We start from the raw sequence: 55,378 nt of genomic DNA on the forward strand, positions 1-55,378 counted from the left end.
CGAAGCGCTTTCGCAGCGCCTGGCAGCGCTTGAAGAGCAGACGGCCAGCCTTTCGGCGTCCGGCGATGCCGGTGCGGCGCTGGAAGGCGTGACCGCGCAGCTTTCCACCATGGAAACCGCCGTTCAGGGCGCGACCGAGGCGGCGCGCGCCGCAAACCAGTCGGCGTCCGGCAATGCGACGACCCTATCCACGCTCAAGAGCGAGCTTGATGCGCTGAAGGCGCAGGTGCAGGAGGCGGACGCCGCGCCGCGCATGGCGCTCGTCATCGCTGCGACCACGCTCAAATCGGCGGTCGAGCGCGGCACGCCCTATGCCAGCGAGCTTGAAACCTACACCGCCATTGCGCCGGCGGGCGAGGCCGAGGCGCTTGCGCCGCTTGAGGCGAACGCCGCATCCGGCGTGCCGAGCCGCGCCACGCTTGCCGCAGAAGCGCCTGCGGTGGCGAGCAGCATCGTCGCCGCCGTCACCCGCGAGGCCGGAGATGGCGGAGGCGGCATCATCGACAATCTGATGGCCAGCGCCCGCTCGCTCGTGGTGGTGCGCCCGGTGGGCAGCGTTGAAGGTGAAGGCCCGGACGCCATCGCCGCGCGCATGGAGGCGGCGGTCGTCGCCAATGATTATGCGAAGGCGCTTGCCGAGTACGAGACGCTGCCGGAGGCCGGCAAGCAGGCTGCGGCGGATTTCGCCAACAAGCTTCAGGCGCGTCAGGCCGCCGACCAGATCTTGAACAAGGCGCTCGCCGATGCGCTGAAGGGAGCATAAGCGCAGATGTTCCGTATTCTCTTCTACCTCGTCGTTGTCTTCGTTCTGGGGCTGGGCTTTGCCTGGCTGGCCGAGCGTCCGGGCGACCTGGCAATCACCTTCTCCGGCTACCGCTATGAGGTTTCGCTCATGGTGGCGGCGGTCGGCATCGTGGCCATCGTCGCTGCGGTGATGATCCTGTGGTGGCTGATCCGCAGCATCTGGACGAGCCCTTACACCGTCGCCCGCTATTTCCGGGTGCGTCGTCGCGACCGCGGCTATCAGGCGCTTTCCACCGGCATGATCGCCGCAGGCGCCGGCGATGGCGGTCTGGCCCGTCGCATGAGCCAGCAGGCCGCCAAGCTCATTTCCGCCGATCAGGAACCGCTCATCCACCTGCTCGATGCGCAGGCAGCCCTCCTTGATGGCGACCGTCAGGCGGCGCGCGACAAGTTCACCGCCATGCTGGACGATCCCGAAATGCGCCTTCTGGGCCTGCGCGGGCTTTATCTTGAGGCCGAGCGGCTGGGCGAGCGCGATGCCGCGCGCCACTATGCCGAGCGCGCCGTCGAGGCTGCGCCGCAGCTCGAATGGGCCGTCAATGCCGCGCTTGAGGGCAAGACCGGCGAAGGCGAATGGGATGGCGCGCTGAAGCTGCTCGACAGCCGCAAGGCGACCGGCAAGGACGAGCGCGAGAGCGTCGCCAGCCGCCGCGCCGTACTCCTCACCGCCAAGGCGATGGATGTGCTTGACGCCGACCCGCAGACCGCCCGCACAGCCGCTCTCGAAGCCCACAAGCTTCGGCCCGATTTCGTGCCGGCGGCTGTCACTGCGGCAAGGGCCCTGTTCCGCCAGAACGAGCTGCGCAAGGGCTCCAAGGTTCTGGAGACCGTCTGGAAGAAGGAGCCGCATCCCGAAATCGCGGATGTCTATATCCATGCGCGCCCCGGCGATTCCACGCATGACCGTCTTGCCCGCGCCAAAAAACTCCAGTCGCTGAAGCGCAACAATGTCGAATCGGCGCTGATCGTTGGCCGCGCTGCGCTTGATGCCGGTGAGTTCCAGCTTGCGCGCGAATCCTGCGAGGCCGCAGCCCGTCTCGGCCCGCGCGAGAGCGTCTATCTGCTGATGGCCGACATCGAAGAGGCCGAGACCGGCGATCAGGGGCGTGTGCGCCAGTGGCTCGCCAAGGCCCTGCGCGCGCCGCGCGATCCCGCCTGGGTGGCCGATGGCTATGTGGCCGAACGCTGGGCGCCCATCTCGCCCGTCACCGGCAAGCTCGACGCCTTCGAATGGCGCATGCCGATGGAGCGGCTGGCGCAGGTCGTGGAGAGCGAAGAGGATTTCTCGCCCGCTCCTTCCATTCCCGCGCCGAAGGAAGAGCCTGAAACGGCAGAAGCCGAAACCGTGGTGATCGAAGCCGAAACGGTAAAGCCGGAACCCGCCGCAAAGCCTCAGGAACCGGAAAAGCCCTCGGAACCTTCCCCGGAAACGGCAAAAACCCCGCCGCAGCCCCCCGAACCGCCTGCAAATCCAGCGCCGGTCAACGGGCAGAAAGCTGCGCCGGAGGAGGCCGAAGAGCCCGTCAAACCGCCCATCCCGGATGACCCCGGCGTGGAGCCGGATGACAAGGACGCCTCGACGTCGGGCCGCTTCCGCCTATTCTAATGATCATGCACTGCGATTCGCCCTTGCGGGGCGGATCGCGCTTCTCCCAGGCACCGGATCGCAATCACGCTCATGTTCGACAGCATTCTGTCCTTTCTCAAAGACCTTCCCGGCGGTAGCCGGCAGACCACCCTCAGGCCCGAGGACGACCCGCGCGTCGCCGCTGCCGCGCTGCTCTTCCACGTGCTCGATGCCGACGGCATCCGCGAGGCTTCCGAAGTCGAGAAGCTCAAGGAGACCCTCTCCCAGACCTACAATGTCACGGGCGCGGAGCTGGAAAACCTCCTTGAAGCCGGTGAAAAGGCCGAGCAGGAGGCCATCGACCTCTACGCCTTCACCAGCGTTTTGAAGCGGCATCTCGATGCCGATGCGCGCAAGTCCTTCATCGGTCTCATGTGGGGCATCGTCTTCGCCGATGGCGAGATGCACGAGCTGGAAGACAATCTCGTCTGGCGCGTTGCGGAGCTGATCGGCGTCGACAATCGCGACCGGGTGGTTCTGCGCCAGGAAATGCAAGAGAAGTACAGCAAGTCCTAGCCCCATGGAGACAGACCCGAGCCGCAAGATCCTCATTGTCCTGCATCAGGAAACGTCCAGCGCCGGGCGTGTTGGTCAGGTTTTGCAGGCGAGCGGCTTTTCGCTCGACATTCGCCGCCCGCCGCTCGGTCATCCCTTACCGGAAACGCTGGAAAATCACGCTGGCGTCGTCATGTTCGGCGGCCCGATGAGCGCCAACGACCATGATGAGTTCGTGCGGCGCGAGACGGACTGGCTGTCCGTTCCCCTGCGGGAGAACAAGCCCTTTCTCGGCATCTGCCTCGGCGCGCAATTGCTTGTCAGGCATCTGGGCGGGCAGGTGAGAAGCCATGATGACGGGCTGGTCGAGATCGGCTGGTATCCGCTGCGCGCCACCGAGGCCGGGCGCAAGCTCCTGCACTGGCCCGAGATGGTCTACCAGTTTCACCGCGAAGGTTTTTCGCTGCCGAAGGACGCAACCCTTCTGGCCACTGCCGAACACTATCCCAATCAGGCCTTCCGCTATGGCGAAAACGCCTGGGGCGTGCAGTTCCACGCCGAGCTGACCCGCGCCATGATGCAGCGCTGGGTGGTGCGCGGCGCGCAGCGTTTCGTCATGCCTGGCGCACAGCAGGGCCGCGATCATCTGGGTGGCCGTCTCATCTGGGACCGGCACCTGAAAACCTGGCTGGTCGATTTTCTGGAACTGATCTTCGATTGCGAATGCAAAGGCGCTCTGCACAGCGGCGGCGAGGCCACGGGCCAGCACCCCGCCGGCCGCCGCATGGTGGGCCGCCGGGGCCTCGCCTAACCGAAGCCGGCCACCTCAGTGCTTGCGTGAAAGTTCCCGCGTGGCGGCTTCAAGCCCGGCCAGCGTCATCGGGTACATGCGCCCGGAAAAGATCTCCTGAAGCATCTGGACCGAGTGCGTGTAACGCCAGTGCTTTTCCGGAACGGGGTTGAGCCACACCGCGTTCGGCCATTGCTGGAGCACGCGGTTCAGCCACACATGGCCGGCTTCCTCGTTCCAGTGCTCCACCGAACCGCCTGCATAGGCAATTTCGTAAGGGCTCATCGAGGCGTCGCCGACGAAGATCACCTTGTAGTCAGGCCCGTATTTGTGCAGCACGTCAAAGGTCGGCGTCACCTCGGAATAGCGCCGCCGATTGTCCTTCCACACGCCTTCATAGAGGCAATTGTGGAAGTAGAAATACTCCATGTGCTTGAACTCGGCGCGCGCCGCCGAAAAGAGCTCCTCCACAATGCGGATATGGTCGTCCATCGAGCCGCCCACGTCGAAGAACATCAGAAGCTTCACCGCATTGCGCCGTTCGGGCCGCGTTTTCACGTCCAGATAGCCGTGCTCCGCCGTCGCCTGCACCGTGCCGGGCAGGTCGAATTCCTCCACCGCGCCCTCGCGCACCCAGCGGCGCAGCCGCTTCAGCGCAACCTTGATGTTGCGCGTGCCAAGCTCCACCGCATCGTCGAAATTCTTGAAGTCGCGCTTGTCCCAGACCTTCACCGCCCGCCGGTGGCGCGATTCGTGCTGGCCGATGCGCACGCCTTCCGGGTTGTAGCCATAGGCCCCGAAGGGGGAGGTGCCGGCAGTGCCGATCCACTTGTTGCCGCCCTGGTGGCGGTCCTTCTGTTCGGCCAGCCGCTCCTTCAGCGTTTCCATCAGTTTCTCGAAACCGCCCATGGCTTCGACCAGCTTCTTCTCCTCGTCGCTGAGGTGCTTTTCCGCCAGCCTCCTCAGCCATTCCCCGGGGATCGCCTGCGGGTCGACGCCATCGCCGCCCGACACCGCCTCCACGCCCTTGAAGACCTGCGAGAAAACCTGATCGAAACGGTCGATGTGCCGCTCGTCCTTCACCAGCGCCGCCCGCGCGAGATAGTAAAATCCCTCCACGTCATAGGCGACGAGCCCCTTCTCCATCCCCTCCAGCAGCGAAAGATACTCGCGCAGCGACACCGGAACGCGCGCGGCTTTCAGCTCAAGGAAGAAGGGGATGAACATGTGCTCACTTTCGCTGGTACTTGATGAACGGCGTCAGTTTCGCGATCCGGTCATAGAGCTTGCGGGCGGTCTCGTTGAAGTCCTGCGTCATCCAGTAGACATTGGCGGCGCCCGCCGCATCCGCCTTCTCGTAAACCGCCTCGATCAGCGCCCGGCCAATGCCCTTGCCGCGTATCGCGGGGTCGGCATAGAGATCCTGCAGATAGCAATTGTTGCCCACGGTCCAGCAGGTGCGGTGGAACATGTAGTGCACCAGCCCGACCGGTTTCCCGTCCACCTCGGCGATCAGCCCGTTCGGCTCATAGTCGCCATCGTCGAAAAGCCGCTCCCATGTGGTCGCATAGACCTCTTCGGGAACGCTGGTCTTGTAGAACTCCAGATAGGCGGTCCAGAGCCTGCGCCATTCGGGCTCGTCGCTTCTGGCAAGCGGGCGGATGGTGATTTCGGTCATTCGGGTCTCGTCCTCCTCTTTCCCGCACAGTCCGGCCCCGCACTGTTCGGCGTAGCTGTTTCGCCGGCAAGGGCCAGAAAAATGAAGGCTTTGCGCCTGGTAAAGCCGCCCGTCTATTGCCGCCGCGCCATGAAGGCGAGCTTTTCGAAGAGGTGCACGTCCTGTTCGTTCTTCAGGAGCGCGCCGTGCAGGCGGGGCAGGGCGCTTTTCGCATCCCCGCGCAGATCCTCCGGCTGCACATCGTCGGAAACGAGAAGCCTGATCCAGTCCAGCGCCTCGGAGGTCGAGGGCTTTTTCTTCAGCCCCGGCACGTCGCGGATCTCGTAAAACTGGCTGAGCGCGGCAGACACCAGGTTCTTCTTGATACCCGGATAGTGAACCTCGACAATGTCGGCCAGCGTCTCGGCGTCGGGAAAGCGGATATAGTGGAAGAAACAGCGGCGCAGAAAGGCGTCCGGCAGTTCCTTCTCATTGTTCGAGGTGATGATCACGATGGGCCGATGGATCGCCCGCACCGTCTCGCCGGTCTCGTAGACATAGAACTCCATCTTGTCGATTTCCTGCAACAGATCGTTGGGGAACTCGATGTCGGCCTTGTCGATCTCATCGATCAGAAGAACGGTCCTGCGGTCCGCCGCAAAGGCCTCCCACAGCTTGCCGCGCTTGATGTAGTTCTTGATGTCGTTGAAGCGCTCGTCGCCGAGCTGGCTGTCACGCAGGCGCGAGACGGCGTCATACTCGTAAAGCCCCTGCTGGGCGCGTGTGGTGGATTTCACATGCCATTCGATCAGGTCCAGCCCCAGTGCGGCGGCCACCTGCTTGGCAAGCTCGGTCTTGCCGGTGCCGGGCTCGCCCTTCACCAGAAGCGGCCGCTCCAGCGCAATCGCCGCGTTCACCGCAACCATCAGATCCTTGTCGGCGACATAATCCGCCGTGCCTTCGAAGCGCATGCAATCTCTTCCCTGTTCCCGTGCGCAGTGAACCTATTGGCGCGGCATGGCAAGCGCAAGCATCGGCCGGCCAATCTGTGCGCTCTACCGGCTGCACGCGCCGGTTTCGACAAGGGTTCACAGAGCGTTAAGCCGGTCTTTACGCAAAAGAGGGTATTTTAGGCATTTCGGCTTTCCCGGTTCTCGGAGTTCTGCGTTGCGTCCACATTTAGCCGCCATTCTGTCCGCGCCTCTGGTTGCGGCGTCCCTCGCTCTCGCCCCCGCTTCCGCACAGGAAGGCGGGTCCGGCAAAAACTTCTGGTCGGGTGACTGGTCGGTGACCGTTGGTGCAAGTGGCGCTTTCCGGCCGGAGTTCGAGGGCTCCAGGAGTCATCTTTTCAGCCTGGTTCCGCTGGTCTCCGTTGGCCGTCAGGGCAATGACAGGCGTTTCTCCTCGCGCAACGACAATGGCTCCTTCGCCCTGTTCGGGGCTCATGGCTTCGAGGCGGGCCTCACCGGCAAGTTTCTCTTCAAGCGCGACGCGGACGACGCCAATGACCTGAAGGGCCTCGACCCGGTCAAATGGGGCGTGGAGGCCGGCGGTTTCGCCGAGGTCTACCCGACCGACTGGTTGCGGGTGCGTGGCGAGCTGCGCCACGGTTTCCGCGCCCATAGCGGTTTCGTTGCCGATGTGGCGGCAGACGCCTTCTACGATGTGACCCCGCATATCCGCATCTCGGGTGGCCCGCGCGCCTCGTTCGCCAGCAAGGACTATTTCGAGACCTATTACGGCGTTAATGCCAGAGAGGCTGCGGCCTCCGGACTGAGCGAGTACCAGCCTGATGGCGGCGGCCTCAAATCGCTCGGTGTGGGCGGTGCGGTGACGTGGAAGGTGACCGACGCCTTCACCTCCAGCGTCTTTGCCGAATACGCCTCCCTGAAGGGCGCGGCAGCCGATTCCAGCCTCGTTCGCGAGCGCGGCTCGCGCAACCAGTTCACGATTGGCCTGTCCTCCACCTACCGTTTCGATTTCACGCTCGACTGACGTCACACTTGGTTGTGAAACTTGTGCGCCCGGCGTCAGAATATCTCTGGCGCGGGCCGGGGCTCGTCCCTATATTGCGCGCAGCGATCTGCGCTTCCCGACAGGAATCTTTTTCCCCGGGGCCTTATCGATCCTTAAGGGAGCTGTCCCTGACCTCGCCCGTGGGCTTGGTTACACGGCGCCCACCTACGTTGTAGGTTCCCGGGATCGTGCATTCCATCGGTCGCCGTGGATCGCAGCTTTCTTTTTTCAAATGTCGTCAGCACGCTTCCTTCCGTGCTTCATTCATGGTGATTGAGCCGCATGAGCGACATGATGAACGATCAGGCCTCACAGAAGAAGCAGTTGCGCCGCGAGGCGCTGGCCCGCCGCAACGCGCTCGATCCCGACTGGCGTGCGGAAATGGCCGAAGCGCTGGCCTCGCAGGCGCAGCGGATCTCAGTCGGGTCCGGCACGGTCGTCTCGGGCTTCTGGCCAATGCGCTCTGAAATGGATGTGCGCCCGCTGATGGCGGTGCTGGCTGCGCGCGGGGCGCGGATCGCGCTTCCCGCCATTCTCGACAGGACCACCATCGTTTTCCGGGAATACCGCCCCGACGCGCCTCTGGTCGACATGGGGTTCGGCACATGGGGACCGGATGACGGGGCGGCGGTCCTTGACCCCGAAATCATGCTCGTGCCGCTTGCAGCCTTCGATGCGCGGGGCCACCGCATCGGCTATGGCGCGGGCTATTACGACCGGGCAATCGCGCGGCTGAAGGCGCGGGGGCTTTCGCCCCGGCTCATCGGCATCGCCTTCGATTGCCAGGAGGTCGCGGGCGTGCCCGACGAGCCGCATGACGAGCGTTTGCCCGAGATGCTCACCGAAAGCGGCCTGCGGCAGATTTCCGGTTTTCACGCGCAGGCAAATTGATCTAGGGCGCCGTGCGTCCATTCGGACGCACAAAGGATGCTCTACCTTGTTGAATCCACGCATCGTGCTTTCCGAAAATCGCTTCCGATTTTCGGGCCGATGCGGTGGAGCGCCGTGCGTCCATTCGGACGCACTACCTTGTTGAATCTGCGAAACGGCCCGAAAATCGATTCCGATTTTCAGACCGATGCGCTAGAAGCGGCCCATGAGATTTTTGTTTCTTGGCGATATGGTCGGTCGCGCCGGCCGCACGGCGGTCTGGGAAAAGCTTCCCGGCCTTATTTCTGATTTCCGGCTCGATTTCGTGGTCGTGAATGGCGAGAACGCGGCAGGCGGTTTCGGCATCACCGAAGAGATCTTCCGCAACACGCTGGATGCCGGCGCCGATGTGGTGACCACGGGCAACCACGTGTGGGACCAGCGCGAGGCGCTGGCCTTTGCGCCGCGCGAGGAGCGTTTCCTGCGCCCTGCGAATTTCCCGAAGGGCACGCCCGGTCGCGGCTCAGGCGTCTACATCGCGCGCAATGGCGCGCGGGTTCTGGTGTCCAACATCATGGGCCGGGTGTTCATGCATCCCGAGCTCGACGATCCCTTCGCCTGTGTTGAAGATGTGCTGGCCGCCTGTCCGCTGGGCGAGCAGGCCGATGCCGTCATTCTCGATTTCCATGCCGAGGCCACGTCCGAGAAGATGTGCTTTGGCCATTTCGTCGATGGCCGCGCGAGCCTTGTCGTCGGCACCCACACGCACCAGCCGACGGCCGATCATCAGATCCTGAACGGCGGCACGGGCTATCTGTCCGATGCCGGCATGTGCGGCGATTACGATTCTTCCCTTGGCATGGACAAGGAAGAGCCCCTCAACCGGTTCACCGCCAAGGTGCCCAAAGGGCGCTTCGAGGCGGCCAGCGGTCCTGCAACGATCTGCGGCGTCGGGCTCGAAATCTCCGACCGCACGGGCCTCTGCGAGAAGATCGCCCCGCTCAGGCTTGGTGCGCGCCTTGAGGAAACCGTTCCCGCCTTCTGGCGTTGACGCTGGGCGCGGCTGCGCATAACTCTGCAAAACGCTATATTTTGAACAATTGCCAGCGAGGGGTGCTGCCATGGAATGGCTTGCCGGTCACTTTGAGTTTGTCTCCCATCCGGAAGCCTGGGTCGCGCTCGTGACCCTGGTGGTGCTCGAGATCGTTCTCGGCATCGATAACCTGATCTTCATTTCCATCCTCACCAACAAGCTGCCCAAAGAGCAGCAGGCGCGTGCGCGGCGCATCGGCATCAGCGCCGCGCTGATCCTGCGGCTGGCGCTTCTGGGCACGATCTCGATCATCGTCCAGCTCACCGAGCCGGTGTTCGAGCTGTTCGGCCATGGCTTCTCCTGGCGCGACCTTATCCTCATCGCGGGCGGCCTCTTCCTGGTGTGGAAAGCGACGAAGGAAATCCACCATTCGGTCGATCCCGACGATGGTAAGGAAAACATGATGGGTCAGGTCACGATGTCCGCCGGTGCGGCGATCGTTCAGATCCTGCTGCTCGACCTGGTGTTCTCCATCGACTCCATCATCACCGCCGTTGGCATGACCAACGAGCTCGCCATCATGTTCATCGCCGTCATCTCGGCCGTGACCGTCATGCTCATCGCCGCCGAGCCGCTGTCGCGCTTCATCGCGGCCAACCCGACCGTGGTCATGCTGGCGCTCGCCTTCCTGCTGATGATCGGCATGACGCTGATCGCCGATGGCATGGGCTTCCACGTGCCCAAGGGCTACATTTACGCGGCCATGGGTTTCTCGGCGCTGGTCGAGTCGCTCAACATGCTGGCGCGCCGCAAGCGCGCGCGCGCAAAGGCGCTGCAGGGCGGGGCGGGCAAGTAGCCCTAAACCCCGTCGAGAATAACGATTGTCGGTCGCCGTGGCAGGTTATCCAGCGCCACGGTGATCGACCGTCCCTCACGAAAATCCAGTTCGAACCCACCGCCCATGCGGCCCGTGAAGGCGCTGAGCGGCGTCGAATGCCGGTGCATCGGCAGGATCACCGACGAGGAAAGCCGGCGCGCAATCTCGCTCATCCCGTCAAGCGACAGCGTCAGCCCGCCATCGACGGGCACCATCAGCACGTCGAGCCTGCCGATCGCCGCATAATGGCTGTCGTCCAGCCGGTGATGCAGATGGCCCAGATGTCCGATGCACAGCCCCGCCACCTCGAAGATGAAGATCGAATTGGCGTCCGGCTCCATCGCGCCATAGCGGCGGATGTCGGTGGTCACATTGCGGATATAGACGTCCTCAACCAGCAGAGAGTGTTTCACCGGCCCGCCCTCTTCGTTCCAGCCTGGCAGAACATGCTCGATGGCGGGGTCGGGATTACGCGTGAAATGCGTGCCATGCGCCCTGTTCATGGTCACGACGCGCGGTGGCGGGTTCGCGCCATAAATGCCCGCAAAGTCCGTGGCTATGGTCACGCCGGCGGGCGTCTCGATCAGATAGGTGGAATGGCCCGCATAGGTGATGGTCACCGGGTCGGCCCTCACGGCGGCCGGTATCATCAGCGAGGCGTAGATCAGGCCTGGCAGCGCCTGCGCCATGGCGAGGCAGGTGCTTGGTCGCTCGATCTGCCCGTTTGTCTGTGCAAGGGCTGCAGGCAGCGGAGCGAGCAATAAAGTCAGAATGGCTGCGGTCAGTCGGAAGGCGGTCATCGGCATCTCCCGTGTGTGCAAGAGCCCATGGTAGGGCAAAGCGCGGCTCTGCGCCATGTCCGCCCCATGTCGGCCCCATGTCTCTCGACATGTCCGCCCCCATCGCTGCAGTGCGCGGGTTCTGGACGTTGGCCGGCATTTTCACTATAAGGCCCCGGTATTCCATTGCTTTCAAAAGACCGTGAGAAGGAGCCCCATGGCCGGTCATTCCCAATTCAAGAACATCATGCACCGCAAGGGCCGGCAGGACGCCGTTCGCTCGAAGATGTTTTCCAAACTGGCGCGCGAAATCACAGTCGCTGCCAAGATGGGAATGCCCGACCCGGCGATGAACCCGCGCCTGCGCCTGGCCATCCAGAACGCCAAGGCCCAGTCCATGCCGAAGGACAACATCGAACGCGCCATCAAGAAGGCGTCGGGCGGTGATGCGGAGAACTATGACGAGGTGCGTTACGAGGGTTATGGTCCCGGTGGCGTCGCCGTCATCGTCGAGGCCCTGACCGACAATCGCAACCGTTCCGCTTCCAACATCCGCGCCGCCTTCACCAAGGCAGGCGGATCGCTTGGCGAGACCGGTTCCGTTTCCTTCATGTTCGACCGCGTTGGCGAAATCATCTACCCGGCTGACAAGGGCGATGCCGACACGGTGATGGAAGCCGCCATCGAGGCCGGCGCCGAAGATGTCCAGTCGGACGAAAACGGCCATGTCATCACCTGCGCCTTCGAAGATATCGGCGATGTCACCACGGCGCTGGAAGGCGCTCTGGGCGAAGCCGAGTCCGTCAAGGCGATCTGGCGTCCCCAGACCGGCACGCCGGTCGATGAGGAGCGCGCCCAGTCGATCCTCAAGCTCGTTGCAACCCTCGAAGACGACGATGACGTGCAGAACGTCTACGCCAATTTCGAGGTGGACGACGAAACGCTCGCGAAACTCAGCGAAGCCTGATTGCGCTTCTGCCGGGCTTCAGGCCCGGCAGTTTTTGGCTGTCTGGCAACAAAGGACAGGTTCTCGTGAAACAGCATCGTATCGCGATTACCTACTGCACCCAGTGCCAATGGCTCCTGCGCGCCGCATGGCTCGCGCAGGAGCTTCTCTCCACTTTTTCCACAGAACTGTCGGAAGTCGCGCTGCGTCCGGGCACGGGCGGGGTGTTCGAGATCACGTGCAACGGCATCCTCATCTGGGAGCGCAAGCACGATGGCGGCTTTCCTGACGCCAAGACGCTGAAGCAGCGTGTGCGCGACGTGATCGATCCCGAGCGCGATCTTGGCCACATAGACAAGTAGGCAAGCAGACAACAAAAAACCCGCCTCGATGAGACGGGTCTCTGTAAAAACGCTTTTGCGTTCCGGTCGGCTCTGCCTCTCGGTGTCCGCAAATGCCGGATGACGCCATCCGGCCGCAGGATACCTTAGATGCCGAGGCCCTGGTAACGCTGCTTGAAGCGGGAAACGCGGCCGCCGCGGTCCATCAGGGACTGCTGGTTGCCGGTCCATGCCGGGTGCGTGGACGGGTCGATGTCGAGCTGAAGGGTCTCGCCTTCCTTGCCCCAGGTGGAGCGCGTCTCGTACTCGGTGCCGTCCGTCATGACGACCTTGATCATGTGGTAGTCGGGATGAATTTCGGCTTTCATCGTCTTGTCCTGAGTTCTGGCGGGATGGCAATCTGATCCGCACTTGCGGCAATTGCACCCATCTTGAAAACTTGAAGCCGCGGCCAAGGAAGGCTACGGCTTCGGAATTGGTTGGCGAGCCTATACATCAGGTACGACGACAAGACAAGGCTTGAGCGGCGCACATTTTGCCGCTCCCGAACGAGAATTGAGAAGGGGCAGGCGATGGCGCGCAGGCAAAGGGCGTCCGAAGAGCGGGAACAGGCGGCGAAGCGGCGGTCGTTAAAGCCGCTCAAACGCCTCTTCCCCTATATCGGCCGCTATCGCGGTCTGGCGCTTGGCGCGGCCTTTTTCCTGGTGCTCGCAGCCATCGCGACCCTCACGCTGCCGCTGGCCGTGCGCCGCATGATCGATCACGGGTTTTCCCATTCCGATTCCATCTTCATCGCGAATTACTTCTCGATGCTGGTGGTCATAGCTGCAGTCCTCGCAGCCGCCTCGGCGGGGCGCTATTTCTTCGTCATCACGCTGGGGGAGCGTGTTGTCAGCGATCTGCGGCGCGATGTCTTCGATCACGTCACGCGCCTTTCCCCCGGCTTCTTCGATACGGTCCAGTCCGGTGAAATTGTTTCGCGCATTTCGGCCGACGCCACGCAGGTCAAATCGGCTGTCGGGGCCACCATTTCCCAGGCGCTGCGCAACGTCATCATGGGGCTTGGCGCTGTCGGTATGATGGTCGTCACCAGCCCGCGTCTTTCCCTGCTGGTGGTGGCGGCCATCCCCGTCATCGTTCTGCCGCTGGTTGCGTTTGGCCGCTCGGTGCGCCGTCGCTCGCGTTTTGCACAGGACACGCTGGCCGACGCCACCGCCTATGCGGGCGAGCAGATCGGCGCGGTGCGCACGCTTCAGGCCTTCACCGGCGAGAACGTGGTGCGCAAGAAATTCTCCGATGCCATCGAGACGGCGTTCTCTGCTGCACGCGCATCCATCTTCGCGCGGTCCTTCCTCACCTTCTTCGCCATCTTCATGACCTTCAGTTCGGTCGTGGCCGTTCTCTGGTTCGGCTCGCGGGCCGTTCTGTCCGGCGAGATGACGCCGGGCACGCTCGGTCAGTTCCTGCTCTACTCGGTTCTGGCAGCTGGCGCTCTCGGCGCCCTGTCAGAGGTCTGGGGCGAGCTTTCGCAGGCCGCCGGCGCTGCCGAGCGCATGAGCGAGCTCCTGTCGGAAGAGCCCGCCATCACCGCGCCCGCCAGCCCCGTGGCGCTGCCGCAGCCGGCGCGCGGCGAAGTGGCGTTCGACAATGTCTCCTTCGCCTATCCGACACGACCGGATCGCTCTGCGCTGCATGGATTGTCCTTCACCGTAAAACCGGGCGAGACCGTCGCCATTGTCGGTCCCTCGGGCGCGGGCAAAACCACCGTCTTCTCGCTGCTTCTGCGCTATTACGATCCCGATTCCGGGGCGGTGCGCGTCGATGGCGTCGATGCGCGCGAGGCCGATCCGCTGGCGCTGCGCGGACGCATGGCCATCGTTCCGCAGGACGTGACGATCTTTGCCGCCAGCGCGGCCGAGAACATCGCCTTTGGCCGTCCTGACGCCTCCCGCGCCGAGATCGAGGCTGCGGCCCGCGCCGCGCTTGCGCATGATTTCATCACCGATCTGGCGGAAGGCTACGACACGCCGGTCGGCGAGCGCGGCGTCACCCTGTCGGGCGGTCAGCGGCAGCGCATGGCCATTGCGCGCGCGATCCTGCGCGATGCACCGATCCTGTTGCTCGACGAAGCCACCTCCGCCCTCGATTCGCAAAGCGAGACGCTGGTGCAGCAGGCGCTTGAGCACCTGATGAAGGGCCGCACCACGCTCGTCATCGCACATCGTCTCTCAACGGTTCTGAAAGCCGACCGCATTCTCGTCATGGAAGAGGGGCGCATCGTCGAGGAGGGCACACACGCCGCTCTCGTGGCAAAGGGCGGCATCTATGCCGAACTCGCCAGCCTTCAGTTCCAGGCGGGCGCAGAGGCTCTCGGAGACGCTGCGGAATAGTCGCGGAGGGCGGGGTCGGCTCTACTTCTTGCCGACCTTGCCGCCGACCGCATCGATCCTGTCGATGTCGGCCAGCCCCCAGGGCATCTGCCTGTCGCGGAAAATGCGTTTGCCCAGCCTTGGGTAATCGCCCACATCATGTGCAAGCCGCTCGCCAACGACGATGCAGCGCAGCGTTTCATTTCCCGTGTTCTTGATTGAATGGGCCAGCCCGCCCTTTCTGTAGCCGATGAAGTCTCCGGGGCCGATTGCGTGCTCTTCATCGCCGATAAAGGCCGTGGCGGAACCCGCCAGCACGAACACGCATTCGTCTTCGTGGTAATGGCAGTGGTGTTCCGTCGTTTCATAGCCGGGCTCCACTTCAATGATGTGGAAGCCGAAGCCGCTCAGACCCGTGAGGTCGCCAAGAGACTTGTTCAGACGCTGCGCATTGGGGTTGAGAAAGTGGGTCTTCTTCAAACCCTCCATCTCGGCAATTTCGCTGCTTTTAACGAGATATGTCGTGCTCAAAACCATTCCCTCCAGAATTGCTTCGTAGAAACGGGCTGACCCTATTGCATCAGGCAAAAAAGTGGAAATCGGCTCCGGTGTCTGGCTGCTTCTGGAGAAGGGCATGGGTGCCCGGACATGCCGGGCATGGCGAAAGGCGGCATGTGCACTGTTCCATTGAGCGGCTGGCACGAGCCCCTTGCCAGCCATTCGATGCGAAGCCTGCACGTCGCTTTTCGTCATCCTCAAAGAGAGGACCCATGTTCGTTCAGAGCCTTTCGGGAAAGCCGAAACGCCCCGAATGGCTCTGTTGTCCGATGCCTGTACGCGTTGGAGGCGACGCTCAGATGAACGTGGCGATTTCCTCCAGCGGCTTCTTCTCCATTGCGTGTTCGGGAATGGTGGCGTCCTCCTTTGGATAGCCGACCACCATCAGGATATAGGGTTTGTCATGCGGGTCGCGACCGCACAGCTCGTTTAGAAAGCTCATCGGGTTCGGCGTGTGCGTAAGAGTTGCCAGACCTGCCTTGTGCAGGGCTGTAATCAGAAAGCCGGTTGCGATGCTCACGGACTCTGGAACGTAGTAGTTCTTGCGCTTCACGCCATCGGCCGAGCGGCTGCGGCGTTCGCCGAAAACGCAGATGAGCCAGGGCGCTTCTTCCAGAAACGGCTTGCTTGCATCGGTGCCGAGCGGGGCCAGCGCATGAAGCCATTCTTCACCCGCGCGTCCTTCGTAAAACGCTTTCTCCTCGGCCTCCGCCGCCTCGCGGATCTGTTTCTTTACCGCCGGATTGCCGATCACCGCGAAGTGCCAGGGCTGGTGGTTTGCGCCATTGGGCGCGGTGCCTGCTGCCTTGATGCAGGTTTCGATGATGTCGCGCGGCACGGGGCGGGTGGAGAAGTCGCGCACGGTGTGGCGTGTGCGGATCTCGTCATAGAAGGCCTGTGCGCGGGCCCGCATCTCCTCGACCGGAAGCTCCCTGTAATCGGGAAGTGGAACCGGACGGTATTCCTGTGTGGCCTTTTCGCTCATGCGGACGTCTCCTCCATTTTGTCCGATAAGATTGTCGGACAATCTAGATGGGCTGGTTCCGGCGTCAAGCCTTGGCGTTGCGCTGGTTGCCCTTTGCTTTGCTTTTTGCGGGCGCTGGCGGTGCGGCGAAATGATCGTCAGGCAGCGACTGGATCAGCTGCCGCGCATTCTCCACATGATCGAGCATCGCAGCTTCCGCACCTGCCGTGTCATCGGCCACCACGCAATCTGTCAGCTGCCTGTGCTGCCGGTTGGTGTCGAACACATCACGCCGGTCCACCAGAACGCGAAACTGCAACCAGTAGAGCGAGTTGGAAAGCCGCGTCAGCGTCTCGTTCAGAAGGGGATTGTCCGCTGTCTCGCGAAACAGCCGGTGGAAACGGGCGTTGAGTTCGGAGAACCGGTTCATGTCACCCTGTTCGGCTGCGGCATCCAGATCCGCCTGCAGCGCGACAAGCGTTTCGGGTGCTTGGTGAAGCACTGGCAGGGCGAGCTTCACCGCCAGCGTTTCCAGCGCCCCGCGCACCTGAAAAAGATTGTCCACCTCGCTGCGCGAGAGCTGGCGCACCATCACGCCGCGATGCGGTTCCGCCGTCAAAAGCCCGTCTGCTGTCAGGCGTCGAAAGGCTTCCCGCACCGAGGAGCGCGAAACGCCCAGCCGGCTGGTGAAGGCGTTTTCCGTCAGTCTCTGGCCTGGCGCCAGCCGCCCGTCGCGCACGGCTTCCGTCAGCGCGTCGGCCACGGTCTCTACAGTGGATCGGGAATCGGTTTCTTCCATGTCCGTTAGAGTGTGCGCAGGCAATGGTCCTGACAAGCCCGACCTCACCGGTTCGTTTTCAAGCCAGGACCGAGCGTTTGGCTCTATTGGCCGTAGCGCGCTTCCAGATATTTCTTGAAATGCGCGGCATTGAGCGGCTCGCCGGTGGCCCGTTCGATCAGCTCCGGCGTCGACCAGCGCGAGCCCTGCGACCAGATCCGTTCACGCCGCCAGTCGTTCACCGCATCGAACTGGCCCTTGGCGAACTGCGCGTTCACGTCCGGGATATCCTTCTCGATGGCCGACCATTGCTGCGCCGCGATCATCGCGCCGAGCGTGTAGGAGGGGAAATAGCCGAAGGCGGCGGATGGCCAGTGCACGTCCTGCATCGGGCCGTCCTGCGGCGTGTCGATGGTCGACAGGCCCAGATAGGCCTTCATCTTCGCGTCCCAGGCTTCCGGCAGGTCGGCGGCTTCCAGCTTGCCGGCGATCAGGTCCTGCTCCAGCTCGAAACGCAGGATCACGTGCAGCGGATAGGTCACCTCGTCGGCATCGACGCGGATCAGCCCGCGCTCCACATGGTGCACATGGGGCAGGATCTCGTCCATCGACCAGTCTTCGCCCAGATGCTTCGCCACCACCGGCAGCGCCCATTCCCAGAAGGCGGGGTTGCGGCCGATCTGCTTTTCAACGAACAGGCTCTGGCTTTCATGCATTGCCATGCCGCGCGCCTTGCCAAGCGGCCAGTGCGCCCAGGCCTGCGGCAGGTTCTGCTCATAGAGCGCGTGGCCGGTCTCGTGCAAAATGCCCATCAGCGAAGAGAGAAACTCGTCTGAACGGTAGCGCGTGGTGATCCGCACATCGGTCGGAACGCCGCCGCAGAACGGGTGATGCGAGACCGACAGGCTGCCGCGCGTCAGGTCGAAACCGACCGCCGCCATCATGGCGAGACCAAGCTCGCGCTGCTTCTCGACGGCGTAGTGTCCAGAGAGCGGGCGCAGGGGATTTTGCGCGCGTTTCGTTTTCTGGATTTCCAGCGCATTTGGCACGAAATCTACCAGAAACGATTTCAAATCCTCGAAAACGGGGGCGATTTCCGCCGTTCTGTTTCCGGGGTCGAATTGCTCCATCAGAGCATCATAGGGCGCAAGGCCAAGCGCCTCGGCGCGCATCTGCGCCTCTTCCCGCGCAAGCTCGATAACCCCTTCCAGCGCCGGCAGAAAACCCGCCCAGTCGCCCTTGCCACGGGCCTCGCGCCACAGCTGTTCGCAGCGCATGCGCGTGCGCGTCTGGCGCTCCACGAAATCGGCCGGGAGGCAGGTCAGGTTGACGTAATTTCGGCGAAATTCGGAAATTGCCGCTTTTTGCTCGCCATTCAGGTCTTCCTGTTCGGCGGCGTCGATCCAGTCGGCAATCTCGGGTGCTGCGGCCTGACGGTGGGCCATGCCGGCAAGGGCAGACATGGCTTCGGCGCGGGCCTCGCCGCCACCGGGCGCCATATGCGTCGCCTCATCCGCACCGAGGATCGCCAGCGCGTGATTGAGCGCTTCGATCCTGTGGCCGAGTTCATCGAGTTTCTGAAAGGACATGGAACACCTCGTCGGGGCATTGGGAGGGACGACGCCCGCAGATGCAGGCGTCGATTGTTTGAAGGAGGGGACACGAAGCCGGGTGGCTTCGCAAGCCGTGTCGTCAGCGCTCGGTGAGCTTCAGCTCGATGCGGCGATTGCGGGCACGCGCTTCCCGCGTGTCTTCCGTGTCGAGCGGCTGATACTCGCCGAAACCGGCTGCAACGAGCCGGTTGGCGGGGACGCCGTTCTCGATCAGAAACTTGACGACCGCCGTGGCGCGGGCCGTGGAAAGCTCCCAGTTGTCGCGGAAGCGACCGGTGCCCGAAAGCGGCACGTCATCCGTATGGCCGTCGACGCGCAGAACCCAGTTGATCTCCGGCGGGATCTCTTTTTGCAGTTCGAGAATGGCGTCGGCCAGCTTGCGCATCTCGTCCTGCCCGTTCGGATTGATCTCCGTCGCACCCGACGGGAACAGAACCTCGGACTGGAAGACGAAACGGTCGCCGACAATGCGGATGTTTTCGCGGTCGGAGAGGATTTCGCGCAACCGGCCGAAGAAGTCCGAGCGATAGCGGTTCAGTTCCTGCACGCGCTGCGCCAGCGCCACGTTCAGGCGGCGGCCAAGATCGGCGATCTTGGTGCGGGACTCGCGGTCGCGCGCTTCGGAAACCTCAAGCGCAGCTTCCAGCGCGCCGATCTGCTTGCGCAGCGCCGAAATCTGCTGGTTGAGCAGCTCCACCTGCGAAAGCGCACGCTGGCTGACCAGACGCTCCTCGTCGAGCGCGCCCGAAAGCTCGCCAATGCGGGCTTCCGCCTGCTCGCTCTGGCCGCTGCCACTGGCCAGCAGCGTTTCCAGCCGGGAACGGTCAGCGCGGATGTCTTCCAGCGAGGCGCGCAGGCTGGCGATGGTGTCCTCGGCGTCCTGGCTGTTGGCCTGTTCGAGCGCCAGAAGCTGCGTCAGCTCGTTGATCTGCGCATTGAGCCGGTCGAGCACGGCGTCCTTGCCGGTGATCTCCTGGCTCAGAAAATACTGCGCCAGCACGAAGACCGAGAGCAGGAACATGATGGCGAGCAGAAGCGTCGCCATGGCGTCCACGAAACCCGGCCAGTAGTCGACGTGGCGGTCGTTGCGGCGTCCACGGGCAAGCGCCATGTCAGCTGTCCCGCTTCTTCAGCGTCGTCGCCAGCTTTTCAAGTGTGGCGCGCATGGCGCGCTGCTCTTCCGCCTGGGATTCCACCCAGTCGCGCATCATCTGCTGTTCACTGCGCATGTTCTTTACAAGACCGGAAATGCCCTCGGCCAGATTGGCCATGGAGGCTGCAAGGCGCGGATTGGAGGTTCCATCCTCCTGAACCGCGCGCAGCTTGTCGGCCAGCTGCTGCATTTCGCTGGACGCGCCGCTGCGGCTGTCTGCGATGTCGGAGCCAAGGTCGGTGACGGACGAAAGCCAGTTTTCCAGCTCGGTATAGAAACGGTTCTGCGCGCGGCCCGCCTGAAGGTCGAGGAAGCCCAGGATCAGCGAGCCTGAAAGACCGAACAGCGAGGAGGAGAACGCCGTGCCCATGCCTTCCAGCGGGGCTGACAGGCCGGATTTCAACGCGTCGAGAATGTCGTTGGCGTTGCCTGATGCGGGGTCGAGCGACTGGATGGTGTCACCGATGGACCCGATGGTCTGCAACAGGCCCCAGAACGTGCCGAGCAGGCCGAGAAAGACCAGTAGGCCGATCAGGTAGCGCGAGATGTCGCGGCTCTCGTCGAGGCGGGTGGCGATGGAATCGAGGATCGAGCGCATGGAGCTGGTCGACAGCGCCATCGAAGAGGCCCGGCTCAAAAGCGCCTTCATCGGTGCGAGAAGGACCGGATCGGCCGCATCCGTGCCGGCGCGGAAGGAATTGACCCACCGAACCTCACGGAACAGGCGGATGACCTGCATGAAAGCGAGCAGGATGCCGATCAGCAGAACGCCGAGAATGAGCCCGTTCAGCCCCGGATTGGTCTGAAAGGCGGAAGCGATCTGCCGGTAAAGGATTGCCGCAACGAAGCCGGCAATCGCCAGAAACACCAGCATGGAAAAGAGGAAGACTTGGGGGCTCGACAAGGTGTGCGGGTCGTAATCGAGCCCGTAGGATGGTTCGTCGTCCCCACGCGATTTCAGCAAGGCCATCTGCTCCTCGTGTCCACTGCGCCGCAGAACCAGTATTGATTCCTGTATGGCGCAGGATTCTAATCGTAAATATGACGAAATTGAAAGCCGCAGACAGTATCCGGTTATGAGCGCATCAGCTTTTTGATGTCGCAACGACAAAGCCCGGGACCTTTCGATCCCGGGCTTTGCTGGTTCTGAAACACCGTGCGGGACGGGGTTGAATCAGGCTTTTTTTGCGGCCGGCTTGCCGAGCGTCTTGACCAGTGCGCGGTGAATGGCCTCGTTGCCGGCGACGATCTGGCCGCTGTCGAACATCTTGTCGCGGCCCGTCTTGTCGCTGACGAAACCACCGGCTTCGCGCACGAGGATGATGCCGGCGGCAATGTCCCAGGGCGAAAGCGAATCTTCCCAGAAACCGTCCATCCGGCCCGCTGCAACATAGGCGAGGTCGAGCGCCGCAGAGCCAAGCCGGCGGATGCCCGCCGTCTCGCCCATGACATTGCGCAGGTCGAGCAGGGCCGTGCCGTGGTGGCCGCGACCCAGATGCGGAATGCCGGTGCCGACAACGGCGTCGGACAGCTTGGTGCGCGCCGCGACACGCAGACGACGGTCGTTGAGGAACGCGCCGCCACCGCGCTCGGCGGTGTAGAGCTCGTCCATGGCCGGGTTGTAGATGACGCCGGCGACGATCTGGCCCTGACGTTCCAGGGCAATCGAGATCGAGAAGATCGGAATGCCGTGCAGGAAGTTCGTGGTGCCGTCGAGCGGATCGACGATCCAGCGGTGCTGCGGGTCGTCACCCTCCACCGTGCCGCTCTCTTCCATCAGGAAGGAGTAGCCCGGACGGGCGCGCGACAGCTCGGCGTGAATGATGTCTTCCGCCTTGCGGTCGGCCTGGCTCACATAGTCGCCAGGGCCCTTGAGCGAAACCTGCAGGTTCTGGACCTCGCCGAAATCGCGAGCGAGGGAGCGGCCTGCCTTCATGGCAGCCTGAACCATGACGTTGATAATCGCCGAACGGGCCATGGGATGTAAGCTTTCGTAAGTGTGTGTTTCGCGGAAGCGCCGGGTTTATTCGCCGCGGCGCAGATAGGTGAGTTCGTTGGTGTCGACGACGATCCGCTCGCCAGCCTCGATGAAGGGCGGCACCATCACGCGCACGCCGTTCTCCAGAACCGCCGGCTTGTAGGAAGAAGCAGCCGTCTGGCCCTTCACCACCGGGTCGGCCTCGGCAATCGTCAGCGTGACCTGATCCGGCAGGGAGATGCCGATCGGCTTTTCTTCGTAGAGCTCGACCGTGACGGTCATGCCGTCCTGAAGGAATGCGGCGCGGTCGCCGACGAAGTCCTTCTGCAGCTCGAGCTGCTCATAGGTCTCGGAGTCCATGAACACCAGAGCGTCTTCCTGCTCGTAGAGGAAGCTGAAGTCCTTCTGCTCGAGGCGAACGCGCTCGACGGTCTCGGCGGCGCGGAAGCGCTCGTTCAGCTTCGTGCCGTCGATCAGGTTCTTCAGTTCGACCTGGTTGTATGCGCCGCCCTTGCCGGGCTTCACAGCGTTGGTCTTCACCGCAACCCAGAGGCCGCCATTGTGTTCGATGACGTTGCCGGGGCGAATTTCATTGCCGTTGATTTTCATATGGATCGTCCTGCGGGTCTTGAGCGCGCCAGCGGTTCACGTCCTGCATTTGCATCCCGGCTGCATCGGCCGCGAGAGCAAAGGTTGGAAACAGCAAAACCGCCAGCAAGTTTATGTTTCCAGTGGAGTGAATTCGACATCCGATCTCAAGACCGCATTGCGGATTTCGAATGGCGAGTTCATTCCACTGGCGCGCAATTCGGCGCTTCCAAGACCATAAAAAGCGGTCCAAGGCAAGTCATGCGGCCTTTGGGGGCGTCCGAAAAATGCTAGCGGAGCCGATTTGCGCGCTGGATGGCTTCCTTCATTTCTTCCGGCGTGAGGCCGGCCAGAAAGTCTTCCATCTCCGGATCGATCAACCCGGCGCGGCGCGCGGAGATATACCATGCAGCGCCTTCAATCGTGTCCGGGTCGGTGCCGACGCCGGCGCGATAGAGCTTGGCGAGGCGGTTCTGCGCGGCGATGTTGCCGCCTTCGGCTGCGCGCTTGAGCCAGGCGAACCCGGTTTCCGCATTGCGCTCCCCGCCACGGCCTTCGACCATCCACGTGCCCAGATCGAGCTGTGCGGTGTCGTAATTCTGCCTGGCTGCACGATCAAGCCATGAACGGGCGACCTTGTCATCGGCCTCGCGCCCGCCAAACCCGTTGGCATAGACCTGGGACATCGCATACTGCGCGTCGGCCAGCCCGGCATTGGCGGCCTTCTCGTAATAGGAGACAGCGCGTTCGCGACTTTCGAAGCTCGACTGCCGGTCGAGGATCATCTGCGCGAGGTTGAACTGGGCGAGCCGGTTGCCATTGTCGGCCGCCACCTGCATGAGTTCGAAGGCGCGGTCGGTGTTCTTCTCGACGAAGCCGCCATCAAGCAGCATCAGCGCATACTGGAACTGCGCCTCGGGCACGCCCTGCTGCGCGGCCTTTGAATACCATTCGGCGGCCTTCTTCGCGTCGCGCGCCATGCCAAGGCCACGGGCATAGATCTCTGCGATGAGGGTCTGCGCAGCCGGGTCGCCCGCCTCTGCGCGGGGCAGGGCCAGATTGTGCGCGGTCAGATAGTAGCCGCGCTGAAAGGCGCCATAGGCGGCGTCCGGCAGCTTGCCGAAGCGGTCCGGGTCCACCTGATCCACCGTGGGGGCGGAAAGCGGCCTGTCGCCGACCGGTTGCAGCCGGTCGGCCCGGGGCGCCTGCTTTTCAGTTCCGGTTGTGGCGGGTGCCGTTTCTGCGGCCTTTTCCGGGCCGGCGTCGCCGGCCGCCTGCGCTGTCGCGGCAAGCCCGCAGAACAGGGCGGCAAGCAATGCTACCGGCTGGAGGCGCGCGCGCATGATCAGGCTCCTTGAGCGTTCTGGGAGGTCTTCTCGAGAATGACGTTGGCTTCCTTCACGGCGGCGGCGGCGTCGATCTCGTCAGAGAAGACGGCCGCACCGAGCGCAATGAAGTCGCAGCCGCTCTGTGCCACGGGTTCTGCCGAGGCGACCGCATTGCCGCCCATCACGATGCAGGGGATCTGGACCATTTCCGACCACCATTCGCCCAGCGTGAGGTTGCGCGGGTGCGGTTCCGGCTTGTTGTCGTATCCGAAACGGCCGAAGAACAGATAATCGGGCTGCATTTCGCCGCGCTGAAGCGCGTCGTCGCGGGTTTTCACGCCGCCTGCGCCGATCATCATGCGATCCTGGTATTTCTCGATGATTTCGGCCAGCTCTTCGAGCGAGCCGTCGACATGGATGCCGTCTGCCTTCACCCGCGCGGCGATGCGCGGCGCGCCGGCGATCATCACGGCGACGCCGTGCGCCTGCGCGATGGGGGTGAGGCGCTCGGCACGGGCCTGGAAGCTGACCTCGTCCTGCCCGTAATCGGGAATGATGAGGGAAGCGACATCGCCGGCGGCGAGGGCTGCTTCCAGATGTGCTTCGTCATTGGCAGCCAGTTCCGGCGGCGGTGCAATCAATACGAGGCGGCAGCGATTGGTCATGTAGGAACTCCTGGCGTCTCGACGGAACCGACCCGGTTCGTTTCTGACCCGTCATTTTGGTTTGAATGCGGCATAGACGAAGCACGGGGGGATGGACAAGGAAAATTGGTCCTTTCTGCCGGACGCTCGCCAAGTGCGCTCATAAGGATTATGACTGGCGACGCCCGGCCGTCGGGCGATCCAGACGAATTTCATGACACCTTTGCTTTCCGATCCAGCTTTTTATCTTGCAGCGATTCCGGCCGTTCTGCTGGTCGGTCTGTCGAAGGGTGGCTTCGGCGGCGCGATGGCGCTGCTCGGCGTGCCGATGCTTTCTCTGGTCGTGTCGCCGGTGCAGGCGGCGGCGATCCTGCTGCCGATCCTGATCGTCATGGACATCGTCTCGCTCTGGGCCTGGCGTGGTTACATGGACCGCAGGACGCTTTCCATCATGCTGCCCGGCGCGCTTGTGGGCATCGCCATCGGCTGGGCGACGGCGGCCGTCGTGACGGAAGGGCATGTGCGCCTGATCGTCGGTCTGGTGACGCTGGCCTTCTTCCTGCGCTGGGCGTTCGAGAAGATCGCAGGGAATGTGCGGATCGCCAGCCAAAGCCGCCCGCGCGGCACTTTCTGGGGCGCGGTTGCGGGCTTCACGAGCTTTGTCGCGCATGCGGGCGGGCCGCCCTATCAGGTCTATGCGCTGCCGCTTGGGCAGGATCCGCGCCTTTACACGGGAACGAGCGTGGTCTTTTTCGCCATCGTCAACGCGGTGAAGCTCGTTCCCTATTTCGCGCTCGGGCAGTTCGACCGTTCCAACCTGACGGCGTCGCTGATCCTGATACCGCTTGCGCCGCTCGCCACGCTGGCCGGCGTTTGGGTGATCAAGCGCATGAAGCCGACGGTCTTTTATCCGTTCATGTATGTCATGGTCCTGATCGTTTCACTCAAGCTGATCCATGACGGGGTCTTTGACCTTATGGGGTGGTGACGGGTTCGGGAGCCTGTGCTTAAAAGATGAAAACAGCGGGAGGATGTTTGTGACCGGCAATGCTTTCGAACGGGATCTGGACAAGAACCCCGCCAACCACCAGCCGCTGACGCCGCTTGTGCTTCTGGAGCGCGCGGCCAAAGTGTTTTCCGATGACGTGGCGATCATCCATGGCAGCCAGCGCATCACCTATGCGACCTTCTGGGAGCGCTCGCTGAAACTCGCATCGGCGCTTGCCAGCCACGGGATCGGCAAGGGCGATACGGTGACGGTGATGCTGTCCAACACGCCGCCCATGCTGGAGGCGCACCACGCCGTGCCGATGACGAAGGCGGTGCTGCATTCGCTCAACACCCGCCTTGATGCCGCGATCATCGCCTTTCAGCTCGACCATGCGGAGAGCCGGGTGGTCATCGTCGACCGGGAGTTCTCCGGCGTGATGAAGGAGGCGCTGGCGCTGGCGAGCGTCAAGCCGCTGGTCATCGATTATGACGATCCCGACTATGCGGACGATGCGCCCTATCCGAAGGGCGAGCGCATCGGCAGTGCCGATTACGAGGAATTCCTGGCTTCGGGGGATGCCGGGTTTGCCTGGTCCATGCCCGATGACGAATGGGACGCCATCGCGCTGAACTACACGTCCGGCACCACGGGCAATCCCAAGGGCGTGGTCTATCATCATCGCGGTGCGGCGCTGATGACCTATGCCAACACCGTGCATGCGGGGTTGACGCGCGGATCGGTCTATCTGTGGACGCTGCCGATGTTCCACTGCAATGGCTGGTGCTTTCCGTGGACGCTGGCGCTGACGGCGGGAACCCATGTCTGCCTGCGCTGGGTGCGCGCAAAGCCCATGTATGACGCGATTGCCGATCACGGGGTGACGCATCTGTGCGGCGCGCCGATCGTGATGTCGGCGCTGCTCAATGCGCCGGATGAGGAAAAACGCGATTTCTCGCACACGGTGACGTTCAACACGGCAGCGGCTCCGCCGCCCGAAACCGTGCTTTCGGCCATGGCCGAGGCGGGTTTTGCGGTGACCCATCTCTATGGCCTGACGGAAACCTACGGACCGGCCGTGGTCAATGAATGGAAGGGCGAGTGGGATGCGCTCGACGGCGCCGGGCAGGCCGCGCGCAAGGCGCGTCAGGGCGTGCGCTATGCGGCGCTCGAGGGGCTGACCGTGATGGACCCGGAGACGATGGAGGAAACCCCGCGCGATGGCGAGACCATTGGCGAGGTCATGTTCCGCGGCAACATCGTCATGAAGGGCTATCTGAAGAACAGGGCGGCGACGGAAGAGGCTTTCGCCGGCGGCTGGTTCCATTCGGGCGATCTGGGTGTGATGCACCCCGACGGCTACATCCAGCTGAAGGACCGTTCCAAGGACATCATCATTTCGGGCGGCGAGAACATCTCCTCCATCGAGGTGGAGGATGCGCTCTACAAACACCCGGCCATTGCGGCCTGCGGCGTGGTCGCGAAGGCGGATGCGAAGTGGGGCGAAACGCCGGTGGCCTTCGTCGAGCTGAAGCCGGGCAGAAGTGCGGAAGCCGAAGAGATCATCGCGCATTGCCGCTCTCTGCTCGCGCATTTCAAGTGCCCGAGAACCATCATTTTCTCTGAAATACCAAAGACTTCGACAGGGAAAATTCAAAAGTTCCGGCTGCGGGATCAGGCCAGATCACTCTAGGGGAAAGAGGGTGAACGCCGGCATTCGATGCAATTATCGGTGGCGGCGTTAACCAAGCATTAAGCTTTACATGCGTTTACTGTGTACATCCAGTGATCTGGATTCTTACCGAGTGGCTGGAGCCATTCTGTTTGACGCCTCCCTGTTTAAACTCCTGAGAGCCGCGTTTGCGGCTCTTTTTTTCGACAAAATGAGCATTAACCTTTCATTAAGTAAGAACTTGCCAACAGCTGTGCACAGGCTCATCCTTGCATTGAGTTCTTGGCATTGAGAGTCAGGCTCACTTGTGATTGAACGCATCAGCCGGCGGTGGCCGCAGTTTCGTATAATGGTGGGGCGTAAGCACAATGATTGAAGGCGGGAACGGTCGCGCGACTACGATCAAGCTGGCCGAGCATCGCGTGTTCTCGGATTCTTTCAAGCCTCTCTACAATCAGGGCATGAGCCTGGTTGAAGAGGCCGCGGAGTATCTGGACGGCGAAGGACGCATCGAGGCCAAGGGCCTGACGCGGGCCGGCGCTGCGCTTTATGCGGCCGAATCCATGCGGCTGACCACACGTCTGATGCAGCTTGCCTCGTGGCTTCTTCTGCAGCGCGCCGCCAATTCCGGCGAGATGACGCGCGAGCAGGTGGCTGCCGAGAAGTCCAAAGTGCGTCTCGACACGCATTCACCGCAGGAGCAGGCCGACGGCTGGTCCGATCTGCCGGAGAATTTCCAGGATCTGGTCATGCGCTCGGTGCGCCTGCAGGACATCGTGCGGCGTATGGACGAAGAGATCTATGGCGGTGCGCCGGCTGCGGCGAACGATGCCGATCTCTACAGCCACAACCCGGTCTTCGAGCAGATCACCCTGCTGAAAACAGCGTTCGGGCACCGCTGATTCCCCACTGAAACAGCGTCTGCGTGAGTGGCAGCGCGATCAGCGCAGACGCGATGATGAGCGTGAAGGCGAGTCGCCGATAGGTCGTGTCGCTGGCGATCCCGTACAGCTTTCCGCCGATGAGCAGGCTCACCACATAGGGCGGGACCATAATCAGGCCGAGCATCACGCGCGGCTCATCGAACAGGCCGGCCGCCCACAGATTGCCGGCGGAAAAGATTTCCGAAATCAGAAACAGCGTCATGAGATTGGCGCGCACCACGGAGACCGGCAGCGCCGACGCCATCCAGTAGATGATGACCGGCGGGCCGGGAATGGCGGCGATGCCCGACAGCGTGCCTGAAATGCCGCCAATGCCGAAGGATACGGGAAAGCCGCGCGGCCCGTGGTAGCGCCAGCCGCTGCGCAGCACCAGCGCACAGCCCAGAATGACGATACAGATGATCCAGCGCAGCGCGGTTTCGTCGCCATTCTTGAGAATGTAGACGCCAAGCGGCACGAACAGCGCCAGCCCGGCGAGAACCGGCAGCACCTCGCGCCAGCGGGCGAGTTTCACCACCGGCAGGGCGACCGGAAGCGTGGGCAGCGAATCGATGATGACCAGCAGAACCACAGCAGTCACGGGATCGTAGAGCGCGCCTGCAATCGGCGCGACGATGAGCCCCGTGCCGAACCCGGACAGGCCGCGCACCACCCCCGCCACCAGAACGGTGAGGGTGAGAAGGGCAAGACTGAGATCGAGTTCGGGCAGGATTTCGCCTCCAGGCAGTCGGTGTGCCGGGACAGGAATGCAGCCGCATCCTAACGCGTGGCAATGGGCCTGCCCACCGCTATGGTAGAGCCATGAACACACCGATTCGCATTATGGGCATCGACCCGGGGCTTCGCCGCACCGGCTGGGCCGTCATCGAGACGCAGGGCAACTCCCTTCGCTTCGTTGACGCAGGCTCGGTCTCTTCCGATGCCAAGGCTGACCTCGCCTCGCGCCTGTGCCAGTTGCATGAGGGGCTGGAGGCGGTTCTGCACCAGCACCGGCCGGAGGAGGCCGCCGTGGAGGCCACTTTCGTCAACAAGGACGCATCGGCCACGCTGAAGCTCGGCCAGGCGCGTGGCATCGCCATGCTGGTGCCGGCAAGGGCCGGCCTGCGCGTTGCCGAATACGCGCCCAATGCGGTCAAGAAGGCCGTGATCGGCGTCGGTCACGGCGACAAGAAGCAGATTCATCTGATGGTGAAGGTGCTGATGCCGAAGGCGCATTTCGACACGCATGATGCGGCGGATGCGATTGCCATCGCCATCTGCCACGCGCATCACCGGCAGTCCGTCACCTCCCGACTGGCAATGGAAGCACTGAAATGATTGGCAAACTTAAGGGCATCATCGACGAGATCGCCGAAGATCACTGCATCGTCGATGTGGGCGGGGTTGGCTATGTGGCCTACTGCCCAGCGCGCACGCTGGCCGCGCTTGAGGGCGAGGGGACGGCGGTGACGCTGTTCATCGAGACTTATGTGCGCGAGGACATGATCCGTCTTTACGGCTTCCGCTCCGCGCTGGAGCGCGAGTGGTTCCGCCTTTTGCAGAACAATGTGCAGGGCGTGGGCGCAAAGGTGGCGCTTTCGGTGCTTTCCACGCTTTCGGCTTCGGAACTCGCCAACGCCATTGCGCTGAAGGATGCCGCCACGGTGGCGCGCGCGCCGGGCGTGGGCAAAAAGGTGGCCGAGCGCATTGTCTCGGAACTCAAGAGCAAGGCCCCCGCCTATGCCGGCGAGGCCAGCGACACGATCGGTCTCAAGCAGGAACTGGGCGAGGGCGCAGCGCCTTCGGCGGTGGCCGATGCGGTTTCCGCGCTTGCCAATCTCGGTTATTCGCGCGATGTCGCAGCCAATGCGGTTGCGGCGGCGCTGAAGGAAGCCGGCGAGAGCGCCGAGGCCGGAACGCTGATCAGGCTTGGCCTGAAGGAACTGGCGCGCTAGGCAACAGGCATGGGCGCCAAGCTGGGTAGTGAAGTGGATTTCTGCGGATGACGGATGCCGAACGGCTCATTTCGGCCGACAAGCGCGGTGAGGATCTGGACGCGACCATGCGGCCGCAATCGCTGGACGATTTCGTCGGCCAGAAGGCGGCGCGCGCCAATCTGAAGGTCTTCATCGAGGCGGCGCGCGGACGCGGCGAGGCGCTGGACCACGTGCTGTTCGTTGGCCCGCCCGGCCTCGGCAAGACCACGCTGGCGCAGATCATGGCGCGGGAACTGGGCGTGAATTTCCGCTCCACCTCCGGCCCGGTGATCGCCAAGGCCGGCGATCTGGCGGCCCTTCTCACCAATCTTGAAGAGCGCGACGTGCTTTTCATCGACGAAATTCACCGGCTGAGCCCGGCGGTGGAGGAAATCCTCTATCCGGCGATGGAAGATTTTCAGCTCGACCTGATCATCGGCGAGGGGCCGGCGGCGCGTTCGGTGAAGATCGATCTGGCGAAGTTCACGCTGGTGGCCGCGACGACGCGGCTTGGCCTTCTGACCACGCCGCTGCGCGACCGTTTCGGCATTCCGGTGCGGCTCGATTTCTATACGACCGAAGAACTGCAATCCATCGTCACGCGCGGCTCGCGCATTCTGGGCATGCCGCTGGCCACCGATGGCGCTGAGGAAATCGCCCGTCGCGCGCGCGGCACGCCGCGCATTGCCGGACGCCTGCTGCGCCGGGTGCGCGATTTCGCCACCGTGGCGGGGGCGAGCGAGGTGACGCGCAAGGTTGCCGACGAGGCGCTGTCGCGGCTTGAAGTGGATGCGCTTGGCCTCGACCTGCTCGACCGGCGTTACCTCAGCATGATCGTGGAAAATTTCGGCGGCGGCCCGGTGGGCATCGAGACCATTGCGGCGGCGCTCTCGGAGCCGCGCGACGCGATTGAAGACATTATCGAGCCCTATCTGATCCAGCAGGGCTTCATCCAGCGTACGCCGCGCGGGCGCGTTCTGGCCGCGAAGGCATGGCGTCACATGGGGCTCCAGCCGCCCAAGGCGCTGGCCGAGGCGCAGATCAGCCTGTTCCAGCAGGGAGACAAGGAATGAGCGGCGGCGGCGCGGGCGAAAACCTGACGGTCGGGCTTTCGGGCGAACTGACCGAATTCGGTCACCGTCTCGTGGCGCGGGTCTATTTTGCCGATACCGATTTTACCGGTGTGGTCTATCACGCCCGCTATCTGGAGTTTCTGGAGCGCGGCCGGTCGGATTTCCTGCGTCTTGCGGGTGTCCACCATACCGAGCTTGCCGACGGCAAGCATGGCGAGGTGCTGGCCTGGGTCGTGCGGCGCATGGAAATCGACTTTCGCCAGCCGGCCCGCGTGGACGACATCGTGACGGTGGAAACGCGCACCGAGGCGATTTCGGGCGCGCGCATCTATATGGCGCAGCGTCTCCTGCGCGGTGACGATGTGCTGGTGGAGGCAAAGGTGGAGGCGGCGATCATCGGCGCATCCGGCAAGCCGCGCCGGTTCCCGAAAGAATGGATCGAGGCCTTCAAGCCGAAAGGCGGCTAATTCGCGGGTTTCGCTGCGATGAGGGGCATGCCGAAGGCGCATTGTCTTGCCCCGTAAGCGATTCTCTTTGCCGCAGCCTGGTTGGCGCTCCGTTTCCTAACGCTTAATTAACCATAACGGTTCATGAAGAAAATCATGAAATCCGTAGCGAATCCGTGCGCCTTCCTTTCACCAAATTTTACCGGATAAAGGGGCCTTGAAGCATCTTGCGGGGACGCCTCGGATCGGACGAAGGCAACGGCACGCAAGCAGGGGCGAGACCGAAGCCGAGATGTACGCCGCCCTGATCTTAAGAGGATTTTGATCCATGGAAAGTGTTACGCTCGCCGCACCAGGTGGGGAGTTGTCGATCTGGGCTTTGTTCTGGCAGGCCGGTTGGGTCGTCAAGCTGGTCATGATCGGCCTTCTGGCGGCATCCGTGTGGACCTGGGCCATCATTATCGACAAATCGATTGCCTATGCCCGCATGCGCTCTGCTCTCAATCGTTTCGAGAAGACGTTCTGGTCCGGCCAGTCTCTTGAAGAGCTTTACCGCGCGCTCTCGGAGCGCAAGACGACCGGTATGGGGTCGATCTTCGTGGCTGCGATGCGTGAGTGGAAGAAGAGCTTCGAGAAGGGCGCGCGTTCGCCGATCGGCCTTCAGAACCGCATCGACAAGGCGATGGATCTGGCGCTGACGCGCGAGATGGAGCGTCTGGAGAGCCGGCTGGGCTTCCTCGCCTCCATCGGTTCGGCTGCGCCGTTCATCGGCCTTTTTGGCACGGTGGTCGGCATCATGACCTCGTTCCAGGCCATTGCCGGTTCCAAGTCGACCAATCTGGCCGTTGTCGCGCCGGGTATCGCCGAGGCGCTTCTGGCCACGGCCATCGGCCTTCTGGCCGCCATTCCCGCTGTTATTGCCTACAACAAGCTGTCATCGGATGCGGGCAAGCTCGCCGGACGCATGGAAGGCTTCGCGGACGAGTTTTCGACCATCCTCTCGCGGCAGATCGACGAGAAGGTCGCCGCCAAGGCGGCTTAGGAGAACGCAATGGGTATGTCAGTCGGCTCGGCGGGCGGAAGAAACGGACGGCGGCGCGGTCGCCGGGGTTCGCGCTCGGGCCTGATCTCCGAAATCAACGTGACGCCCTTCGTGGACGTGATGCTGGTGCTGCTCATCATCTTCATGGTGGCCGCCCCGCTGCTGACCGTCGGTGTGCCCATCGACCTGCCGGAAACGCAGGCCAAGGCGCTCAACTCCGAAACGCAGCCGATCACGGTTTCCGTCAACAGCGACGGCCAGATCTATCTGCAGGAGACCGAAGTGCCCATCGAAGAGGTGGTCGCGAAGCTGCAGGCGATTGCGCGTTCGGGCTATGACGAACGTATTTATGTGCGCGGTGACCGCGCGGCTGATTACGGCACGGTGATGCGCGTGATGGCGCGTATCTCGGCTGCCGGCTATCGCAATCTTGGCCTGGTCACGCTGCAGGAAGAAGGCAACTGACCGAATGAAGGCGGGTATCGTCATATCGGCGGGCATGCACGCGGCGCTCCTGGGCTTTGGCCTGGTTTCGCTGTCGGCGCCGCGCGCCTATGAGGTGGCGGATGTCGAATCCCTGCCCGTCGACATCATTCCCATCGAATCGATGACGCAGGTGCAGGAGGGCGACAAGAAAGCCGAGCTTTCCGAAAAGCCTGCGCCCACGCCAACCAAGCGTCCTGATCCGGTCGAGAACGCGCAGAACACGGGCGACAATGATGTCGACCTGAAAACGCCGCCGACGCCGGAGCCGAGCAAGCGCGAAGTGCAGAAGACGGCGGAGCCGCCGCCTGCGCCGAAGCCGACGCCCAAGCCTGAACCGAAGCCGGAGCCAGAGCCCAAACAGGCCGAGGCCGAGCCGACCCCGGTGCCGGCCACCGAGGTGCGCCCCGAGCCGCAGCCCAAGCAGGACGTGCAGCCGGACCCCGCGCCTGAAGAGACGGTGGTGGCCGAAGCGCCCGAGGCAGAGAGCGTTTCCCTGCCCAACAGCGCGCCGGTGCCACAGTCGCGGCCTCAGCCGCCAAAGGCGAGCACGGCCAAGGCGCCCGACCGCAAGGATGCCGAAAAGCCGGCGCAGAAGACCGCGGCCAAGCAGAAGTCGGAGAAATCCGACGAGCTGTTCGACGAAGTGGCGGCGCTTCTGAACAAGGACAAGGCCTCTGGCGGCGGCGCGAAGCGCTCGCAGGAACAGGCGTCGCTTGGTGGCAGCCGCAACACGCCCGGCGAGAAGCTTTCGCAGAGCGAGATGGATGCGCTGCGCGGTCAGATCCAGCGGTGCTGGAACGTGCCGGCCGGGGCCCTCGAGGCCGACAATCTGAAGGTCTCCATCCAGATGAACCTGGATGCGAGCGGCAATATCGAGGGAAGTCCGCGCATCATTTCCGGCGGCAGCGGGTCCATGGTCGAGCGGGCAGCGGCGGAATCCGCACGCCGCGCCGTTCTCCAGTGCGCGCCCTACAATCTGCCGGCGGCGAAGTACGACACCTGGTCTGAAGTCATCGTCCACTTCGATCCAAGCGACATGTTTTAACCCGGGCACCATCCATATGGCGATGGGGGCTTGAGCCTAACCAAATGGGGAGAGGCAGGAGCAAATGCAGATTATCTTGAGAGCGACCTTCCTGATCGCGACGCTTGTCGCCGGGCTTGGCGTTGCAGTGCTGCCGGCAAGGGCAGTGGTCGAGATCGACATCAACAAGGGCGTGGTCGAGCCGCTGCCGATCGCCATCACGGAGTTCATCTCCGCCGATGGCACCGGCGCGGAAATTGCCAGCGTCGTTGAGGCCGATCTGAGGCGGTCCGGCCTGTTCGCGCCAATCGAGAAGGGGGCCTTCATCGAGAAGATCTCCAACCCGGATGCGGCCCCGCGTTTTCAGGACTGGACCGTGATCAACGCGCAGGCGCTGGTGACGGGCAAGGTTTCCGAGACGGCGGACGGACGGCTGAAGGCCGAGTTCCGCCTGTGGGACACCTATGCAGGCCAGCAGCTCATTGGTGAGCAGTTCTTCACCAGCAAGGACAAGTGGCGGCGTGTGGCGCACATCATCGCCGACGCCATCTATCAGCGCCTGACGGGTGAGAGCGGCTATTTCGACACGCGCATCGTGTATGTGGACGAGTCCGGCCCGCGCAACAACCGCGTGAAGCGGCTTGCGATAATGGATCAGGACGGCGCCAACCAGCGTTTCCTGACCGATGGCCGCGCCATCGTTCTGACGCCGCGCTTCTCGCCGACGCGCCAGGAAATCACCTACATGTCCTATGAGGGTGGTCAGCCGCAGGTCTATCTCCTGCAGCTGGAGACCGGACAGCGCGAGCTGGTGGGCAATTTCCCCGGCATGACGTTCGCGCCGCGCTTCTCGCCCAATGGTCAGCAGATCGTGATGAGCCTTCTGCGCGATGACGGAAACTCGAACATTTTCGCGATGGACCTGCGCAGCCGCAACACAACGCGCCTGACGACGGCCAATGCGATCGACACCTCGCCGTCCTATTCGCCGGATGGTTCGCAGATCGTGTTCACCTCCGACCGTGGCGGTCGCGCGCAGATCTATGTGATGAGCGCGAGCGGCGGCGATCCCAAGCGCATCTCGTTCGGTGACGGCAGCTATTCGACGCCGGTCTGGTCGCCGCGCGGCGATCTGATCGCCTTCACCAAGCAGACGCGCGGCGAGTTCCAGATTGGCGTGATGCGCACCGATGGTTCGGGCGAGCGCATCCTGTCCTCCGGCTTCCTGCAGGAAGGTCCGACCTGGTCGCCCAATGGCCGCGTTGTGATGTTCTTCCGTCAGCCGGCGGGCTCTGCCGGACCGCAGCTCTATTCCATCGATCTGACGGGCCGCAACGAGCAGAAGATCCCGACCGCGAATTACGGTTCGGATCCGGCATGGTCGCCGCTACTCGAGTAGCGGCGGGCCGGTTCCTGCCGGATTCGCCGCGTTTCCGCCGTATTTTAAGCTAGTTTGCGCGAAATAACGGTTCTGGTTGGTACCGGTAAGTCTTCGTTAACCGCGTTTCTTGAGGGGTCCTTAACGGCAACGTGGTTACTGATCATTGAACAAAATTTCTCTAATTTGAAGGAGAGGTGGCAATGCTGTCGATTGCAGCGATCGCCAAACACCCGGTTAGCATCGCCCTGGTAGCGGCTCTTGCTCTGGCCGGTTGCGCCAACAAGCAGGTTCCCAACAGTGCAGCCGATATCGGGCTGGGCGGTGCGGGCGGTCCTCCCGGATCGCAGCAGGAATTCACCGTCAGCGTGGGCGACCGGATTTTCTTCGACCTCGACTCGTCGTCGATCCGCGCCGATGCGCAGCAGGTTCTTTCCCGCCAGGCGCAGTGGCTGAACAAGTACCAGAATTACACGATCACCGTGGAAGGCCATGCCGACGAACGCGGCACCCGCGAGTACAACCTCGCGCTTGGCGCACGCCGTGCGGCTTCGGCCCGTGACTTCCTGGTTGCCCGTGGCGTTGCGGCAAACCGCATCCGCACGATTTCCTACGGCAAGGAGCGTCCGGTCGCGACCTGTGACGACATCTCCTGCTGGTCGCAGAACCGCCGCGCGGTCACCGTTCTGAACGGCGGCAGCAGCTAAGCATTTTGCATACAAGAAAAGAAAAGCCGCGCTGGACAATGTCCGCGCGGCTTTTTTGTTGGCTGAATTTGAAAGACGTAGGCGTCAGCCCTGCGCGGCCTTGCGGATGGCCTCGATGTTCTTCGCATAGGCTTCTTCGCCGTCGCCCTTGAAGACGGCGGAGCCGGCGACCAGCACATTGGCGCCGGCGGCAACCAGCTCACCGGCCGTGTCGGGCGACACGCCGCCATCGATCTCGATGTCGATCGGACGGTCGCCGATCATTGCCTTCACGCGGCGCACCTTCTCGACCACGGACGGAATGAAAGCCTGGCCGCCAAAGCCCGGATTGACCGTCATCAGAAGCACGAGGTCGACCTGGTCGAGCACGTATTCGATGACGTTTTCGGGCGTCGACGGATTGAGCGAGACGCCGGCCTTCTTGCCGAGATTGCGAATGGTCTGCAGCGAGCGGTGCAGGTGCGGACCGGCTTCCGCGTGAACCGTGATGATGTCGCAGCCCGCATCCGCAAAGGCGGCGAGGAAGGGATCAGCCGGCGTGATCATCAGGTGGCAGTCGAACACCTTGTCGGTGCGGTCGCGGATTGCCTTGATGATGGGCGGGCCAAAAGTGATGTTGGGCACGAAATGGCCGTCCATCACGTCGAGGTGGATCCAGTCAGCGCCTGCTTTGGCGACGGTTTCGACCTCGTCGCCGAGGCGCGAGAAGTCGGAAGCGAGGATGGAGGGGGCGATGAGCGTGTTGCGCGCGGTCATGACGGTTTTCCGTAACGATGAGACTGGCTTGCCCTAACGTCTTCTCCGCGCCTTGTCGAGGCGCGGGCGGGACGCATCACAGATGTGTCACCATGCGGTGCGATGCGGGATGCACCAGATGAGCCAGCGTGATCGGCTCGCCCGCCATCCATGTGATGCGTTCGCCGATGAAGACCGGATCACCTTCCCGGATCTGCAGCAGGGATGCCTCGTCGGGGCTGGCGGCCGCCGCCATGAAGGTGAACTCCGCATTGGAGAAGGGGGCGTGGCCGACGAGCCATTCATTCGGCCCCATGGTCGCGAAATCAGCATCGCGGGCACCGGGAACCGTGTTCAGATTGATCCAGCGATCTTCGTACTGGTAGGGGACGCGGTCGGCCAGGTGCAGGCATCGCACATGCATCATGTTGGATCTGGACAGGAGGCTGAGCCGGGCGCAGATGACCTCCGGTGCATCGGTAATGTCAGCGCTCAGTAAGCGGTACTGATATTCCGAGCCGCGCGCTTCGATCTCCTGCCGGATGCGGGGGATGACGAAGCGCGCCTCGCGCACCGGATGAAGGGCGACGCGGGTGCCGGCGCGGCGCTTGCGTTCGAGAATGCCGGCGCGGGCAAGCTCCTGAAGCGCGCGGTTGACCGTCGCGCGCGCCGCCCCGAACTCCTCCGCCAGGGCTTCTTCGCCGGGGATCAGGGCTCCCGGCAGCCAGACCCGTTCTGCGATGCGTCGGGAGAGCTCGTCGCGGATGGTGCGGAATGAGGCGCGTTCGCTGGTCACAGCAACTCCATCAGTTTTCTGATCGTGCGCGTGTAGCGTGCGGCGATCGTTTCACGTTCGATGTGGCGGCCCTGACGGACACAGTGGCGTCCTGCCGACCACACTTCGGATACGGCGCCATTGTCGCCGGTAAAAAGCCAGCCGTCTAATACACCATCGTCGAATGCTGCACCTGCGAAATCGTCCTGATCGATTGCCACCAGATCGGCCCAGTGTCCCGGCTGGATCGCGCCGGAATCGCGGCCAAGGGCCTGAGCGCCGCCGGCAAGGGCTGCATCGTAAAGCGTGCGCCCGCAGGACTGGCCGTGCGCAGCCAGAACCACGCGGGCCGTGTCGCGCAGGCGCTGGGAGTATTCGAACTGGCGCAGCTCTTCGGCGACGGTGATGCGGATGTTGGAATCGGAGCCGATGCCAAGTGCACCGCCTGCCTGACGGTAGTGAAGCCCGTTGAAGATGCCGTCGCCCAGATTGGCCTCGGTGACGGGGCAAAGCCCGGCGACCGCTCCGGTGTCGGCCAGATTGCCGGTCTCTTCGTCGGTCATGTGGGTGCAGTGGATCAGGCACCAGCGCGCATCCACATCGCAATTGTCGAGCAGCCACTCCACCGGACGCTGGCCATAGGCCGCCAGAACCTCGTCGATCTCCGGCAATTGCTCGGCGATGTGCATGTGCAGCGGCGCATCGGGACGCATGGTCTGCGCTTCACGCAGATCATCCAGCCCCACCGCGCGCAGCGAGTGTGGTGCAACGCCAAGCCGGGCGTCGGCGGCGAGATTTCCAATGCATTCTTCAGCGCGTGAAAGCAGCTTCTGGAACCGGTCCAGATCGTTGCCGAAACGCTGCTGGCCGCCCTGCAGCGGTCGCTGGTCCACGCCGCCATGGCGGTAAAGAACGGGAAGGAGGGTGAGGCCGATGCCCGTCTGGTCCGCAGCGCCTGCGATACGCGCGGAAAGCTCGCCCACATCGTCATAGGCAACGCCGCCGGGCTGATGGTGGACGTAGTGGAACTCCGCGACGGCGGCAAAACCCGCCTCCTGCATTTCCATGAAGGCGAATGCGGCGACCGCCTCGATGTCTTCCGGCGAAAGCAGGTCGAGAAAGCGGTACATGATTTCGCGCCATGTCCAGAAACTGTCGCGCCCGGCCGGACCCCGCCGCTCGGCCAGCCCGGCCATGGCGCGCTGAAACGTGTGGCTGTGCAGGTTGGACATGGCGGGCAGGAGAACGGGAACGCGTATTGTCTTGTCATCTGCGGGCGCTGCCCCGGCCGTCACGCTTTTGATGCGCCCCGCACTGGTGAGCTCCACAAGCACGTCCTTTTGCCAACCGCCTGGCGTGAGTGCATTCTGAGCAAAAATCGCTTGCATGAGGCGTTGTTCCCGGCTTAATTATGTCTATACATATAAGAATAATCGTAGACAAAAATTCTGTCTTAGGCAATATGCCCTGTATGGGGAGGCCTGCAGTGGGTAGGGAGGAATCTTCCTGTTATGAAGCAGAGTGTCATCAGCGGTATCCGCTTGGCGAGCATGTGCGAAGGCGGCGCGCCCTATGGGCTTGTCGAGGATGCGGGCATCGCCATCGAGGGTGATATGATTGTCTGGGCAGGTGCAATGAGCAACCTGCCGGAGCGTTTTTCCGGATGGGAGCGGACCGATTTCGGCGGTCGCCTCGCCACGCCGGCGTTTGTCGACTGCCACACGCACCTGGTGTTTGGCGGCAATCGCGCCAGGGAATTCGAGATGCGGCTTGAAGGCGCGAGCTACGAAGAAGTGGCGCGGGCCGGTGGCGGCATCGTTTCCACCGTTTCTGCAACGCGTGGCCAGGACGAAGATGCGCTGGTCGAAGACGCGCTGAAGCGGCTCGATGCGCTTCTTGCCGAAGGCGTGGCGACGGTGGAGGTCAAATCCGGCTATGGGCTGACCGTCGAGGACGAGCTCAAGATGCTGCGCGCCGCGCGCCGTCTGGCAGAGCTGCGGCCCGTGCGGATCAAGACGAGCTATCTCGCCGCCCATGCGGTTCCAGCCGAATATCGCGGGCGTGAAGACGCCTATATCGACGCAGTGGTGCTGCCGGGCATGGATGCTGCCCATGCCGAAGGTCTGGTCGATGCGGTTGACGGGTTCTGCGAGGGCATTGCCTTCTCGCCGGCGCAGATGGCGCGCGTCTTCGACCGGGCGCGCGAACTCGGCCTGCCGGTGAAGCTTCATGCAGAGCAGCTTTCCAATCTGGGGGGCGCGAAGATGGCCGCCTCCTATGGCGCGCTTTCGGCGGATCATCTCGAATATCTGGACGAGGAAGGCGTTGCGGCGATGGCCGCTTCCGGGACGGTGGCCGTTCTCCTTCCGGGCGCATTCTACACGCTGCGCGAGACGCAGTATCCGCCGCTTGCGGCGCTGCGCAAACACGGCGTGCGGATTGCGGTCGCGACCGACTGCAATCCGGGTTCATCGCCGCTTGCCTCGCTCCTTCTGACCGTGAACATGGCCTGCACGCTGTTCCGCATGACGCCCGAAGAGGCGCTGGCGGGAGCCACGCGCGAAGGCGCGCGGGCGCTCGGGCTGGCCGACGAGATCGGCACCATCGAGGCCGGCAAGCGCGCCGAAATCGCCATCTGGGACGTGGAGCACCCGGCGGAACTTGCCTATCGCATCGGCTTCAACCCGCTCCACCGCCGCATTGCAGGAGATTTTGCATGACGCTTGTTCTGACCCCCGGTGCGGTCACGATCCAGGATCTGGAGCGTATCTGGCGTGATGGCGTTGCCGTGCGCGTTGATCCGGCCTGCTATCCCGGCATCGAGGCGGCTGCTGCGCGCATCGACCAGATCGCACGCGGCAATGAAGCGATCTATGGCGTCAACACCGGCTTTGGAAAGCTCGCCAGTGTGAGCATCCCGCCGCAGGATGTGGAGACGTTGCAGCGCAACCTCATTCTCTCGCATTGCTGCGGCGTTGGCGCGCCGCTTGACGAAGCCATTGTGCGGCTGATCATGTCGCTGAAACTGCTCTCGCTGGGCCGTGGCGCATCCGGCGTGCGCATGGAGGTGGTCAAGCTGATCGAGGAAATGCTGGCGCGCGGTGTCGTGCCGGTGATCCCGGAAAAGGGCTCGGTCGGTGCATCCGGCGACCTCGCGCCGCTCGCGCATATGGCGGCTGCCATGATGGGCGAGGGCGAGGCTTTCTTCGACGGCGCGCGGCTTTCCGGCGGCGAGGCGCTGCGCAGGGCCGGGCTCACGCCGGTCGTGCTGAAGGCCAAGGAAGGGCTTGCGCTGATCAACGGCACGCAGGTTTCCACCGCGCTGGCGCTGACCGGGCTTTTCCGGGCGCATCGCGCGGCGCGGTCGGCGCTCATCACCGGGGCCTTGTCGACCGATGCGGCAATGGGGTCTTCCGCGCCATTCCATCCCGAAATTCACACGCTTCGCGGCCATCAGGGCCAGATCGACACGGCGGCAGCACTGTGGGCGCTGCTCGAGGGCTCGCAGATCCGCGAAAGCCATCTGGAAGGCGATGAGCGGGTGCAGGACCCGTATTGCATCCGCTGCCAGCCGCAGGTGGATGGCGCGTGTCTCGATCTTCTGCGCCAGGCGGCGCGCACGCTGACCATCGAAGCCAATGCAGTGACCGACAATCCGCTGGTTCTCTCCGACGGGACGGTTGTTTCGGGCGGCAATTTCCACGCCGAACCGGTGGCGCTTGCCGCCGACCAGATTGCGCTTGCCATTTGTGAGATCGGCGCAATTGCGCAGCGGCGCATTGCGCTTCTGGTCGACCCGGCGCTGTCATTTGGCCTGCCGGCGTTTCTGGCGAAGAAGCCGGGCCTGAATTCCGGCCTGATGATTGCCGAAGTGACCTCGGCTGCGCTGATGTCGGAAAACAAGCAGATGTCGCATCCGGCCTCCGTGGATTCGACGCCCACTTCCGCCAATCAGGAAGACCATGTGTCGATGGCCTGTCACGGCGCGCGGCGGCTCATTCCGATGACGGAGAACCTGTTCGGCATTATCGGCATTGAAGCCGTGACGGCGGCGCAGGGCGTCGATTTCCGCGCGCCGCTGAAAACGAGTGCGGAGCTTGCGCAGGCCCATGCGGCGATCCGCAACGCGGTGCCGGATCTGGAGGAAGACCGTTATCTGGCCCCCGATCTGGAAAACGCCATCGCGCTCGTGCGCTCCGGCGATCTGAACGCCAGCATTCCCGAGAACATTCTGCCTGAGTTGAGGAGTGAGCCTTGATCGGGAGCGTGTCTTTTTTGGATGTGGCGACTGCCCCTCATCCGCCTGCCGGCACCTTCTCCCCGCTCGCGGGGAGAAGGACGATGGCCGCAACGTTGACGCCCCCCTCTCCCCGCCTGCGGGGAGAGGGTAAGGGTGAGGGGCGGACGCCAACACTGGAGATTTGCGCATGAACCCCGTCGAAGTGCATCAGGGCTCCTCGCCCGTCATTCTGGGGCTGCCGCACACGGGCACTTTTGTGCCGGAGGCGGTCAAGGCCCGGCTCAATGAACAGGGCCGGCTTCTGACCGATACGGACTGGCACGTGCATCGGCTCTATGACGGTCTGCTCGATGGTGTGACCACCGTGCGGGCGACCTTTCATCGCTATCTGATCGACGCCAATCGCGACCCTTCCGGCGAGAGCCTTTATCCGGGGCAGAACACGACCGGTCTGGTGCCGCTGACGGATTTCGACAACCGCCCGATCTGGCGCGAGGGAGAGGAGCCGACGGCAGAGGATGTAGCCGAGCGGCTTGATGCCTTTCACGCGCCCTATCATGCCGCGCTGGAGGCCGAGATCGCGCGGGTGAAGGCGCTGCATGGCGTGGCGATCCTCTATGACTGCCATTCCATCCGCTCGCATTGCCCGTTCCTGTTCGAAGGGCAGCTTCCCGATTTCAATATCGGCACCAATCACGGCGAGACCTGTGCGCGGGAAATCGAGCAGGCGACGGTTGATGTCTGTGCCGGCGCGGACGGGTTTTCCAGCGTGCTCAACGGCCGTTTTGTCGGCGGATGGACGACCAGGCATTACGGCCGGCCCGGGACCGGCGTGCATGGCATCCAGATGGAACTGGCGCAGGCGACGCATCTTCAGGGCGAGGCCGTGCCGTTTGACTATGACGAAGAAAAAGCGGCGCGCCTGCGACCGCATCTCAAAGCCATTCTGACGCGTCTTTCAAAGATCGCGCCATCCTTGAAGGGGAACTGAACCATGAGCAATCCGCGTCACAACATTCGCGAGGTGAGGGCGCCGCGCGGGACGGAGCTGAACGCCAGGGGCTGGATGACGGAAGCGCCGCTCAGGATGCTGATGAACAATCTCGATCCCGACGTTGCCGAAAACCCGAACGAGCTGGTCGTTTATGGCGGCATTGGCCGGGCGGCCCGCACCTGGGACGATTTCGACCGCATTGCCGCGACGCTGAAGACGCTTGATGAAGACGAGACGCTGCTCGTTCAGTCGGGCAAGCCGGTGGGCGTGTTCCGCACCCACAAGGATGCGCCGCGCGTTCTGATCGCCAATTCCAACCTGGTGCCGCACTGGGCCAACTGGGACCACTTCAACGAGCTCGATAAGAAGGGCCTGATGATGTACGGCCAGATGACGGCCGGCTCGTGGATCTATATCGGCTCGCAGGGCATCGTGCAGGGCACGTACGAAACCTTTGTGGAGGCAGGCCGGCAGCATTATGGCGGCGACCTCACGGGCAAGTGGATCCTGACCGCAGGGCTTGGCGGCATGGGCGGCGCGCAGCCGCTGGCGGCCGTCATGGCCGGTGCCTGCTGCCTCGCCATCGAGTGCGATGAGACGCGCATCGATTTCCGCCAGCGCACCCGCTATGTGGACGAGAAGGCGACCACGCTGGACGAGGCGCTGGAGATGATCGACCGCTGGACGAAAGCGGGCGAGGCGAAGTCCGTCGGCCTTGTGGGCAATGCGGCGGAGATCGTGCCCGAGCTGGTGCGGCGCGGCGTGAAGCCGGACATGGTGACGGATCAGACCTCTGCGCATGATCCGGTGAACGGCTATCTGCCCAAGGGCTGGACCGTGGCCGAGTGGCGCGAGAAGCGCGAGAGCGATCCGAAGGCCGTGGAGAAGGCGGCCCGTGCTTCGATGCGCGAGCATGTGGAGGCGATGGTCGACTTCTGGAACCAGGGCATTCCCACGCTCGACTATGGCAACAACATCCGCCAGGTGGCGCTCGAAGAGGGCTTTGAGAACGCTTTCGCCTTCCCCGGTTTCGTGCCGGCCTATATCCGCCCGCTGTTCTGCCGCGGCGTCGGCCCGTTCCGCTGGGCCGCACTTTCCGGCGATCCGGAAGACATTTACCGCACAGACGAGAAGGTGAAGGAGCTTCTGCCCGACAATGAGCATCTGCATCGCTGGCTCGACATGGCGCGCGACCGCATCGCGTTCCAGGGGCTGCCGGCGCGCATCTGCTGGGTGGGTCTGGGTGACCGGCACCGCCTTGGCCTCGCCTTCAACGAAATGGTGGCGAAGGGCGAGCTGAAGGCTCCGGTGGTGATCGGGCGCGATCATCTGGATTCGGGCTCGGTGGCGTCTCCCAACCGTGAAACCGAGGCCATGAAGGACGGTTCCGATGCCGTTTCCGACTGGCCGCTGCTCAACGCACTCCTGAACTGCGCCTCCGGCGCGACCTGGGTTTCGCTGCATCATGGCGGCGGCGTGGGCATGGGCTTCTCGCAGCATTCGGGCATGGTGATCTGTGCCGATGGCACGGAAGATGCGGCGCGCCGCCTTGAGCGGGTGCTGTGGAACGATCCGGCGACAGGCGTGATGCGTCACGCCGATGCGGGCTACGACATTGCGCGCGACTGGGCGCAGGAAAAGGGCTTGCGGCTGCCGGCGATTCTTGGAAATTAATAACCGAACAATTCAGAGGGGTTTTCCATGAAAAGGCGTCAATTTCTAAAAGCGGCAGGTGTTGCCGGTGTGGCGACGGGCTTAGCGGCTCCGGCCATCGCACAGGACAAGATCACCTGGAAAATGGTCACGGCCTGGCCGAAGAACCTGCCCGGACCGGGCGTGGCGGCGCAGATGCTGGCAGACCGAATCACGGCTCTGTCCGGCGGCCGGCTGGAAGTGAAGCTTTACGCTGCCGGCGAGCTTGTGCCGGGCAATGGCGTGTTCGACGCGGTGTCGGAAGGCACGGCTGAACTCTACCACGCGGTTCCCTCCTACTGGGGCTCCAAGTCGCGCGGCATTCTGCTGTTCGGTTCGCAGCCTTTCGGTCTGCGCGCTGACGAGCAGCTGGGCTGGCTCGTGCATGGCGGCGGACAGGCGCTTTACGACGAAATGTATGGCCGTTTCGGGCTGAAGCCGTTCCTTTGCGGCAATTCCGGTCCGCAGTGGCAGGGTTGGTTCCGCAACGAGATCAACTCGGTCGACGATCTGAAGGGGCTGCGCTTCCGCACCACGGGTCTTGCGTCCGAAATGTGCGCCAAGCTTGGCATGGCCGTTCAGGCCATGGGCGGCGGCGACATGTTCCAGGGCTTGCAGTCCGGCACGATCGACGCCGGTGAGTTCATCGGTCCGTGGACGGATTCGGCGCTTGGCTTCTACCAGGTAGCCAAGAACTACTACTGGCCGGGTGTCGGCGAGCCGTCTTCGGCAGAGGAGTGCGCGGTGAACAAGGCGGCCTATGATGCGCTGCCGGAAGATCTGCAGCAGGCCGTCGCCTATGCCTGTGAATCGCTCTACAATCCGGTCTGGACCGAATACACGACCAAGCATGCCGCAGCGCTGAAGCAGCTCGTGGCAGAGCAGGACGTGCAGGTGAAGAAGCTGCCGGATGACGTGATCGTCGCCATGGGCAATGCCGCAGGCGAAGTGATCGCGGAACTGCGCGAAGACGATGACGAGCTGGTCAAGCGCATCGTCGAGAGCTTCCTCGGTTACCGCGAAGGCATCGCCGAATACATGGTCTACGCAGACAACGGGCAGATGAACGCCCGTGCGATGGACTACAAATACGGCGGCTGACAACACGACCGGGCCGGGCTCGCGCTCGGCCCGTTTCTTTCGGGGAACGCTCGGCATGCTTGAGCTTGCGGACAAACTTGACCGGATCAACCGGGCAGTGGGCGCTGTTGTGCGCTGGCTGGCGCTGGCCATGGTGCTGGTGCAATTCGGCACGGTGGTGCTGCGCTATGTCTATGGCGTCAGCTTCATCTTCATGAACGAGACCGTTCTCTACCTGCACGCAGCACTGTTCATGCTGGCCGGAGGCTACACGCTTCTGGTCGACGGGCATGTGCGCGTGGACATTTTCTACGGGCTGTTCGGCCCGCGTGGCAGGGCGCGCATCGATATTTTCGGTGCGCTGTGCTTCCTGATGCCGTCCATGTTCATGATCGCCTGGTTCTCCTGGCCTTCCGTGCGCAATTCCTGGTCTATCATGGAAGGAGCCATCTCGGTGGGCGGTATTCCCGCCTCCTTCCTGCTCAAATCGCTGATCCCCGCCTTCTGTGCGCTGCTCATCATCCAGGGCCTTGCCTGCATCCTGCGCGATCTCGCGCGTCTTCGTGAAGAAGCCCCCGCCGCATGACCTTACCGCTCGACATCCTCATGTTTGCGGCGCTGATCGTCGCCATTCTGATCGGCTATCCCGTTTCCTTCATGCTGGCGGGCACGGCGGCGCTGTTCGCCTTTCTTGGCTGGATGACCGGCCAGTTCGATGTCGGGCTTCTGGGCGCGCTCGGGCAGCGGGTTTTCGGAACCCTCACCAATGAGGTTCTGATCGCCATTCCGCTGTTCGTTTTCATGGGTGTGGTGCTGGAAAAGAGCCGCATCGCGGAAGAGCTTCTGGAGACGATGGGCTGTCTCTTCGGCGGCATACGCGGCGGTCTCGGAGTTTCCGTCGTGCTGGTCGGTGCGCTTCTGGCGGCCTCGACCGGCATTGTGGGCGCAACCGTGGTGGCGATGGGCCTGATCGCGCTGCCGACCATGGTGCGCAATGGCTATGATCCGAAGCTTGCTTCCGGCGTGGTTTGCACCTCCGGTACGCTGGGCCAGATCATTCCGCCCTCGACGCTGCTCATCATCCTCTCCGACGTGATGTCGACCGCCTATCAGCAGGCGCAGTATGAGCAGGGCAAATTCACCATCGAGACGATCTCCGTCGGTCAGGTTTTCGCCGCAGCGCTTCTGCCAGGCCTGACGCTTGTGGCGGTCTACATCGCCTATCTGATGACGCGGGCAGCCCTGAAGCCGGACAGCGCTCCGGCGCTGGTTGCGGCCGGCGACCGGCCGAGCAGGCAGGAGGTGCAGCGCGCCGTTCTGCCGCCGGTTCTGCTCATCGTTGCCGTTCTGGGCTCCATCCTCGGCGGCATTGCAACGCCAAGCGAGGCGGCAAGCGTGGGCGCCATTGGCGCATTGCTACTCGCCGGTGTGCGCAGCGAAGGAAATGGCCGTCTGATCGTTCTGGGCGCGGCGGCGCTGGGTGCGGTCGCGGTGCTGGCCGGTATCTTTCCGGTGCGTCTGCAGCGCAGCGATGTGGGCCTCTTCGAATGGCTCATCGCGGGGCTGACAACCGGGCTTCTGGCGCTCGGCGTCCTCGCCATCGTCATTTCCATCGGCAAGGCGCGCCAGCGCGGCATTCTCACGCCGATTGTCACCAACACGATGACGGTGACGGCAATGATCTTCGCCACCATTCTCACGGCCAGCGTGTTCTCGCTCGTGTTCCGTGGACTGGGTGGTGATGCGCGGGTTGAGGACATCCTGCACTCCATGCCCGGCGGTCCGCAGGGGGCGCTCATCTTTGTGATGGCGATGATCTTCGTGCTCGGCTTTTTCCTCGATTTCGTGGAAATCTCGGTGATCGTCCTGCCACTGGTCGCTCCCATTTTGATCCTGATGGGACATGACCCGCTCTGGCTCGCGATCCTGATCGCGATCAACCTGCAGACGTCATTCCTGACGCCGCCCTTCGGGTTCTCGCTGTTCTATCTGCGCGCGGCTGCGCCAAAGGAAATCACGACGGGACAGATCTATCGCGGCGTCATTCCCTTCATCATTCTGCAGCTCGTGGGCATGGGCGTTATCTGGCTTCTGCCGTCGATTTCCACATGGCTTCCGGCGCAGATATTCTGACGCGAATATCTGCTTTTATTTATCTTAATGATTGTATTAATGCTGCGCGTATAAGTAGAGAATTTATGTAAAGCGTCGGTTACAATTCTATTTTATTCAGAATTGAAATCCCTTCGTCATATACATATGCTGATACTGTTTTTGTAGGTGAAGCCCTAATATTGTTGCTTATAAGCCTTTCAGAATGGGGGGTGCTGCACGGCGTTGCGATTTCATGGCGCGACCGGGGCTCGCGAAACTGTTTTGGAGAATTTGCTTATGGCCGAGCTCGCTGCGTGTCCCAAAGAACAGCTGCGTGAACGCGAAGACGCGTTCCATATCCAGCGCGTGGAACGATTATGGAGCGGGGGCCATCTCCTGAGGGGGCGTGAGCCGGGCAGTGGCGACCTCCAGCTCATGAGCAATGATTATCTTTGCATCCAGAACGAGCCGGCGCTGAGAGAAGCGCAGGCCGAGGCCCTTCTGAACAGCAAGACCGATCTGCTGATGTCGAGCGTCTTCACCATGAAGGGCAGCCCGATGCAGCAGCTGGAGGCGGCGTTCGCCGATTACATGCAGGGTGAAGAGGCGATCATCTGCCAGTCGGGCTTCACCGCCAATGTGGGGCTGCTTCAGTCCATCGCCAGCCCTTCAGTTCCGGTCTATCTGGACATGAATGCGCATGCGTCCCTTTGGGAAGGGGTGAAAGCAGCAGGCGCGCGTGGCATTCCCTTTCGCCACAACAGCCCGGACCATGCCGAGCGCCTGATCCGGCGGTATGGGCCCGGTGTGCTGGTGGTCGACACGGTTTACAGCACGGATGGAAGCCTCTGCCCGCTGGCCGCAATCGTGGATGTCGCAACGCGCACGGGCTGTGTTCTCGTTGTCGATGAATCCCATTCGCTTGGCACGCACGGTCCCGGTGGTGCGGGGCTTGCCGTGGCGCTGGGACTGGCAGACCGGATCGACTTTCGCACGGCCTCTCTGGCCAAGACGTTTGCCGGCCGTGCCGGACTGATTGTCTGCTCACGCCGCTTCAAGGAGTATTTTCGCATGGAGTCCAACCCCGCGATCTTCAGCTCCGGACTGCTGGAGCATGAGTATGTCTGGTTCCTGGAAGCGCTGGCGCTGATCCGCAGGGCTGATGATCGCCGCGAGCGCCTGCGCGAGGTGTCGGACATCGTGCGCTGGCGGCTGGACGAGCTAGGCTTCGATGTGGGCGGCGGCACGGAGCAGATCATCGCGATTGAGAGCGGCAATGAGCCAGACACGCTGAAAATGCGCGATGCGCTGCAGGGATCGGGCGTGTTCGGCGCGGTTTTCTGCCCGCCGGCGACGCCGCGCAACCACTGCCTGGTGCGATTATCGGTTCATTCGGGACTGACGGATGAGGAACTCGACACGCTGACGACACGCTGTGCAGACGCGTTGAAGTTGCTGAAAGAAGTGATGGCATAGGCGCTTTCAGGTGTGGCGCGCTCTGGCTCAATCGTTGTGGCGGCGGTTGATCCAGAGGGCTCTGGTTGCCGAACCACAGCTTGACAAGCGGGGCTTTCATCATTGATGAGCCGATAAACCAATTATAAGGGAGCGACCCACCGATGCTGAAAACGCCCTATCTGCTGTTTCTTGGAGATGCGCCGGACGCGCTGACCGCAAAGGTCGCGCAAGGCATCAAGGACTGGCGACCCGAGTTTTGCGTGGGGCAGTTGCGCCTTGAGGGGTGCAAGGCTGATCTGGGTCTCAAGGACATGACCATTGCGGAAGCCCGGGAAGCCGGTGCGCAGACGCTGGTTGTGGGCGCTGCCAACCGCGGTGGTGTGATCTCGCAGAGCTGGGTCGCGACGCTGGTGGAAGCTGCCGAAGCGGGCATGGATATCGCCTCCGGTTTGCACAATCGCCTGACGGCGCAACCCGCCCTTGTGGCGGCGGCCGAAAAGGCCGGTACGCATCTTTATGACGTGCGTGTGCCGCAGGAAGAATACCCGATTGCCGATGGCAAGAGGCGCGCGGGCAAGCGCTGCCTGGCCGTGGGCACCGACTGCTCGGTCGGCAAGATGTACACCGCGCTCGCCATGGAGCGCGAGATGCACAAGCGCGAGATGAAGGCCTCGTTCCGGGCAACCGGCCAGACCGGTATTCTGATCACCGGTTCCGGGGTGCCGCTCGACGCGGTCGTTGCCGATTTCATGGCCGGTTCCGTGGAGCACATCACGCCTGACAATGACGCTGATCACTGGGATCTGATCGAAGGGCAGGGCAGCCTGTTCCATCCCTCCTTCTCCGGCGTGACGATGGCGCTGATCCATGGCGGTCAGCCGGACGCGCTGGTGCTGTGCCACGAGCCGACCCGCACCCACATGCGCGGCCTGCCGCACTATCAGCTGCCCACGCTTGAGGCGCTGCGCGACCTGTCTCTGGAAACCGCGCGCGTGGTCAATCCGGACGTCAAGGTGGTGGGCATCTCGGTCAACACCGCTGCCCTCAACGATGCGGAGGCGAAAGCCTGCCTCGAGGAAATCGAGAGCCGCATGGGGCTGCCGACCATCGATCCGTTCCGCCAGGGTGCTGGCCGTCTGGTCGACGCGCTGGACTGATCCTGACCGATCTTTAACGACGTGGCAGACAGGGCTGTTGCCTTGCCTGCCATGACGCTTCACTGTGGCCATCCCGATGCCATGCACGGGATTGGTGAGACAGTGGGGCAGACATGACCGATACCTTGGAGCAGGGCGACGTGCGCGTCTGGCATTCATTCTCCGTTCTGGGGCTTTGCCTTGGAACACTGCTTTTCGCAGCATCGCTTACGCCCACCCTGCTGCCACGGGACTTTCTGCTGCAGGGTGTTCTGTCTGGCGTTTCGGCAGCGGTTGGCTATGGGCTGGGTGTTTTCTGCGTCTGGCTGTGGCGTTATCTGGAACTGCCGGAGCCGCCGCGCCGTCCGCGCATTTATGGCAAATTCGCCATGGCCGCGCTGTGCGTGGCTGTCGCCATCTTCTTCCTCTGGAAGGCGGCCGAATGGCAGAATTCCATTCGTGCGCTGATGCAGCTTGAGCCGGTTGATACCGCGCATCCCTTCAAGGTGGGCGGCATCGCGCTGGTTCTGTTCCTTCTGTTTGTCGTGATGGGGCGTGGCATCGGGCGTGCTTTCACCTTCATTTCAGGCCGGCTGAAGCCTTATGTGCCGCGCCGCGTGGCCAATGTGATCGGCATTGTCATTGTCGGTCTCGTGCTGGCATCGCTGGTCGACCGCGTGCTGCTGCGCTATGCACTGCGGGTTGCCGATTCCGCCTATGCGGAGCTCGATGCGCTGTTTGAGGACGGTATCGAGCAGCCTGAAAGCGGGCTGCGCACGGGCGGGCCGGGATCGTTGATCCCATGGGACACGCTGGGGCGTACCGGACGCCAGTTCGTTGTCGGCGGTGACAGCAGGGAAGCGATTGCTGCGTTTACCGGTCGCGAGGCGCTGGAGCCGATGCGCGTTTACGTGGGGCTGCGCTCGGCGGAGACTGCAGATGAGCGCGCCGAGCTGGCGCTGGAAGAGCTGAAGCGGATCGGCGCGTTCGAGCGCAAGGTCATGGCGGTGGTGGCGCCCACCGGCACTGGCTGGATCGACCCGGAAGCGAGCGTGACACTGGAATATCTGCATGGCGGCGACACGGTGATGGTCGCGCAGCAATATTCTTACCTCACGAGCTGGCTTTCGCTGCTGATCGAGCCGAGCTACGGGGCGGAAGCCGCGCATGCGCTGTTCCGCAAGGTCTATGGTCACTGGACCACGCTGCCGAAAGACGATCGGCCGGAGCTTTATCTCTACGGTCTGAGCCTTGGCGCACTGAGTTCGGAGCAGTCGACCGAGATCTACAACATTCTGGCGGATCCCTTCCAGGGTGCGCTTTGGGCCGGGCCGCCCTTCAACAGCCGCCTGTGGAGCAATTTCACCCGCGACCGCAACCCCGGCACGCCGGCCTGGCTGCCGCGTCTGGGGGATGGATCCGTGGTGCGCTTCACGGCGCAGAAGAATTCGCTCGACATTCCCGGCGCAAAGTGGGGTCCGCTGCGGATCGTCTATCTGCAATATGCGAGCGACCCGGTCGTCTTCTTCGATCCGCTCGCCTGGTATCGGCGACCGGCATGGCTGGTGGGGGAGCGCGGGCCTGACGTTTCGCCGGACCTGCGCTGGTATCCGATCGTCACCTTCCTGCAACTTGCGCTGGACATGGCGATGGCGACCACGGCGCCCATCGGATACGGGCATCTCTATGCTCCGCAGCATTATATCGATGCGTGGGTGGCCGTGACCCAGCCGGAAGGCTGGTCGCCGGCAGAGATCGAGCGTCTCAAGGAAAAGCTGAAGAAGTAGGCCCTGGAGCACTTCCAGGAAAAGCGGGAGCGCTCCAGCTGCGGGCCTGCGGACAGGCCCGCGCTTTATCGCGTGCGCTGGAGGATCAGCTCGTGGCCATTGCAACGGCGCGCTTGGCCATGGCAACGACCAGGCTGGCACGGTATTCGGCCGATGCGTGGATGTCGGTCATGAGATCGTCCGCAGGGACGGACACGGCCTCGAGCGCCGATGCGCTGAACTCGGCGGCGAGTGCGGCTTCGAGTTCGGCGCTGCGGAAAACGCCGTCATCGCCGGCCCCCGTTACAGCCACACGGACCGCGCCGCCATCCACGGCAACGAAGACACCGGCCATCGCATAGCGCGAAGCGGGGTTCGGGAACTTGGCGTAGCCGGCCTTTTCCGGCGCGTCGAAGCGCACGGCGGTGATGATCTCGTCTTCTTCCAGCGCCGTCTCAAACAGGCCGGTGAAGAAGTCTTCGGCGGCGATTTCGCGGGTGCTGGTGATGATGGTGGCGGCAAGCGCCAGCATGGCGGCGGGGTAGTCCGCCGCCGGATCATTGTTGGCGAGCGAGCCGCCAATCGTGCCCATATGGCGCACCTGCGGATCACCGATGAGACCGGCCAGATGGCAGAGCGCCGGGCAGGCGGCTGCGATGTCGGCGCTGGCGGCGACCTCGGCATGGGTGACGCCCGCACCGATGGTGACGGTCTTGCCGGAAACGGAAATCGCCTTCAGATCGGCGATATGGCGCAGGTCCACGAGGTCGGACGGAGCGGCGAGCCGCGTCTTCATGGCCGGGATGAGGGTCTGGCCGCCGGCGATGAATTTGCCGTCTTCCGCCGCCTTGAACAGCTTGAGGGCTTCTTCGAGGGAGCCGGCGCGGTGATAATTGACGTCATACATGGTCGCTCTCCTCGCTCAGGCGGCTTTCGTGGAACCGGTCTTGACCGCTTCGGAAGCGGCCATGATGGCCTTGACGATGTTGTGGTAGCCGGTGCAGCGGCAGATATTGCCTTCAAGCTCTTCGCGCACGGTTTCCTCGTCGAGCCCTTCCGGGTGGCGGCGAATCATGTCCGTGGCGGCCATGATCATGCCGGGCGTGCAGAAGCCGCACTGAAGGCCGTGATGCTCCTTGAACGCGGCCTGCACCGGATGCAGCACATCGCCTTCGGCAAGTCCTTCGATGGTGGTGATCTCCGCGCCTTCGGCCTGCACGGCGAGAAGGGAGCATGCCTTGACTGATTTTCCGTCCAGATGGATCGTGCAGGCGCCGCATTGCGAGGTGTCACAGCCCACATGGGTGCCGGTCAGCCCCAGCGTATCGCGCAGGAACTGAACGAGCAGGGTTCGACCTTCGACGCTGCCCGAGACCTTCTGTCCGTTCACCGTCATTGTCACATTCGTCATGGGTACCTGCCTACTGGAATTTTCGGTGGCTATTGTGATGATCGCCAACTTAGCGAATGCAGCAGCGGTGTCCATGCCTGCCGTGTGAAAGAAGGGGCCGGACGCCGCTGCCACGGGTACTTTCTACTGGCTGTGCTCCCCGCCGTTTCCGCGGATTTGCGCGGGAGGTCTGCGGCTTTCGGTCAGCGTCCTCTTCGGGTGTAGTCTACACCTGATCTTGTTGACGGTTGCGTCGCCTGACGGGAACTTTTTCCTGTCGGTCAGGTGGATGTAGGTCACCACATGGGCACGCCATGGTGTGTCGGTTCTCACATGCGTGAGGTAACTGTTGGTCCTGCACTGATACGCATTTGCGTCGGCGTGGGCATTCACGGGCAGAAACGCCGCTGCAGCAATTATAATTGGTGCAAAATTTTTCATAGTATATTCCTCCAATGCGCAACTTAAAAGTCATATCTATTTGTTTATCAAGTAATTTGTATTTATATTTAAAATGATTTACTGAATTATTGTTTGTTAACTATCAAATCTACATGGCTTGTTTTAGGTTGCTCTGATTGTGCCATTTCCGCTTGATCTCCTGGGAGATTGCCGCTATCAGGACGCCGCTTGCTGCCTTGGTGATTGCGGACCGAAAATGTCCCTCTCCAAACGGCGTTCTAGCTCGACAATTGGGTTGCGAAAGCTCGCAGAGGCGGGTATGTGCACTGGGAAAGTGCTTCGCGCCGCAATTGTCCAGAGCGGATGGCGAAGCAAGCTGGTCATGGCGGGGTTCCGACCATGGCGAAAGGGCCGCTTTAGCTCAGTTGGTAGAGCATCGCATTCGTAATGCGGAGGTCGTCAGTTCGAGTCTGACAAGCGGCACCACTCTCTCTCCACTCTGGAAGATGACCACCCGGGCTTGGGTGCGCGCCCCGCGTGCTGTCGGAGCGCGCGTGTTCGTATTCTTCAGTGGGCCCTGTTCCTCAGTCGGCTTTGTCGCCCTGCAGGCGGCGGTTCCAGCTCTCGACCTTGCCGGATTCAAGGCGTCGCTGCGCATAGCGCCGCCAGCCATCGGGCAGCTTCTCCAGCGCCGCCATCTCTTCCAGCTCGCTGCGGTCTAGCGTCTTGACGTAGAGCGTCTGCCAGAGCCGTTTCAGCGGCCATTCGGGCAGGGGGCGTTCGATCCGTTCGAGCGCGTCGCCCGGCGCTACCTGACCTTCCTGCAAGACCCGGTAATACCAGCCGGTGCGGCCGCTTTTCTGTACCCTGAGCGCCATGTCCCTGACGCCGAAGCGGCTGTTCAGCTTCCAGCATGGCTGCCGTCCCTGGGATACTTCAAGAATGGCGTTGCCGAGGCGAAACACATCGCCCAGCGCCACGGTCTCTTCATTGAGGCCAAGGGTTGAGAGATTTTCGCCAAACGCGCCGGGGCTGTCGAGAAGGGTGTTGTCACCGATCTCTTCCCGCCAGGCGTCATAGTGATCGCGGGGATAGTGGTGAACGGCCTTATCGGGGCCGCCATGATGTTTGGTGTCTGCCTGATTGTCGCCGATGAAGCCGGTGTGGCTGAGGAAAAGAGCCCTTTCGACGGGCTTCTTGTCGATGCCGCTTGGCGCCTGCTTCTCTCCAAGCGGCGCGATTTCGCCGATCAGGAGGGCTTTCAGTGGGGTGTTTGTCGCGTGGGGCACGTGGTTGCCTCCTGAGTTTGGTGTCCTGAAGCATCGGATCGAAAAGATGTGCTTCAGGTCCGGTCAGTACATAAAGGCGGAAGAGGCCGGCGTTGTGAGCCAGTTTAGGGTTTCATGTGAACTAGCGTGTTGACGCAGTGTTTCAGAACTAAACCCGGTTTTGAAATTGCAGTTTGCCATAGAATGTTTGCGATAAACGCATGTTTATCGTTGCCTGTGGAGCCTCAGTGTTGCTAGTTTTGGTTCCCTTTTTCCGAAGGGTTCAACATCACACCAAGGGGGGAGAATGGCAGGCGCGGGTATACTCAAGCGGCAAGGGCGCAAGACGCCGCCTGTTTCAACCGCGCTGTCCCGGGGACTGCGCCTTCTCTCCGTTTTTGCCGAAGCGCCCGTCTGGATGAGCA

Annotated in this window: 57 protein-coding genes, 1 tRNA gene and 1 other RNA gene (2 of these 59 only partly in view); 36 read left to right on the forward strand and 23 right to left on the reverse strand. The window is 62.9% G+C overall.

Annotated features, from left to right (window positions below; all coding sequences use genetic code 11):
* From NDI72_RS06270 to NDI72_RS06285, 4 genes are all read left to right on the forward strand, one after another.
* Positions 1-763 carry the 3' portion of a phage tail protein gene (locus tag NDI72_RS06270; protein ID WP_283799956.1) on the forward strand. Its footprint begins 746 nt before the window's first position, so 763 of the gene's 1,509 nt are visible here — the last part of the coding sequence; its start codon lies beyond the left edge, outside the window; its stop codon occupies positions 761-763.
* Between the two features lie 6 nt (positions 764-769).
* Positions 770-2,410: a heme biosynthesis protein HemY gene (locus tag NDI72_RS06275; RefSeq protein WP_283799957.1), complete on the forward strand. Its 1,641-nt coding sequence runs from the start codon at positions 770-772 to the stop codon at positions 2,408-2,410.
* 72 nt (positions 2,411-2,482) lie between these two features.
* The gene (locus NDI72_RS06280) at positions 2,483-2,947 is read left to right on the forward strand and encodes a tellurite resistance TerB family protein (RefSeq protein WP_113153263.1); all 465 of its coding nucleotides are present in this window, start codon (positions 2,483-2,485) and stop codon (positions 2,945-2,947) included.
* 4 nt (positions 2,948-2,951) lie between these two features.
* Positions 2,952-3,737 (forward strand): glutamine amidotransferase, encoded by a 786-nt coding sequence (locus NDI72_RS06285; RefSeq protein ID WP_283799958.1) that lies wholly within the window; start codon positions 2,952-2,954, stop codon positions 3,735-3,737.
* Positions 3,738-3,752: 15 nt separating this feature from the next.
* On the opposite strand, the gene NDI72_RS06290 is transcribed toward NDI72_RS06285, so the two are convergent.
* The 3 genes from NDI72_RS06290 to NDI72_RS06300 form a co-directional block, all read right to left on the reverse strand.
* Positions 3,753-4,943 (reverse strand): vWA domain-containing protein, encoded by a 1,191-nt coding sequence (locus NDI72_RS06290; RefSeq protein ID WP_206548393.1) that lies wholly within the window; start codon positions 4,941-4,943, stop codon positions 3,753-3,755.
* Between the two features lie 4 nt (positions 4,944-4,947).
* Entirely contained in the window at positions 4,948-5,394 is a 447-nt protein-coding gene (locus NDI72_RS06295) for a GNAT family N-acetyltransferase (RefSeq protein WP_283799959.1), read from the reverse strand.
* A gap of 113 nt (positions 5,395-5,507) precedes the next feature.
* Positions 5,508-6,344, reverse strand: coding sequence for an AAA family ATPase (locus tag NDI72_RS06300; protein ID WP_206546126.1), 837 nt, complete (start codon positions 6,342-6,344; stop codon positions 5,508-5,510).
* A gap of 196 nt (positions 6,345-6,540) precedes the next feature.
* On the opposite strand from NDI72_RS06300, the gene NDI72_RS06305 reads away from it, so the two are divergent.
* The 5 genes from NDI72_RS06305 (at position 6,541) to NDI72_RS06325 (ending at position 10,148) form a co-directional block, all read left to right on the forward strand.
* Complete coding sequence (locus NDI72_RS06305) at positions 6,541-7,368, forward strand: MipA/OmpV family protein (RefSeq protein WP_224924956.1); 828 nt, start codon at positions 6,541-6,543, stop codon at positions 7,366-7,368.
* 82 nt (positions 7,369-7,450) lie between these two features.
* Positions 7,451-7,607: non-coding RNA, 6S RNA (ssrS, locus tag NDI72_RS06310), on the forward strand.
* A gap of 76 nt (positions 7,608-7,683) precedes the next feature.
* Entirely contained in the window at positions 7,684-8,280 is a 597-nt protein-coding gene (locus NDI72_RS06315; protein ID WP_502888377.1) for a 5-formyltetrahydrofolate cyclo-ligase, read from the forward strand.
* 205 nt (positions 8,281-8,485) lie between these two features.
* Positions 8,486-9,310, forward strand: a complete 825-nt coding sequence (locus NDI72_RS06320; protein WP_113153256.1) for a TIGR00282 family metallophosphoesterase — start codon at positions 8,486-8,488, stop codon at positions 9,308-9,310.
* A 70-nt stretch (positions 9,311-9,380) separates the two neighbouring features.
* Complete coding sequence (locus NDI72_RS06325; protein WP_113153255.1) at positions 9,381-10,148, forward strand: TerC family protein; 768 nt, start codon at positions 9,381-9,383, stop codon at positions 10,146-10,148.
* A gap of 2 nt (positions 10,149-10,150) precedes the next feature.
* On the opposite strand, the gene NDI72_RS06330 is transcribed toward NDI72_RS06325, so the two are convergent.
* Complete coding sequence (locus NDI72_RS06330) at positions 10,151-10,969, reverse strand: MBL fold metallo-hydrolase (RefSeq protein WP_283799962.1); 819 nt, start codon at positions 10,967-10,969, stop codon at positions 10,151-10,153.
* A 196-nt stretch (positions 10,970-11,165) separates the two neighbouring features.
* Between NDI72_RS06330 and NDI72_RS06335 the strand changes: the two genes are divergently transcribed.
* Entirely contained in the window at positions 11,166-11,915 is a 750-nt protein-coding gene (locus NDI72_RS06335) for a YebC/PmpR family DNA-binding transcriptional regulator (protein WP_283799963.1), read from the forward strand.
* Positions 11,916-11,980: 65 nt separating this feature from the next.
* Positions 11,981-12,256: an Rdx family protein gene (locus NDI72_RS06340; RefSeq protein WP_113153253.1), complete on the forward strand. Its 276-nt coding sequence runs from the start codon at positions 11,981-11,983 to the stop codon at positions 12,254-12,256.
* A gap of 125 nt (positions 12,257-12,381) precedes the next feature.
* Here NDI72_RS06340 and rpmE read toward each other — a convergent pair whose 3' ends face one another.
* Positions 12,382-12,603 carry a 50S ribosomal protein L31 gene (gene rpmE, locus NDI72_RS06345; protein ID WP_113153252.1) on the reverse strand — a complete coding sequence of 74 codons (222 nt, stop codon included), beginning with the start codon at positions 12,601-12,603 and terminating at the stop codon, positions 12,382-12,384.
* Positions 12,604-12,807: 204 nt separating this feature from the next.
* Here rpmE and NDI72_RS06350 point away from each other — a divergent pair, with 204 nt between their 5' ends.
* Positions 12,808-14,625 carry an ABC transporter transmembrane domain-containing protein gene (locus NDI72_RS06350; protein WP_113153251.1) on the forward strand — a complete coding sequence of 606 codons (1,818 nt, stop codon included), beginning with the start codon at positions 12,808-12,810 and terminating at the stop codon, positions 14,623-14,625.
* A 21-nt stretch (positions 14,626-14,646) separates the two neighbouring features.
* On the opposite strand, the gene NDI72_RS06355 is transcribed toward NDI72_RS06350, so the two are convergent.
* The 11 genes from NDI72_RS06355 to NDI72_RS06405 form a co-directional block, all read right to left on the reverse strand.
* The gene (locus tag NDI72_RS06355) at positions 14,647-15,135 is read right to left on the reverse strand and encodes a cupin domain-containing protein (protein WP_206546128.1); all 489 of its coding nucleotides are present in this window, start codon (positions 15,133-15,135) and stop codon (positions 14,647-14,649) included.
* A gap of 322 nt (positions 15,136-15,457) precedes the next feature.
* A complete protein-coding gene (locus tag NDI72_RS06360) occupies positions 15,458-16,147 on the reverse strand; it encodes a nitroreductase family protein (RefSeq protein WP_283799964.1) in 690 nt (229 codons plus the stop codon).
* A 64-nt stretch (positions 16,148-16,211) separates the two neighbouring features.
* On the reverse strand, positions 16,212-16,925 hold the full coding sequence (locus NDI72_RS06365; RefSeq protein ID WP_283799965.1) for a GntR family transcriptional regulator: 714 nt from the start codon (positions 16,923-16,925) through the stop codon (positions 16,212-16,214).
* An 83-nt stretch (positions 16,926-17,008) separates the two neighbouring features.
* Positions 17,009-18,493 carry a carboxypeptidase M32 gene (locus tag NDI72_RS06370; protein WP_283799966.1) on the reverse strand — a complete coding sequence of 495 codons (1,485 nt, stop codon included), beginning with the start codon at positions 18,491-18,493 and terminating at the stop codon, positions 17,009-17,011.
* Between the two features lie 103 nt (positions 18,494-18,596).
* Positions 18,597-19,628 (reverse strand): peptidoglycan -binding protein, encoded by a 1,032-nt coding sequence (locus NDI72_RS06375; RefSeq protein ID WP_113153246.1) that lies wholly within the window; start codon positions 19,626-19,628, stop codon positions 18,597-18,599.
* 1 nt (position 19,629) lies between these two features.
* Positions 19,630-20,640, reverse strand: a complete 1,011-nt coding sequence (locus NDI72_RS06380) for a MotA/TolQ/ExbB proton channel family protein (protein ID WP_206546131.1) — start codon at positions 20,638-20,640, stop codon at positions 19,630-19,632.
* 204 nt (positions 20,641-20,844) lie between these two features.
* Positions 20,845-21,648, reverse strand: coding sequence for an inositol monophosphatase family protein (locus NDI72_RS06385; RefSeq protein WP_206546132.1), 804 nt, complete (start codon positions 21,646-21,648; stop codon positions 20,845-20,847).
* A gap of 45 nt (positions 21,649-21,693) precedes the next feature.
* Positions 21,694-22,257, reverse strand: a complete 564-nt coding sequence (efp, locus tag NDI72_RS06390) for an elongation factor P (protein WP_113153243.1) — start codon at positions 22,255-22,257, stop codon at positions 21,694-21,696.
* Positions 22,238-22,489: a hypothetical protein gene (locus tag NDI72_RS06395; protein WP_206546133.1), complete on the reverse strand. Its 252-nt coding sequence runs from the start codon at positions 22,487-22,489 to the stop codon at positions 22,238-22,240. Before NDI72_RS06395 ends, efp begins: the two co-directional genes overlap by 20 nt.
* Before the next feature lie 37 nt (positions 22,490-22,526).
* Positions 22,527-23,579, reverse strand: a complete 1,053-nt coding sequence (locus NDI72_RS06400) for a tetratricopeptide repeat protein (protein ID WP_206548383.1) — start codon at positions 23,577-23,579, stop codon at positions 22,527-22,529.
* 2 nt (positions 23,580-23,581) lie between these two features.
* On the reverse strand, positions 23,582-24,229 hold the full coding sequence (locus NDI72_RS06405; RefSeq protein WP_206994910.1) for a thiamine phosphate synthase: 648 nt from the start codon (positions 24,227-24,229) through the stop codon (positions 23,582-23,584).
* 193 nt (positions 24,230-24,422) lie between these two features.
* Here NDI72_RS06405 and NDI72_RS06410 point away from each other — a divergent pair, with 193 nt between their 5' ends.
* From NDI72_RS06410 to rcdA, 3 genes are all read left to right on the forward strand, one after another.
* Positions 24,423-25,196 (forward strand): sulfite exporter TauE/SafE family protein, encoded by a 774-nt coding sequence (locus NDI72_RS06410; RefSeq protein WP_283799967.1) that lies wholly within the window; start codon positions 24,423-24,425, stop codon positions 25,194-25,196.
* A 43-nt stretch (positions 25,197-25,239) separates the two neighbouring features.
* The gene (locus NDI72_RS06415; RefSeq protein WP_283799968.1) at positions 25,240-26,889 is read left to right on the forward strand and encodes an acyl-CoA synthetase; all 1,650 of its coding nucleotides are present in this window, start codon (positions 25,240-25,242) and stop codon (positions 26,887-26,889) included.
* Between the two features lie 347 nt (positions 26,890-27,236).
* Positions 27,237-27,770, forward strand: a complete 534-nt coding sequence (rcdA, locus tag NDI72_RS06420; protein ID WP_113153239.1) for a protease adaptor protein RcdA — start codon at positions 27,237-27,239, stop codon at positions 27,768-27,770.
* Here rcdA and NDI72_RS06425 read toward each other — a convergent pair.
* On the reverse strand, positions 27,736-28,623 hold the full coding sequence (locus NDI72_RS06425; protein WP_222474115.1) for a sulfite exporter TauE/SafE family protein: 888 nt from the start codon (positions 28,621-28,623) through the stop codon (positions 27,736-27,738). The genes rcdA and NDI72_RS06425 overlap by 35 nt on opposite strands.
* Between NDI72_RS06425 and ruvC the strand changes: the two genes are divergently transcribed.
* From ruvC to pal, 9 genes are all read left to right on the forward strand, one after another.
* Positions 28,614-29,129: a crossover junction endodeoxyribonuclease RuvC gene (ruvC, locus tag NDI72_RS06430; RefSeq protein ID WP_113153237.1), complete on the forward strand. Its 516-nt coding sequence runs from the start codon at positions 28,614-28,616 to the stop codon at positions 29,127-29,129. The genes NDI72_RS06425 and ruvC overlap by 10 nt on opposite strands.
* Positions 29,126-29,746: a Holliday junction branch migration protein RuvA gene (gene ruvA / locus NDI72_RS06435; protein WP_113153236.1), complete on the forward strand. Its 621-nt coding sequence runs from the start codon at positions 29,126-29,128 to the stop codon at positions 29,744-29,746. The genes ruvC and ruvA overlap by 4 nt, the downstream gene beginning before the upstream one ends.
* A 47-nt stretch (positions 29,747-29,793) precedes the next feature.
* Positions 29,794-30,840, forward strand: coding sequence for a Holliday junction branch migration DNA helicase RuvB (ruvB, locus tag NDI72_RS06440; protein ID WP_113153235.1), 1,047 nt, complete (start codon positions 29,794-29,796; stop codon positions 30,838-30,840).
* Positions 30,837-31,307: a tol-pal system-associated acyl-CoA thioesterase gene (gene ybgC / locus NDI72_RS06445; RefSeq protein WP_113153234.1), complete on the forward strand. Its 471-nt coding sequence runs from the start codon at positions 30,837-30,839 to the stop codon at positions 31,305-31,307. Before ruvB ends, ybgC begins: the two co-directional genes overlap by 4 nt.
* A 307-nt stretch (positions 31,308-31,614) precedes the next feature.
* A complete protein-coding gene (tolQ, locus tag NDI72_RS06450) occupies positions 31,615-32,328 on the forward strand; it encodes a protein TolQ (RefSeq protein WP_113153233.1) in 714 nt (237 codons plus the stop codon).
* A 9-nt stretch (positions 32,329-32,337) separates the two neighbouring features.
* Positions 32,338-32,793 (forward strand): protein TolR, encoded by a 456-nt coding sequence (gene tolR / locus NDI72_RS06455; protein ID WP_113153232.1) that lies wholly within the window; start codon positions 32,338-32,340, stop codon positions 32,791-32,793.
* A gap of 4 nt (positions 32,794-32,797) precedes the next feature.
* Positions 32,798-33,859, forward strand: coding sequence for a cell envelope integrity protein TolA (gene tolA / locus NDI72_RS06460; RefSeq protein ID WP_113153231.1), 1,062 nt, complete (start codon positions 32,798-32,800; stop codon positions 33,857-33,859).
* A 64-nt stretch (positions 33,860-33,923) separates the two neighbouring features.
* The gene (gene tolB / locus NDI72_RS06465) at positions 33,924-35,237 is read left to right on the forward strand and encodes a Tol-Pal system beta propeller repeat protein TolB (protein ID WP_113153230.1); all 1,314 of its coding nucleotides are present in this window, start codon (positions 33,924-33,926) and stop codon (positions 35,235-35,237) included.
* 182 nt (positions 35,238-35,419) lie between these two features.
* A complete protein-coding gene (gene pal, locus NDI72_RS06470; RefSeq protein WP_113153229.1) occupies positions 35,420-35,923 on the forward strand; it encodes a peptidoglycan-associated lipoprotein Pal in 504 nt (167 codons plus the stop codon).
* A gap of 84 nt (positions 35,924-36,007) precedes the next feature.
* Here the strand turns inward: pal and rpe are convergent, their stop codons facing one another.
* The 3 genes from rpe to NDI72_RS06485 form a co-directional block, all read right to left on the reverse strand.
* Positions 36,008-36,679, reverse strand: coding sequence for a ribulose-phosphate 3-epimerase (gene rpe, locus NDI72_RS06475; protein WP_206546138.1), 672 nt, complete (start codon positions 36,677-36,679; stop codon positions 36,008-36,010).
* Positions 36,680-36,755: 76 nt separating this feature from the next.
* On the reverse strand, positions 36,756-37,454 hold the full coding sequence (gene hutC / locus NDI72_RS06480) for a histidine utilization transcriptional repressor HutC (RefSeq protein ID WP_206548378.1): 699 nt from the start codon (positions 37,452-37,454) through the stop codon (positions 36,756-36,758).
* On the reverse strand, positions 37,451-38,821 hold the full coding sequence (locus tag NDI72_RS06485) for a formimidoylglutamate deiminase (protein ID WP_283799971.1): 1,371 nt from the start codon (positions 38,819-38,821) through the stop codon (positions 37,451-37,453). Before NDI72_RS06485 ends, hutC begins: the two co-directional genes overlap by 4 nt.
* 123 nt (positions 38,822-38,944) lie before the next feature.
* Between NDI72_RS06485 and hutI the strand changes: the two genes are divergently transcribed.
* From hutI to NDI72_RS06535, 10 genes are all read left to right on the forward strand, one after another.
* Positions 38,945-40,153, forward strand: a complete 1,209-nt coding sequence (gene hutI, locus NDI72_RS06490; RefSeq protein ID WP_283799972.1) for an imidazolonepropionase — start codon at positions 38,945-38,947, stop codon at positions 40,151-40,153.
* Complete coding sequence (gene hutH, locus NDI72_RS06495; RefSeq protein WP_283799973.1) at positions 40,150-41,691, forward strand: histidine ammonia-lyase; 1,542 nt, start codon at positions 40,150-40,152, stop codon at positions 41,689-41,691. Before hutI ends, hutH begins: the two co-directional genes overlap by 4 nt.
* Positions 41,692-41,860: 169 nt before the next feature.
* The gene (gene hutG / locus NDI72_RS06500) at positions 41,861-42,664 is read left to right on the forward strand and encodes an N-formylglutamate deformylase (protein ID WP_283799974.1); all 804 of its coding nucleotides are present in this window, start codon (positions 41,861-41,863) and stop codon (positions 42,662-42,664) included.
* 3 nt (positions 42,665-42,667) lie between these two features.
* Positions 42,668-44,341: a urocanate hydratase gene (hutU, locus tag NDI72_RS06505; RefSeq protein ID WP_206546144.1), complete on the forward strand. Its 1,674-nt coding sequence runs from the start codon at positions 42,668-42,670 to the stop codon at positions 44,339-44,341.
* Positions 44,342-44,368: 27 nt separating this feature from the next.
* Positions 44,369-45,460 carry a TRAP transporter substrate-binding protein gene (locus NDI72_RS06510; RefSeq protein WP_113153221.1) on the forward strand — a complete coding sequence of 364 codons (1,092 nt, stop codon included), beginning with the start codon at positions 44,369-44,371 and terminating at the stop codon, positions 45,458-45,460.
* A 55-nt stretch (positions 45,461-45,515) separates the two neighbouring features.
* On the forward strand, positions 45,516-46,025 hold the full coding sequence (locus NDI72_RS06515; protein ID WP_113153220.1) for a TRAP transporter small permease subunit: 510 nt from the start codon (positions 45,516-45,518) through the stop codon (positions 46,023-46,025).
* A complete protein-coding gene (locus tag NDI72_RS06520; protein WP_283799975.1) occupies positions 46,022-47,572 on the forward strand; it encodes a TRAP transporter large permease in 1,551 nt (516 codons plus the stop codon). Before NDI72_RS06515 ends, NDI72_RS06520 begins: the two co-directional genes overlap by 4 nt.
* A gap of 258 nt (positions 47,573-47,830) precedes the next feature.
* A complete protein-coding gene (gene cqsA, locus NDI72_RS06525; RefSeq protein ID WP_206546146.1) occupies positions 47,831-49,009 on the forward strand; it encodes an alpha-hydroxyketone-type quorum-sensing autoinducer synthase in 1,179 nt (392 codons plus the stop codon).
* 143 nt (positions 49,010-49,152) lie between these two features.
* A complete protein-coding gene (gene dgcN, locus NDI72_RS06530) occupies positions 49,153-50,148 on the forward strand; it encodes an N-acetyltransferase DgcN (protein WP_206546147.1) in 996 nt (331 codons plus the stop codon).
* Positions 50,149-50,261: 113 nt separating this feature from the next.
* Positions 50,262-51,914 (forward strand): alpha/beta hydrolase, encoded by a 1,653-nt coding sequence (locus NDI72_RS06535; RefSeq protein WP_206546148.1) that lies wholly within the window; start codon positions 50,262-50,264, stop codon positions 51,912-51,914.
* Between the two features lie 85 nt (positions 51,915-51,999).
* Here NDI72_RS06535 and NDI72_RS06540 read toward each other — a convergent pair whose 3' ends face one another.
* Together NDI72_RS06540 and NDI72_RS06545 are read right to left on the reverse strand one after the other, a co-directional pair.
* Positions 52,000-52,800, reverse strand: a complete 801-nt coding sequence (locus tag NDI72_RS06540) for an FAD binding domain-containing protein (protein ID WP_283799976.1) — start codon at positions 52,798-52,800, stop codon at positions 52,000-52,002.
* Positions 52,801-52,815: 15 nt separating this feature from the next.
* Positions 52,816-53,304, reverse strand: coding sequence for a (2Fe-2S)-binding protein (locus NDI72_RS06545; RefSeq protein ID WP_113153214.1), 489 nt, complete (start codon positions 53,302-53,304; stop codon positions 52,816-52,818).
* Between the two features lie 791 nt (positions 53,305-54,095).
* On the opposite strand from NDI72_RS06545, the gene NDI72_RS06550 reads away from it, so the two are divergent.
* Positions 54,096-54,171 (forward strand) — tRNA-Thr (locus NDI72_RS06550).
* Between the two features lie 98 nt (positions 54,172-54,269).
* On the opposite strand, the gene NDI72_RS06555 is transcribed toward NDI72_RS06550, so the two are convergent.
* Positions 54,270-54,974: an MOSC domain-containing protein gene (locus NDI72_RS06555; RefSeq protein ID WP_283799977.1), complete on the reverse strand. Its 705-nt coding sequence runs from the start codon at positions 54,972-54,974 to the stop codon at positions 54,270-54,272.
* Between the two features lie 286 nt (positions 54,975-55,260).
* On the opposite strand from NDI72_RS06555, the gene NDI72_RS06560 reads away from it, so the two are divergent.
* Positions 55,261-55,378, forward strand: the beginning of a protein-coding gene (locus NDI72_RS06560; protein WP_283799978.1) for an IclR family transcriptional regulator. Its footprint extends 701 nt past the window's final position; only the first 118 of its 819 coding nucleotides appear in the window; the start codon lies at positions 55,261-55,263; its stop codon lies off the right edge, out of view.

The organism is Nitratireductor sp. GZWM139 (genome assembly GCF_030068685.1).
Classification (GTDB): Bacteria; Pseudomonadota; Alphaproteobacteria; order Rhizobiales; family Rhizobiaceae; genus Nitratireductor; species Nitratireductor aquimarinus.

What these genes read in the sequence shown, in the direction of transcription:
- NDI72_RS06335 (WP_283799963.1), top strand. Translation starts at nt 11,166, where the DNA reads ATGGCCGGTCATTCCCAATTCAAGAACATCATGCACCGCAAGGGCCGG.
- ruvB (WP_113153235.1), top strand. Translation starts at nt 29,794, where the DNA reads ATGACGGATGCCGAACGGCTCATTTCGGCCGACAAGCGCGGTGAGGAT.
- rpe (WP_206546138.1), bottom strand. Translation starts at nt 36,679, where the DNA reads ATGACCGCGCGCAACACGCTCATCGCCCCCTCCATCCTCGCTTCCGAC.
- NDI72_RS06410 (WP_283799967.1), top strand. Translation starts at nt 24,423, where the DNA reads ATGACACCTTTGCTTTCCGATCCAGCTTTTTATCTTGCAGCGATTCCG.
- NDI72_RS06320 (WP_113153256.1), top strand. Translation starts at nt 8,486, where the DNA reads ATGAGATTTTTGTTTCTTGGCGATATGGTCGGTCGCGCCGGCCGCACG.
- NDI72_RS06540 (WP_283799976.1), bottom strand. Translation starts at nt 52,800, where the DNA reads ATGTATGACGTCAATTATCACCGCGCCGGCTCCCTCGAAGAAGCCCTC.
- NDI72_RS06385 (WP_206546132.1), bottom strand. Translation starts at nt 21,648, where the DNA reads ATGGCCCGTTCGGCGATTATCAACGTCATGGTTCAGGCTGCCATGAAG.
- NDI72_RS06285 (WP_283799958.1), top strand. Translation starts at nt 2,952, where the DNA reads ATGGAGACAGACCCGAGCCGCAAGATCCTCATTGTCCTGCATCAGGAA.
- NDI72_RS06380 (WP_206546131.1), bottom strand. Translation starts at nt 20,640, where the DNA reads ATGGCCTTGCTGAAATCGCGTGGGGACGACGAACCATCCTACGGGCTC.
- ruvC (WP_113153237.1), top strand. Translation starts at nt 28,614, where the DNA reads ATGAACACACCGATTCGCATTATGGGCATCGACCCGGGGCTTCGCCGC.
- tolB (WP_113153230.1), top strand. Translation starts at nt 33,924, where the DNA reads ATGCAGATTATCTTGAGAGCGACCTTCCTGATCGCGACGCTTGTCGCC.
- NDI72_RS06295 (WP_283799959.1), bottom strand. Translation starts at nt 5,394, where the DNA reads ATGACCGAAATCACCATCCGCCCGCTTGCCAGAAGCGACGAGCCCGAA.
- NDI72_RS06415 (WP_283799968.1), top strand. Translation starts at nt 25,240, where the DNA reads ATGTTTGTGACCGGCAATGCTTTCGAACGGGATCTGGACAAGAACCCC.
- NDI72_RS06290 (WP_206548393.1), bottom strand. Translation starts at nt 4,943, where the DNA reads ATGTTCATCCCCTTCTTCCTTGAGCTGAAAGCCGCGCGCGTTCCGGTG.
- tolQ (WP_113153233.1), top strand. Translation starts at nt 31,615, where the DNA reads ATGGAAAGTGTTACGCTCGCCGCACCAGGTGGGGAGTTGTCGATCTGG.
- NDI72_RS06365 (WP_283799965.1), bottom strand. Translation starts at nt 16,925, where the DNA reads ATGGAAGAAACCGATTCCCGATCCACTGTAGAGACCGTGGCCGACGCG.
- NDI72_RS06535 (WP_206546148.1), top strand. Translation starts at nt 50,262, where the DNA reads ATGACCGATACCTTGGAGCAGGGCGACGTGCGCGTCTGGCATTCATTC.
- NDI72_RS06510 (WP_113153221.1), top strand. Translation starts at nt 44,369, where the DNA reads ATGAAAAGGCGTCAATTTCTAAAAGCGGCAGGTGTTGCCGGTGTGGCG.
- dgcN (WP_206546147.1), top strand. Translation starts at nt 49,153, where the DNA reads ATGCTGAAAACGCCCTATCTGCTGTTTCTTGGAGATGCGCCGGACGCG.
- NDI72_RS06515 (WP_113153220.1), top strand. Translation starts at nt 45,516, where the DNA reads ATGCTTGAGCTTGCGGACAAACTTGACCGGATCAACCGGGCAGTGGGC.
- NDI72_RS06325 (WP_113153255.1), top strand. Translation starts at nt 9,381, where the DNA reads ATGGAATGGCTTGCCGGTCACTTTGAGTTTGTCTCCCATCCGGAAGCC.
- cqsA (WP_206546146.1), top strand. Translation starts at nt 47,831, where the DNA reads ATGGCCGAGCTCGCTGCGTGTCCCAAAGAACAGCTGCGTGAACGCGAA.
- NDI72_RS06520 (WP_283799975.1), top strand. Translation starts at nt 46,022, where the DNA reads ATGACCTTACCGCTCGACATCCTCATGTTTGCGGCGCTGATCGTCGCC.
- NDI72_RS06375 (WP_113153246.1), bottom strand. Translation starts at nt 19,628, where the DNA reads ATGGCGCTTGCCCGTGGACGCCGCAACGACCGCCACGTCGACTACTGG.
- hutG (WP_283799974.1), top strand. Translation starts at nt 41,861, where the DNA reads ATGAACCCCGTCGAAGTGCATCAGGGCTCCTCGCCCGTCATTCTGGGG.
- pal (WP_113153229.1), top strand. Translation starts at nt 35,420, where the DNA reads ATGCTGTCGATTGCAGCGATCGCCAAACACCCGGTTAGCATCGCCCTG.
- NDI72_RS06275 (WP_283799957.1), top strand. Translation starts at nt 770, where the DNA reads ATGTTCCGTATTCTCTTCTACCTCGTCGTTGTCTTCGTTCTGGGGCTG.
- rcdA (WP_113153239.1), top strand. Translation starts at nt 27,237, where the DNA reads ATGATTGAAGGCGGGAACGGTCGCGCGACTACGATCAAGCTGGCCGAG.
- tolA (WP_113153231.1), top strand. Translation starts at nt 32,798, where the DNA reads ATGAAGGCGGGTATCGTCATATCGGCGGGCATGCACGCGGCGCTCCTG.
- NDI72_RS06280 (WP_113153263.1), top strand. Translation starts at nt 2,483, where the DNA reads ATGTTCGACAGCATTCTGTCCTTTCTCAAAGACCTTCCCGGCGGTAGC.
- NDI72_RS06315 (WP_502888377.1), top strand. Translation starts at nt 7,684, where the DNA reads ATGAACGATCAGGCCTCACAGAAGAAGCAGTTGCGCCGCGAGGCGCTG.
- hutH (WP_283799973.1), top strand. Translation starts at nt 40,150, where the DNA reads ATGACGCTTGTTCTGACCCCCGGTGCGGTCACGATCCAGGATCTGGAG.
- NDI72_RS06545 (WP_113153214.1), bottom strand. Translation starts at nt 53,304, where the DNA reads ATGACGAATGTGACAATGACGGTGAACGGACAGAAGGTCTCGGGCAGC.
- ruvA (WP_113153236.1), top strand. Translation starts at nt 29,126, where the DNA reads ATGATTGGCAAACTTAAGGGCATCATCGACGAGATCGCCGAAGATCAC.
- hutU (WP_206546144.1), top strand. Translation starts at nt 42,668, where the DNA reads ATGAGCAATCCGCGTCACAACATTCGCGAGGTGAGGGCGCCGCGCGGG.
- NDI72_RS06370 (WP_283799966.1), bottom strand. Translation starts at nt 18,493, where the DNA reads ATGTCCTTTCAGAAACTCGATGAACTCGGCCACAGGATCGAAGCGCTC.
- NDI72_RS06400 (WP_206548383.1), bottom strand. Translation starts at nt 23,579, where the DNA reads ATGCGCGCGCGCCTCCAGCCGGTAGCATTGCTTGCCGCCCTGTTCTGC.
- NDI72_RS06330 (WP_283799962.1), bottom strand. Translation starts at nt 10,969, where the DNA reads ATGACCGCCTTCCGACTGACCGCAGCCATTCTGACTTTATTGCTCGCT.
- rpmE (WP_113153252.1), bottom strand. Translation starts at nt 12,603, where the DNA reads ATGAAAGCCGAAATTCATCCCGACTACCACATGATCAAGGTCGTCATG.
- NDI72_RS06300 (WP_206546126.1), bottom strand. Translation starts at nt 6,344, where the DNA reads ATGCGCTTCGAAGGCACGGCGGATTATGTCGCCGACAAGGATCTGATG.
- NDI72_RS06405 (WP_206994910.1), bottom strand. Translation starts at nt 24,229, where the DNA reads ATGACCAATCGCTGCCGCCTCGTATTGATTGCACCGCCGCCGGAACTG.
- efp (WP_113153243.1), bottom strand. Translation starts at nt 22,257, where the DNA reads ATGAAAATCAACGGCAATGAAATTCGCCCCGGCAACGTCATCGAACAC.
- NDI72_RS06360 (WP_283799964.1), bottom strand. Translation starts at nt 16,147, where the DNA reads ATGAGCGAAAAGGCCACACAGGAATACCGTCCGGTTCCACTTCCCGAT.
- ybgC (WP_113153234.1), top strand. Translation starts at nt 30,837, where the DNA reads ATGAGCGGCGGCGGCGCGGGCGAAAACCTGACGGTCGGGCTTTCGGGC.
- tolR (WP_113153232.1), top strand. Translation starts at nt 32,338, where the DNA reads ATGGGTATGTCAGTCGGCTCGGCGGGCGGAAGAAACGGACGGCGGCGC.
- hutI (WP_283799972.1), top strand. Translation starts at nt 38,945, where the DNA reads ATGAAGCAGAGTGTCATCAGCGGTATCCGCTTGGCGAGCATGTGCGAA.
- NDI72_RS06350 (WP_113153251.1), top strand. Translation starts at nt 12,808, where the DNA reads ATGGCGCGCAGGCAAAGGGCGTCCGAAGAGCGGGAACAGGCGGCGAAG.
- NDI72_RS06485 (WP_283799971.1), bottom strand. Translation starts at nt 38,821, where the DNA reads ATGCAAGCGATTTTTGCTCAGAATGCACTCACGCCAGGCGGTTGGCAA.